Source organism: Candidatus Pelagibacter sp. (assembly GCF_052049675.1).
GTDB lineage: Bacteria > Pseudomonadota > Alphaproteobacteria > Pelagibacterales > Pelagibacteraceae > Pelagibacter.
The window spans coordinates 994,704-1,052,374 of record NZ_JBNGZM010000001.1; the positions used below are offsets into that span (position 1 = coordinate 994,704).

Sequence of the window (57,671 nt, forward strand, 5' to 3'; positions counted from 1 at the left end):
TACCTACAAATAATTCAGTTGATACAGTTTCAGATAGAGATTTTGTTTTGGATTTTTTATACGCTTCATCTGTGTGTGCTATGCATATTTCTAGAATTGCTGAGGAGTTGATTATTTGGAATTCGGATGCTTTTAACTTAATCAATTTATCTGATAAAGTTGTTACCGGATCTTCTATAATGCCACAAAAGAAGAATCCTGATCTTTTAGAGTACTTGCGTGGTAAATCAGGAAGTGCTTATGGAAATTTATTTTCGATGCTTACAATTTTAAAAGGCTTACCACTTTCTTATTTTAAAGATCTGCAAGACGATAAGGAGATTGTTTTCAAATCTTACGACAATCTAAATAATTGTTTAAAAATTTGTGATGAAATACTAAAAAATTGTAATCCAAATAAGAGTAAAATGTTAGAACTTGCTAATTCTGGATATATTACAGCCACCGATTTAGCTGACTATCTAGTAAAAAATCACTCAATGTCTTTTAGAAAAGCATACCAAAAAACTGCTGCTGTAGTTAATTTGGCTGAAAAAAGAAAAAAGAAGTTAAATGAATTAACTTTAGATGAATTAAAGAAAATTGAACCCAAACTTAAAGAAGATGTATTAAAAGTATTTAATTTAAAAAATTCAATTAATTCGAAAAAATCTTATGGTGGAACTTCTTTTGATAATATTAAAAAAATGATAATGAAATATAAAAGAGAAAAATGATTAAAAAATTTACATTAATTATATTGTTATTTTGTGCCATTATTTCTTGTGGAAAAAAAGGTGATCCTAAATACGTAGACCCAGATAAAAAAGCAGAAATAAAAAAAGTTTCAGCTAACTTAGTTTAATGAAATATATAAATAAAACCCTAACAATAGAAAAAATTAATCTCCAAAAAATTGCAAATAAATTTGGAACTCCATTTTATTCTTACTCCTATTCTAAATTAAAAGAAAATATTAATAATTTTAAAAAAAACTTCAGATCGTTTTCACCACTCATCTGCTTTGCGGTAAAATCCAACACAAATATTAATATAATTAGAGAAATTAAAAAATTTGGATTAGGTGCTGATGTTGTTTCAGTAGGAGAACTGATGATGGCACTAAAAGCAGGAATTAATCCAAGCAAAATAGTATTTTCCGGTGTTGGTAAAACAACAAGTGAAATCAGCTTTGCTATTGATAAAAAAATTTTGCTTATTAACGCTGAGTCTTTAAGTGAAATAAAAGAAATAAATCGAATAGCAAAATCAAAAAATAAAAGAATAAAAATTGGTGTGAGACTAAACCCTAACACAGATGCAAAAACATTAAGTCAAATATCCACTGGGAAAAAAGAAAATAAATTTGGTGTAAATAAAAATACTTTCTATGAAATTATAAATTATTGCAAAAATTCAAAAAATATTGATTTAAAATGTCTGAGTGTTCATATAGGCAGCCAAATTTTAGACCATAGACCTTATGAAAAAATGCTTAAAGCGGTCAGTCAAATTCTAAGTAAAACAAATCATAAATTTGAATTTATAGATTTAGGTGGAGGTATGGGCATTACTTACACTGATAAAAATAAAAAACTTAATTATAAAAAATACAATACAGCTATTCTTAAATTTTTAAAAAAACATAAAGTTAAAATTATATTTGAGCCAGGTAGATCAATTATTGGCGATACTGGGACATTAGTGTCAAAAATAATCTATATTAAAGATAGTGGAGGTAAAAAATTTATAATTTTAGATGCAGCAATGAATGATTTAATGAGACCTGCTTTGTATGGTGCATTTCATAAAACTTTACCTGTTACAAAATCTAACAAAACATCTAAAAAGCCATATGAATTTGTAGGTCCTATTTGTGAAAGTACAGATAAATTTGTTACATTAAAAAAATTTCAAGTATTGAATGAAAAAGATTTGATAGCAATATGTGATGTGGGAGCTTATGGAATGTCACTTAGCTCAAATTATAATTTAAGACCTAAACCAATAGAATTATTAATAAAGGGATCAAAAATTAAAGTAATAAGAAAAAGACAAAAGCATAAAGATATAATTTAGCTTTTGACAAAAATGATAAGAAACTTTTTATTTTCAATATTATTTTTCATAGGAATCATTATTATTTCGATAATTTTTTTACCATCATTTTTTTTACCAAAAAAAGTTGTTTTGGTAGGAGGTAAATTAATGGGCCATTGGGCTAGTTTTTGTTTAAGACTTATTCTTTCAGTAAAAATTTCAATCAAAGGAAGAGAAAATATTATTAATAATGAAAAATTTTTTATAGCAGCATCTCATCAATCAATGTTTGAAACTTTTTATTTACAAACAATCTTTAACTCACCTGTATTTATTCTAAAAAAAGAATTATTGTTAATTCCAATATTTGGTTGGTACTTAAAAAAAATAGGATCAATTTCAATAAAAAGAAACAAAGTTACGAAAGATAACTTGGGTTTTTTTAATGATATTTCAAATATGATGGCTACTTCAAATAGACCTTTGATTATTTTTCCTCAAGGAACTAGGGTTCTTCCAGATGAAAGACCAACTTTTAAAAAAGGTGCTTCGAGAATTTATGAAGAGCTAAGTATTGCTTGTCAGCCAGTTGCAATTAATTCTGGATATGTGTGGCCTAAAAAAGGTAAAAAAAAATCTAATAAAACGATTACAATCTCTATTCTAAAACCAATTCCTTCTGGCTTAACAAAGGAAAATTTTATTCAAATCCTTGAAAAAAATATTTATTCAGAGTTAGATTTAATTAATTAACCCTTCATAGGCATAACAACAAAAATACTATCAAAATCACCTGGATCTTTTATCAATGCTGGTGAACCAGTATCATTGAATAAAATTTCAACTCTATCTCCATCTAGTTGTGAAGCAACATCTATTAAATATCTAGAGTTAAAACTTATCTCTAAATCATGATCAAACTTAACACTTAAAGTTTCTTTACCATCACCACTGTTGGTATTATTTACTGAAAGATCAAGAGTGTCTTTAGATAAATTAAATTTCACACCATCTTTTTTATCTAATGAAACTGAGGCCACTCTATCAACAGAATTTAAAAATAATTTTAAGTCTATCTCTAATTTTTTTTGATTATTTTTGGGTATAACTTGAATATAATTAGGAAATTTTCCATCAATTAGTTTTGAAATTAAAATACTATTGTTTAATTCAAATTTTACTTTTGATTTTACATTTGAAACTTTTACATCTCCATCATAACTGTCTAATAAAGAACAAAGTTGAAAAATTGTTTTTTTAGGTAATATTATTGGATCAAAATCAATTTTTTCTTCTAATCTAACTTTTGAAATAGACATTCTATGACTGTCGGTTGCAACTGCAGTTAAATAATTTTTATCGTCAACCTCTGTTTGATGAAAATAAATACCACTTAGATAATGCCTTGTTTCATCATTTGAAACTGAAAATTTACACTTATTTAACAATTTCAAAAGTTGTTTCGATTTAATTATAAATTCATTTTGATTAAAATTTTCATCTGTCAGTGGAAACTCCGTTGCACTTATGCAATTCAAATTAAAAATAGATTTTTCAGACTCTACTTGTAATTTACTTATATCTGTTAAAGAAAGATTTATTTTTTTTCCTGAGTTAAACTTTCTTATAATATCATACATTATTGAGGAAGTTGTGGTTGTTTTACCCTCCTCTAAAATTTCTACATTGTTTAACTGATGTATAAATATTAAATCTAGATCAGTTGCTGTAATAGTAAGTTTTGAATTACTTACATCTAACAAAATATTAGAAAGTATTGGTAATGTGGTTCTTTTTTCAATAACACCTTGGCAATAGTTTAATGCTTGCTGAAGGTCTTGTTGGTTAACGTTAAATTTCATTTTCCTTATTATATAAAATCTGGTTTTTTAATTTATTTATATTATCAACCATGTCGGGATCTTTTTCTTTTATCCTTTCGATAGTTTTTACTGAGTGAATTATTGTTGTGTGGTCTCTATTAGAAAATTCCCTACCAATTTCAGGTAATGATTTAGAAGTCAAAATTTTAGTTAAATAAATTGCTGTTTGCCTAGGTCTTACTAAATATCTTGATCTTCTCGATGACAACATTTCATTTTTACTGATTTTGAAAAACTTACATACAATTGTCTGAATTAGATCTATTGTAACCTTATTTTCTCCTAAATTTAATAAATCCTTTAAAACCACTTTGGTTTCAGCAAGATTTGGGGCCTTCTTGTAAATTCTTGAAAATGAAACAACTCTGTTAATTGCACCAACTAGTTCCCTTACACTTCCAGTTATTTCATTACTTATAAAATCTTGAATTTCTCTAGAAACTTGTAATTGTTCGGAATATAAATTGTTCAATTCCTCTGTTTTTTTTTCAACTATTTTTTTTCTTAATTCAAGATCTGGCTTTTGAATATCAACAACTAATCCACCAGAAAATCTTGATTTAATTCTTTCTTGAATTCTTAATAATTTATTTGGTGCTCGATCAGCTGATACAATTATTTGAGATTCCTTATCAAGTAATGCGTTAAATGTATGAAAGAACTCTTCCTGCATGGCTTCTTTCCCACTTATAAACTGGATATCATCGATTAATAAAATATCTGTATTTCTAAAATATTCTTTAAACTTAACCATGTTGTTTGATTTAATTGATTTTACAAACTGATACATAAAACGTTCAGCAGAAATAAACATTACTTTATTATTTTTTTTAAGCTCTAAACCTATTGAATTTAATAGGTGAGTTTTTCCCATTCCAACACCACCATAAATATAAAGTGGATTATAATGAGATATATTTTCTGAAACTTTTAAAGAAGCTTCATAAGCTAATTTGTTACTTGAACCTGTTATAAAATTATCAAATCTTTTATTTGGATCAATTCGATTATACTGAAGATAGGAATCTTTTATAAATGAAACATTTTCATTAGTATTGCTATCTTTAATATTATTTCCTTTTAATTTGATATCCTGAGCTTTTTCAACTATTTTGAACTCAATTCTAATAATGTCTTTTTTATATACTTTAATTATTTGTAATATTTGGTCTAAATACCTTGATGTAATCCAGTCTCTAATAAATCTTGTTGGAACTGATAATAATAAGTAATTTTTGAATTCCTCTACAAAAGAAATTTTTTTTAACCAGCTCTCGTAAACTTCTAAGCCTAGTTTATTTTTCATTTCATTCTGCACTTGCTTCCACTCAAAGCCTTCAGAAGAAAAATTGTTAATATTTTTTGTATTTGTTAATTTGTTCATAACTTAAGGGGAAATCTCAGTTAGAACTATTTAAAAAAATTTGCAACAAGTTAATAAAGAAATTAAAAAAAAAATAAAATCTATGATTGTGATTTATATTTAAAAAAATGATTCTAAATTAAACTTAAATTTAAAATTATAAATTGAATCAAATATAGATTGTATCAATTAATTGATTGAACTTAAATTAAATCGAATATAGATTGAATGACCATAATCCAAATATTTACTAAATCTAAATATAGTAACTTAACACAAAACTTAGATATATAATGTGGATATCAGGAGTTGTTTAAAAAAATTTAAATTAACGTTTAGATTGCAGTAATTTTTTTTGTTATTCTAGAAACATTTCTAGAAGCATTTTGTTTTTTTATTATTCCTGTTTTTGCAATTTTCATCAACTCAGAGTTTAACTTTGGTAAAAATTTAAGAGCTTCATCTTTCTTTTTACCATCAATTAGAAGGTTCATTTTCTTAATAGCGTTTCTAAACCTGCTTTTTCTAGCTTTATTAACTGCTGTTTGTTTAGAAATTCTTCTAATTCTTTTAATTGCTGATTTTGTGTTTGCCATCTGCGCAGGGGTATAACTTGAGAATTTATAGTGGTCAACTAAATATTTAACTATTTTTGACAAGAAACACAAAAAAAAGTCGACCTATTTGAAGTTATTTTTTTTTTTATAATACCTTTGCAATTGGTGCGCTTACAATCAGCGCCCTCTTGCTGATAAACTTTAAACTCCTTTTGAAAATTACCTTTATTACCTGAAATATCTTTAAAATCTCTAATACTTGAACCACCCTTGTTAATTGCCTGTTCAAGTATTTTCTTGGAATTAAAAATAACATTTAAACATTCATTTTTATTAAGTCTTTTTGCCTTTTTAAATGGATTTATTTTACTAGCGAAAAGAATTTCACTTGCATAAATATTACCTATCCCAGAAACAAATTTCTGGTCAAGTAAAAAACTTTTTATATCCTTATTTTTATTCCTAAAATAATTAACTACATAATTTAGGTTAAATTTATCACTAAAGGGCTCGGGTCCCATTGATTTAAATCTTTGCTGTAAATCTTGATGATTTTTAATTATTTCAAAAAATCCAAAACGTCTTGGATCATTATAAATTACTTTCAAGTGATCGAATACAAACTCTGCATGATTATGTTTTTCAGGTAAAAAAGGTGAATGATAAAAACTAGTGTTTGTAAATTTTAGTGGATTTTTCTTATCAAGAATATGGATTGTTCCTGACATTCCTAAATGAATTAAAAAATAGTCCTCATTTTGAAAATGAATAATTAAATATTTAGAAAATCTACTAACTTTAATTATCTTTTTATTTTTTATAAAATTTTCGAAATCACCTGGTATTTTAAACCTTAAATTCCTGTTTCTAATTACTACTTTTTTTATAGTTTTTTTTTTGATCTTTTTATGAAGGGATTGTCTAACAATTTCTACTTCTGGTAATTCTGGCATTTAATACTATATTCAATATATATTTTTTTATGCAACAAAATCTTCAAAATAAAAAAGGCCTTGTAGAAAATGTGTTTAATCAGGTCTACAACAAATATGACTTGATGAATGACTTTATGTCTATGGGTGTACATAGATATTGGAAAAAAAGTTTAATCAATATGATGAATCCGAGAGTTAATAGAAAATTAATAGATGTTGCGTGTGGGACAGGGGATATTGGAAAATTATTTTTAAATACTACGAGTAAAGAGGCTGAAATTACTTGTGTAGATCCTAATAAAGGAATGGTTAGTCAAGGAAAGCAAAAATTATCTAATTACAAAAATGTAAAATGGGTTATTTCTCCAGGAGAAAAATTACCAATAACAGATAATTCATTTGATTATTACACTATTAGCTTTGGGCTAAGAAATACAAAAAATTTGAATAAAGCACTTTCAGAGGCTTATAGAGTTTTAAAACCTGGTGGACGCTATCTATGTCTGGAATTTTCTAAGATTCAAAATTCAAATCTTGATTTTATATATAAAAATTATTCAAAACTCATTCCTATTATTGGTCAGTTTGTAGTTGGAGAAAAAGAACCCTACGAATATTTAATAAAAAGTATTGAACAATTTATTAATCAAGATGAATTAATAGAGTTGATGGAAAAAAATAATTTTCTTAAATGTTCTTATAGAAATCTTTCTGGTGGTATTGTTTCAATTCATAGTGGTTGGAAAATTTAATGATTAAAAAACTTATTACTTTATTTAAATTAGGAAGAAAAATTGCAAAATCAGATATTTTAAAAATTGCATCAAAATTTAAAAAACCTCCTTTAGCTGTAACAATATTATTCCAAATTTTGTCTATTTCATTTGAAAAAGAGGAACAAAATAATTTGATTGAGGATGATAGCGAAAGACTATCTAGATCATTAGAATCTATGGGCACAACTTTCATCAAACTTGGTCAATTTCTTGCTACTAGACCAGATATAATCGGAGAAGAATTATCTTTAAAGCTAGAAAAACTTCAAGATCGATTACCCCCTTTTTCAACTCATAAAGCAAAAGAAATTATTAAAGAAGATCTTGGAGTTGATGCATTTAATTCAATAATTGATTTAAGTGAACCAGTTGCTGCTGCATCGATTGCACAAGTTCATAAAGCAAAAATAAATGACAATGGTACAATTAAAGATGTAGCAATAAAAATATTAAGACCAAATATAAAAAAAATATTCAATGAAGAAATAGATGCAATGATGTTATTTGCATTTATTGTTGAGTCATTTGTAAAAAAAACAAAAAGATTAAAACTTGTTGAAGTTGTTTTTTTACTTAAAGAAATAACTAATCTTGAAATGGATTTAAGATTCGAGGCTGCTGCAGCAAATGAATATGCAGAAAATACTAAAAATGATGCTGGGTTTAAAGTTCCTGAGATTTATTGGAATTTTACTAGTGAAAATATAATGACTTTAGATTGGATAGATGGAATTTCAATAAGGGAAGCTGAGGAGTTAAAGAAAAGAAATTTAGATACTAATAAAATAGCAGAAGATATTATCCAACATTTTTTAAGACATGCTGTAAGAGATGGTTTTTTTCATGCAGACATGCATCAAGGAAATATTTTTGTTGATAATAGTGGCCAAATTGTACCTATAGATTTTGGGATTATGGGTAGATTAGATAAACTTAGCAAAAGGTTTTTAGCAGAAATTTTATTTGGATTTATTCAAAGAGATTATCGAAAAGTAGCTGAAGTTCATTTAGTGGCTGGATTAGTTCCTAAAGAAGTACCAATTGATGATCTGGCTCAAGCTTTGAGATCAATTGGCGAGCCTATATTTGGTCAAGAAGTGAAAGATATTTCAGGAGGTAAATTACTCAAACAATTATTTGATGTTACAGAAAAGTTTAATATGCAAACTCAACCTCAATTATTAATGTTGCAAAAAACTATGGTTGTTGTTGAAGGTGTAGCAAGAAAGTTAAATCCAAACACAAATATTTGGACAACTTCAAAGCCTGTACTAGAAAATTGGCTTAAAGAAACCAAAGATCCAATTAATAATTTAAATGAAACTTTAAAAAATACATCTGAAGTGATTAAACGTTTACCAGAATTTCCTGAGATTATGGATAAAGCAAATCAAGCATTAACGTTTTTAGCTAGTGGTCAAATTCCACAAAATTCAAATTCTTACACCGCTCTGAATGATAAGAAATCAGAAATGATAGCATTTAGAAATCAATCTATTATTGGTTTATTACTTCTTGTAATTTTTGGCCTTATAGTATTTTAATTCTGCAGATGAAAAATTTGTTAAATAAAAAAATACTATTTATTATCTGTGGAGGAATATCTGCTTATAAAAGTCTTGAAACAATTAGGCTTTTTAAAAAAAGTGGTGCAGAAATAAAGACAATTCTTACAACAAGTGCAAAAGAGTTTGTAACTCCACTTTCAATAACATCACTTTCTCAAGGTAAAGTTTATAGTGATTTATTTAGTGTAGAAAATGAAGCTGAAATGGATCATATTTCACTTTCAAGATGGGCAGATATAATTGTAATTGCACCTGCAACGGCAAATACAATTTCGAAACTGGCTCATGGAACAACTGATGATTTAGCATCCACTGTTGTTTTAGCATCAGATAAAGATATTATTTTAGCACCAGCAATGAATGTAAGAATGTGGGAGCATTCAACTACTAAAACAAATATAAAAAATTTAAAAGGGTTTGGATATAAACTAATAGGTCCAGAGGTAGGTGATATGGCATGTGGTGAATATGGAGAGGGTAAAATGTCAGACCCATCAGTAATTGCTGAAGAAGTTGATAAATATTTCTTAACTCAAAAAAATAACAAAAAATTAAAAGCATTAGTTACAGCAGGTCCAACTAATGAGTACATAGATCCGGTTCGTTTTATTACAAATAAATCAAGTGGCAAACAAGGATATGAATTAGCAAAATCATTATCCAAAAAAGGTTTTGATACAACATTAATATCAGGTCCAACTAATCTTGAAATAACTAAAGATATTAATCTTATAAAAGTTGAAACAGCAGATGAAATGTTAGTTGCTACTCAAGAAAATTTACCTGTTGATGTAGCAATTTTTTCTGCTGCGGTAGCTGATTTTAAAATTAACAAAAAGTATGAAAATAAAATTAAAAAACAAGAGAACTTAAACTTAAATTTAGAAAAGAATGTAGACATACTTCATTATGTGTCTAACCATAACTCTATGAGACCTGAACTTGTCATTGGATTTGCAGCAGAAACTAATGAGATTGATAAAAACGCAGAAGAAAAATTAAATAATAAAAGTTGTGACTGGATAATTTCTAATGATGTATCGAATAAAGATATAGGATTTAATTCTGATTATAATGAAGTAACAATTCATTATAAAAACAAAGACGTTAAAAAAGAAAAACTTTCGTACAAAAAAAAATCTGGAATTTCTGATGAAATAGTTGATAGAATAATTGATCAATTAAATTAATGGCAAAAGTTCTTATCAAAAAGTTAGACCCTGCGGTTGAATTACCCGCTTACAAAACAGAAGGTGCATCAGGTATGGATTTGATGGCATTAGTAAAAGAACCTATTAATCTTAAACCAAACTCATCATGCTTAGTTCCAACGGGGCTTGCTGTTGCATTTTCAAGTGAATTCGAAATCCAAATAAGACCAAGATCTGGTTTAGCTGCAAAAAACAACATTAGTGTTTTAAATACACCTGGAACTATTGATAGTGATTACAGAGGAGAAATAAAAGTAATCCTTTTTAATCACGGAAAAAGTGATTTTTTAATAAATAATAAAGATAGAATAGCACAAATGATTTTAACTCCTGTAATTAAAATGGAACTTGAGGAAACTGATGATCTACCAGAAACAATTAGAGGAGAGGGTGGTTTTGGCTCTACTGGAAAATGAGCAAAAATTTAAGCAAAAAAGAAATAGATAAATTTTCTAGACAAATAATTTTAAAAAACATAGGTCCATTAGGACAAAAAAAAATCCTAGACTCGAAGGTTTTAATAATTGGAATGGGTGGTCTAGGATGTCCAGCGGCTGATTTTTTAACCCGATCTGGCATTGGGAAACTAGGAATCGTTGATCATGACATCGTTAGCCTATCAAATATTCACAGACAAAGTTTATATGATGAAAAAGATTTAAATCACTCAAAAGTTATAATTGCCAAAAAAAAACTAAATAGAATAAATCCAAAAACAAAAATAAATCTTTACGACTTTAAAATGGATAGAGTAAAGTTTGAAAAAATAATAAAAAATTATGACTTCATTATTGATGGTACTGACAATTTTGAAAGTAAATTTTTAATTAATGATTTAAGTTTAAAATATAAAAAATATCTTGTGACTGGAGCAATTAGTAAATTTGATGGTCATATTTTTACTTTTGATTTTGTAGATAAAAATACTCCTTCTTTACGAGACTTCTATCAAGAAGAAATTATTACTGATGAAATATTAAACTGTGAATATGAAGGAATATTGGGACCAGTAGCAGGAACAATTGGGACGATGCTAGCTAATGAAGTTTTAAAAAAAATATTAAAAGTTGGCCAAAATTTAAATGGATTTATTCTTATTATAGATTTATTAAATTTAAGTTTTAGAAAAGTTAAATTAAATAAAACAAAAAAAAGTGAAAATAAAAAATTTAATAAATAATATTTTTATATTCTCTCTTTTAATATTCCTTATTACCTCAAGTAATGCAGGAGAAATATTCGTTTCTCTTAAAAAAGATAAGGTGAACGTCCGCTATGGACCAAGTTTTGAATCTGATATTAAATACGTTTATAAAAAAATAAATCTTCCATTAAAACAAATCGATAAAAAAGAGAATTTCAGGCGAATAATAGATTTAAAAAATAACAGTGGGTGGATTCATATCTCTCAATTAAAAAAAAGTAATTCTGTAATAGCTACGAAGGATAAAATTTTATTTAAAAAACCTACATCTTTTGCTAAACCAATTGCTAAAATTAAAGAGGGAAGATTATTAATTGTAGAAAAATGTGAACAAAATTGGTGTAAAATTATATCAGAAAAATTTGAAGGTTGGATTAAAACAGATAATATTTGGGGACTAAATTAACTAAAATCAGCAGATAAAGAGGCTATATTTTCTTTAGATAATTTTGTGCTATGAGAATACTCTTTATGATCAATTCCAATCTCAATTTCTAAGCTACTAGATTGAAATTTTTCTATTTGATCATCAGTAAAATTAAAATGAATAAACTGTACTGATGAAGCTTTTCCTTCAGAAGAAGTTCTATCAACATCTTCTTCGGGAACCGCTTTAATTTTCTCACCATTTATTTTCATAAATACTTTTTCTTCTATTCCACCAACTTTTCCAAGAAACGCAGCCCTTGATATAGGATTATCTATTTCAAACATTAAAGTTGCTGTTAGTTCTTTGCCGTTAGGTATTAAAGGATTGTACGCAGATAACTCATCCTGAAGTTGCTCATCACCACCTTTTTCAATATATAGCATTTCTTGTACTTGAGCTAACATTGTTTCATAACTTTCAAAATAAAAAGTAGCATAAGGCCCTAAAGCAACTCTTCTATTTTTTTTATAATCAACAATACTTTTTCTTAATTCACGTCTCTTTTCTATATAAACATCTAAAGGCATGATGTCTTCTTTTTGAATTTCTCTTTTACCTCTAGGCATGATTATAAGTTATAACTTTTTGCCATCAATTCGATAGGGTGTAGTGCCTCATCATTAGATATATTTGTATCAACTTCTAACTGTTTTAAATGTTTTCCAGCTAAAGGACAATCAGAAGCCATGTACTTATTATTTTTAGTTTTTATTTGTCTAGCCGTAGGTCTTCCAACTTTATTTGCTAAATCATGAGTTTCTTTCATTACTCCAAAAGTTCCTCCATGACCTGCACATCTTTCAACTACATCAATTTTAACGTTTGGTATCAATTTTAACATATCTCTTGCTTTGATACCCATATTTTGTGCTCTAGCATGACAAGCATGATGCACAGTTACTCCTCCATCAATCTCTCTTAATCCTTCTGCTAATCCCTCATTGTTTGCTATATCCACAACATACTCATCAATATCAATAACATTTGATGATAATTTATTTATTTTTTTATCGTTTGGTAATAACAAAGGCCATTCGAATTTTAACATCAATCCACAACTAGCTGTTAAGGTTACTACTTTATATCCTTTATCTATCCATTCAATTAAATCCTTAGAAACTTTTTTCGCTTGTTCAACAACTTTTGGCAGATCTGCTTGCTCTAAAAATGGCATCCCACAACAACCAGGATAAGCTTCTTGAACCTCTACACCATTTTTTTTCAAAACTTTTAAAGCAGCAACACCAGTATTTTTTTTATTAAAATTTACAAAACAAGTTGAATAAATAACTACTTTTCTATCTTTAGAAGGTATTTGGTAATTTATCTTATCTTTATTTTTTTTAAAAAAATTTGAAAATGTCTCTGAGTTATATTTTGGTAACTGAACTCTTTTATCTATTCCAGTAATAAATTCTAAGATTTTTCTAATTAATTTATTTTTAATATTTGAAGCCCAGTTAACTATTCTAGAGAACATTACACCAATTTTAGCGTTTCGGTCTATTTGGGCTAATTGTGTTGGTACACTTGGTAATTTACCTAATTTTTTTTGAGCCGTTCTATATCGCAGCATTAAATGTGGAAAATCTAAATCAAAATCATGAGGTGGAACATATGGGCATTTAGTCATAAAACACATATCACATAAAGTACATGCATCAACAACAGGGGCAAATTGATCGCTAGATAAGCTTTCAACATCCTCATTTTTAGATTCATCTATCATATCAAATAGCTTTGGAAATGAATCGCAAAGATTAAAACATCTTCTACATCCATGACAAATATCAAACACTCTTCTCATTTCAGCATCTAATTTTTCAGGATTTAAAAAATCAGGATGCTCAAAATCTATAGGATGTCTTATAGGTGCACCTAAACTTCCCTCTTTGCTCATATAATTAAGTTTTTTGAAATTCGAATTGTTATTAGTGGGCGACTAACGCCCACTAAGAAATTTGATTAGCTAATAGACTCTAAAGTTTTTTGAAATTTACCAGCGTGTGATTTTTCAGCTTTAGCTAAAGTTTCAAACCAGTCGGCAATTTCTTCAAAGCCTTCTTCTCTAGCTGTTTTAGCCATACCAGGGTACATATCAGTATACTCATGAGTTTCGCCTTGTACTGCCGAAGCTAAATTTGCTTTTGTTTCACCAATTGGCATTCCAGTTCCTGGATCTCCAACTTCTTCTAGATACTCCAAATGACCATGTGCATGACCAGTTTCACCTTCAGCTGTTGATCTAAAAACCGCAGCTACATCATTGTAACCTTCTATGTCAGCTTTTTGTGCAAAATAAAGATATCTTCTGTTTGCTTGACTTTCGCCAGCAAACGCTTCTTTTAAATTTTCTTCTGTTTTACTTCCTTTTAAAGACATTTTTTCTCCTTTTTAATGATTAACAAATCATATAATGCATATTGACAGTATGTCAATAGTTTAGAATTATTATAATGTAGATTTTAAGTGTATGATTTAATTAAATTATTTTTGAGTTTGATTATCACTCGCAACTCTAACCAACACTTCAACAGAATTTATTTTTTTTCCTGTAATATTTTTTCTAATATTTATTTTGTCTATATCGTTCTCATCACAATCAATTAGCTCATGCGTATCTTCATCAAAAAAATGATGGTGTGCTGATGTGTTTGTATCAAAATAACTTTTGTGACTATCGATTGAAATTTCTTTTAAATATCCTTTTTTTTCAAATGCATGAACTGTGTTATAAACTGTCGCAAGAGATATCTTTTCATTCATTTTTTCAGATATCATTTTAACAAGATCGTTAATTGTGAAATGGAAAGTTTTTTCTCTATTATACAAAACTTCACACATTTTTATTCTTTGCTTGGTTGGTCTAAGCCCAACTTCTCTTAATTTTTCAATAAAATTGCAGTTTTTTGGCATTGTTTTTTATAATTATTCTAAAGTATGAATAAAAATATATTGTTTTATTATATTATATTAGGATTAAATCAAGTATTAAGGGTGCTCGAATATGAAAAAAAACTCATACTCCTATGATGATCTAATAACTTGTGGGAATGGTGATCTTTTCGGTCCTGGTAATGCAAAATTACCACTCCCACCAATGCTTATGTTTGACAGAATAACGGAAATCAATGAAAATAATGGAGAGTTTAATAAAGGCTCTTTAAAAGCTGAATTAGATATTAAAGATGATCTTTGGTTTTTTGATTGTCATTTTAAAAAAGATCCAGTTATGCCAGGGTGCCTAGGTTTAGATGCTATGTGGCAACTAGTAGGTTTTTTTCTAGGTTGGCTAGGAAATCCTGGAAAAGGAAGAGCTCTAGGAGTGGGGACTGTGAAATTTACAGGCGAAGTATTACAGAATGTAAAAAATGTAAGATATGAAATAGATATGAAAAAAATTATGTCTCCTGGAGGAACAACTGTTGGGCTTGCAAATGGAATTGTTCTTGCAGATAATAAAAAAATATATTCAGCAGAAAGTTTAAAAGTAGGGTTGTTTAAATAATGAGAAGAGTAGTTATTACAGGTTTAGGAATTGTTTCCTGTTTAGGAAATAATCAAGAAGAAGTTCATCAATCTTTATTAAATTCAAAATCAGGAATTTCTTATGCTGAAGATTATAAAGAGCATAACCTGAAAAGCCATGTTCATGGTAAACCAAATATTAAACTTGAGGATCATATAGATAGAAAAACAATTAGATTTATGGGATCGGGCTCAGCTTACAATTATATTGCAATGAAAGAAGCTATTGAAGACTCTGGATTAGAAGAAAGTGAAGTAAGTAATTTTAAAACTGGAATTGTGATGGGATCAGGGGGACCTTCTATAGAAAATGTAATTTTAGCTGCAGATAAAACTAGAGCGAAGACACCAAAATTAATGGGACCTTTTATTGTTCCGAGAACTATGGCCAGTACTGCTTCTGCAACACTTGCTGTACCATTTAAAATTAAAGGAACTAACTACACAATGAGTTCTGCATGTGCAACTAGTGGACATTGCATAGGAAATTCTATGGAATTAATTCAAATGGGTAAACAGGATGTTGTTTTTGCAGGTGGTAGTGAAGAAATTCATTGGGCAATGACTGCAATGTTTGATGCTATGACAGCTTTATCATCAAAATATAATGACACTCCACAATCTGCGTCTAGAGCTTATGATAAAACTAGAGATGGGTTTGTAATTGCAGGTGGTGCAGGCGTATTAGTACTTGAAGAATACGAACATGCTAAAGCAAGAGGGGCTAAAATATACGCAGAATTAACTGGTTATGGAGCAACCTCAGATGGATACGATATGGTGGCGCCATCAGGTGAAGGTGCTGTTAGATGTATGAAAATGGCAATGGCAACTGCTAAAAATAAAATTGATTACATTAATACTCACGGAACATCCACTCCTGTTGGAGATATAACTGAACTTAATGCTATAAAAGAAACTTTTGGAGAGGACATTCCAAAAATAAGTTCAACAAAATCTTTATCAGGTCATCCTTTAGGGGCAGCTTCAGTGCATGAAGCAATTTATTGTTTAATAATGATGAAGAATAATTTCATTACTAGTTCTGCAAATATTACTGACATGGATGATGATGCTAAAAAATTTCCTATAGTTTCAAAAACTGAAACGGGAGCAACTTTAAATACAGTAATGTCAAATAGCTTTGGTTTTGGTGGAACTAATGCAGCATTAATTTTTGAAAAATTTTAATTTATGAGTTTAATGAAAGGTAAAAAAGGATTAATCATGGGTGTCGCTAATGAGAGATCTATTGCCTGGGGTATATCTCAAAAACTTTCTGAAGCAGGAGCTGAACTAGCATTTACTTATTTGGGTGACGCTCTAAAAAAAAGAGTAGTTCCTTTAGCAGAAAAATTAAATTCAAACGTTACATTTAGTTGTGATGTTGAAAAAAAAGAAGAAGTTGTAAAATTATTTAAAGATATAAAATCTAAATGGGGTGAAATTGATTTTGTAGTTCATGCAGTTGCTTTCTCTGATAAATCAGAGTTATCAGGTGAATATTTAAATACGACTAGAGAAAACTTTTTAAGAAGTATGTTAATCTCATGCTTTTCATTTACTGAAGTAGCAAAAGAAGCTTCAAATGTAATGAAACAAGGTGGAAGTTTGTTAACTTTAACTTACGAGTCTACCAAAGCAATTCCAAATTATAACGTAATGGGTGTTTGTAAATCAGCTCTTGAGGCAAGTGTAAAGTATTTAGCAAGAGACTTAGGAGCCAAAGGTATGAGAGTAAATGCTATAAGTGCTGGACCTATCAAGACATTGGCTGCCTCTGCAATTGGAGACGCAAAATTCTTATATAAATGGAATGAAGACCATTCTTTCCTTAAGAGAAATGTAGATATCCATGATGTTGGAAATTCAGCGTTATATCTATTAAGTGACCTTGCAAATGGTGTTACTGGTGAAATTCACTATGTAGATGCTGGGTATAACAAAGTTGGAATGCCAGATCCTAAAAATATCTCTTAAAAATACAGTTAAATTTAGTTAAAATTTTTTTGAATTAGCTTAAAAATACAATATCTAAATGTTATGTTAAAAGTCGGTTTTTATCTACGAGAATTAAACTTCAGAGGAATAGCGAATTCTATTTTCATTTATGCAAAAAATAATCAAACTATATTAAAAAATAAATCAATTATATTTTATAACTCAACTACCCTGGATAATAAACCAGAGGCGATAAAGGAATTTAAAAAAAAATTTAAAACAATTAAAGTATCTGGTCTTGCTGAGTTAGAAAAAATAAATAAAAATTTAAAATTAGATTATATCTATTTTCAAAGAGGTGGTGCTAAAGATGAAATGATAAATAATTCTAAAAACATTATTCACGCTGTATTTCCTCAAAATCCATTTCAATATCATGGATCAAACTATGCCTTCATATCAAAATGGTTATCTAAAACTTGCACAAATAATAAGTTTCCATTTGCTCCCTTACCGGTTCAACTATTAAATAATAATCAAAATTTAAGAAATAAATTTAAGATACCTGAGAATGCAAAGGTATTTGGTTATCACGGAGGAGAAACAAGTTTTGATCTAATTTTTGTAAGAGACACTATAAAAAAAGTAGTTAAACAAAACAGAAATATTTATTTTTTATTTATGAATGTTAGAAAATTTTTTAATCACAAAAAAGTTATATTTATTAAGGGTACATTTAATCAAACCCAAAAAGTTAGATTTATAAATACTTGTGATGCGATGTTACATGCAAGATCTTTGGGAGAAAGTTTTGGCTTATCTTGTGCTGAATTTGCTATAAAAAATAAACCCATTCTAACTTATGGTTATTGTAGACAAAGAGCACATTTTGAAATTTGTAAAAATAATATTATTCCATACTACTCATATAAAGATTTAAGTACAAAAATAATAAATTTTAACAAAAATAAAAAATATAATTCTGGTAATCTTAAAAATGAATTATCAGAGAAAAAAACAATTAAAATTTTTAAAAAAATTCTTCTAAGTAAAAAACAACAAAAAGGATCCTTAAATATAATTGATTTTATAATTGTCACCTTTTTCTTTTTACAAAGAAACTACTTTTATATTAGAAATAAAGTTTATATAAATTTTTACAAAATTTTTTACTAAATCCCCCATAACTTTTGTTAAAGGGGTTAGATTTCATATTTACATTGTCACTCAGAAGCTTGTTTTATAGAAAGTTTAACTTTACCTCTATCGAAACCAATCACTTTAACTTTTACTTCGTCTCCTTCTTTAACAACGTCAGTAACTTTAGCTACTCTTTTATCTGCTAGCTCTGAAATATGAACAAGCCCATCTTGTTTTCCTAAGAAATTAACAAATGCACCAAACTCCATAATCTTCATTACTTTACCCGAATAAATTTTATTTAATTCAGCTTTTGCAGTGATGTCTTTAATCATTTGCATTGCAATGTTTCTAGATTCTTCATCTGGGGCAGCAACTGTCACTACACCTTCATCATTAACATCAACCTTAGCACCTGACTTTTCAACTATCTCTCTGATTGTTGCACCCCCTTTTCCAATGACAGCAGCAATGTCTTTTTTGTCAACATTAACTTGTTCCATTTTTGGAGTGTGTTTTCCAACATCAGATCTTGAAGCAGACAATGCTTTGTTCATTTCTCCTAAGATGTGAATTCTACCATCTTTAGCTTGACTCAATGCCTGCTCCATAATTTCAAAAGTAATACCTGTAATTTTAATATCCATTTGAAGAGATGTAATTCCATCTTTAGTTCCAGCAACTTTAAAGTCCATGTCACCAAGATGATCTTCATCACCTAAAATATCTGATAGTACACTAAAATCATCACCTTCTTTAATTAATCCCATTGCAATACCAGCAACTGGCTCTTTTATTGGTACTCCAGCATCCATTAATGCTAATGATGTTCCACAGACAGTAGCCATTGAAGAAGAGCCATTAGACTCTGTAATCTCTGAAACTACTCTAAAAGTGTATGGAAATGCTTCTTTTGTAGGTAATGAAGAATTAATTGCTCTCCATGCTAATTTACCATGACCAATTTCTCTTCTACCTGTTCCAATTCTTCCAGTTTCTCCAACTGAAAAAGGAGGAAAATTATAGTGAAGCATGAATCGCTCTCTTTGTAATCCATCTAGACTTTCAATTCTTTGTTCGTCATCAGATGTTCCTAAAGTTGCTACAACAATTGCTTGGGTTTCTCCTCTAGTAAATAATGCAGAACCGTGTGTTCTTGGTAAAACACCCACTTCACATTCGATTGGTCTTACATCTGATAAACCCCTACCATCGATTCTATTTTTATTTTTTAGAATGTCTGTTCTAACAATTGATTTTTCAAGATTTTTTAACTGACTGTTAACATCAAGATCTGTATAGTTTTCATCTTCCTCATAAAGCTTTTTAGCTTTATCAGTAATCTCTGAAATCTGATTTGATCTATCTTGTTTATCTCTTGTTGCAAAAGCTTTCTTAAGATCTTCCGTAAAAGTTTCCTCAAGTTTTTTCTTAACTTCAGATACATCTTTTTTCTCAACCGTCCATTCAGGTTTTCTACATTCTTTTGCAAGTTCCTCTATCATCTCAATTACTGGAACAAAACCCTCATGACCAAATTTAACTGCGTTTAACATTTCTTCTTCCGTTAAACCACGTGCTTCAGACTCAACCATAAGCACAGCATCTTTTGTACCTGCTACTACTAAATCTAATTTTGATTTTTCCAATTCTGCTTTGGATGGGTTTAAAACATATTTTCCATCTACAAATCCAACTCTTGAAGCACCTATAGGGCCCATAAATGGCATTCCTGATATAGCTAAAGCTGCTGAAGATGCGGTGATTGATAAAATATCTGGCTCATTTTCTTTATCATATGAAATTACTGTTGGTAATAACTGTACTTCATTTTTAAATTCGTCTGGAAACAAAGGCCTGATTGGTCTATCAATTAATCTAGAGATTAATGTTTCGCTCTCAGTTGGTCTTGCTTCTCTTTTAAAATATCCACCTGGAATTTTTCCAGCTGCATAATATTTTTCTTGGTAATTCACAGATAAAGGAAAGTAATCCATATCTGGATTTACCTTTTTTGCTCCTACTACTGTTGCTAGTACGACTGTCTCTCCACATGTTGCGATTATTGCACCGTCTGCCTGTCTTGCTACTTTACCTGTTTCTAAACTTATCTTCTTTCCCGCTACTTCAATTTCCTTCTTGTATATTTTAAACATTTCATTTCCATTTCGTTTCGTTCTTTTCTTTCCATTCCGTTCTATCTATCTTGATTTCTATTTTCTTAAATTCAATTTCGACAGTACATTTTTGTAAGAATCCATTTTATTTTTCTTTAGGTATTCTAACAATTTCTTTCTTCTATTTACCGCTCTCAACAATCCAACAGATGAATGTTTATCCTTTTTGAATTGCTTTATATGTTTAGAGAGGGTTTCAATTTTATCTGTTAGCAAAGCAATCTGTATTTCTGAAGATCCGGTATCTTTATCGTGCATTGCTAATTCTTGTGCCTTTTTGTTCATGCCTCTTTCTTCCTATTTATTTGTTTGTTTTATTAAGTTTTCTATTTTTTCCGCATACTCAAAAGATTCATCTTTTCTAAAAAGTAATTTTGGTAAAAATTTCATAACCACTTTTTGTGATAAAATTTTTCTAATTAAAAATGAGTACTCTTTTAGAACAGTAATTGTTTCCTCAGCATTTTTTCCACCTAATGGAAGAACATACGCTTTAGCAATTTTTAAATCGGGACTCATTCTAACCTCAGTAACCGTTATGGTGTTTGTTTCTAAATTTGGCACCTTAGCCTCATTTCTTATAAAAATCATGCTTAAAGACTGCTTAATCATTTCACCTACTCTAAGCTGTCTTTGTGACACTGGTTTTCCTATTCTATCTGCCATTAAATTGACCTCTCAGTAGATGTAACACTAAATGCCTCTATTGTGTCGTTTTTTTGGAAATCCATATAATCTTTAACTGTTATTCCACATTCTTGACCACCACTTACCTGTTTTACCTGGTTTTTTTCTCTAAATATTGTTGAAACTTTTCCCGTATAAATAATTGCACCATCTCTAATAATTCTTATATCTGAAGTACTGTTAATTTCTCCCTCGGTTACTTTTGAACCAGCAACTTTTCCAGCACCTGAAACTTTAAATATTTCCAAAATTTGTGCTGTACCAGTAATTTTTTCTTGAACATCTGGTGCCAATAATCCTGACATTCTTTGTTTGATATAATCTAAAACTTCATAAATAATATTGTATGAGGATATTTTTATTTTCTCATTTTCAGCAAGTTTTTTTGCTTCTTTACTTGGTTTAACATTGAAAGCAAGTAATACTGCATTTGAAGCTTTAGCTAGTGTAACATCTGTCTCTGTCACCATCCCAATGTCTGCTAAAATGATTTTAGGTTTTACTTCATCGTGTTTAATTTGACTAATTGCATTTTTAATTGCTTCCGATGATCCATGTACATCAGATTTAATAATTAAATTTAATTCCTCTGTAGATTGATCTGAAAAGGCTGAGTCTTGAGTTGCAAAAGTTAATGGATTTTTTCCATCTTTACTTTCTTGAGCTCTATTTTCACTTAATGTTTTAGACTCTTTTTCAGTATCCAGAACGATAAAATCATCTCCAGCTTTTGCTGCACCATTTATACCTAAAATTTCAACAGGAGTTGAGGGTAAGGCTTCATTAATATTTTGACCTTTGTCATTAATAATAGCTCTTACTTTTCCCCATTTTAAACCACTTACAAAAAAATCACCTCTCTTAAGTGTTCCAGTTGTAACAATTATATTTGCAACTGGACCCCTACCAACATCAATTTTTGACTCTAAAACTATACCTGTAGCTTTAGATTCATAATCTGTTTTAAGGTCTAAAATCTCTGATTGAAGTATTATTGATTCTACTAATTTATCTAAGTTTTTTTTCGTTTTAGTTGAAATCTCAACCATTAAGGTATCACCAGATAAATCTTCAGCAATTAATTCGTGCTCTAATAACTGATTTTTTATCTTCTTAGGATCTGCCTCTGGTAAATCACATTTATTTATTGCTACAACTATTGGAACATTTGCAGCTTTGGCATGTTTAATAGACTCAACTGTTTGAGGTTTAACTCCATCATCAGCAGCGACTACTAAAACAACCACGTCTGTTAATTTTGATCCTCTTGCTCTCATTTCTGTGAATGCAGCATGACCTGGTGTATCAATAAATGTTAGTTTATTACCCTGACTTTCAATTTGATAAGCTCCGATATGTTGGGTTATTCCACCAAATTCTCCTGAAACCACATTCGCACTTCTTAGCACATCTAGTACTGAGGTCTTACCATGATCAACGTGACCCATGACTGTAACTATCGGTGGTCGATTTTTTAAATTTTCCGTTCTTGAGGCTTTTATTTTTTGAATTATTTCTTCTGCTTTCTCTTCCCTAATTGGGTTGTGACCAAATTCTTTTACTAAGTATTCTGCAGTGTCTGCAGCTAATGTTTGATTTATAGTCACAGTAACACCCATTCCAAATAAATGCTTAATTACATTACTTGATTGTTCAGCCATTCTATTTGCAAGTTCTCTTACTGTGATTGCTTCAGGAATATTAACATCTCTTTTAATCGGTTTAGAATTTTCTTGAGAAATATCTTTTGTAGCATTTTTAATTTCTTTTTGTCTTGCTCTCTTTACTGATGCTAAACTTCTTTGTTTTGCATCAATCTCATCACTTAGTGCTCTTGATACAGTCAACTTTAACTCTCTCTTCTTTGTTCCTGGTTTTAAAGTTTTTCTATCTTTGTTTTCACTATCTCCTTTAAGTCTTTTAGTAGCTCTTTGCTCTGCTAACTTTCTCTTTTCAAAATCGTTTGCAATGGGGGGTGATTTAGGATTAAATGAAGGTTTTAATGGTGCTCCTCTATTAAAAGTTGAGGTTGTTCTTGGCTTATTCGCAGTAGATCTGAATGATCCACCTCTACTCGAGAATTTTCCAGTTTGTTTTTCAATTACTACAGAATTTTTCCCTTGAGATTTAGCAATCTCAATGTTCTTGATTGACCTTTTGGCTGAGCCTGAAATCGTTAATTTTGTTTTTTTCTCCATACCTCATCACTCAATCTTTATAAACAATATTTCTAGCAGACATAATTAGTTCATCAGCTTCATCTTTAGATAAAGCAAAATCTTCCAGATAACCTTGGATTTTCACTCTCTCACCTTTAACTACATCATAACCACCAGTTAATTCATCAGATGCTAAATCTGCAAAATCTTCTAAACTTAAAATTTTTTGTTCACCAAGTGTGACTAACATTCCTGGTGTTAATCCCTTTAAATTAATCAAGGCATCTTCAAGACCTAGTTCTTTAATTCTTTGAGAAATATCCTCTTTGTCTCTTTCATGGAACTCTTTAGCTCTTTCTATTAATGCTTTAGCGGTATCTTCCTCTATACCTTCAATTTTTATCAAATTTTCAGTCGAACTATCTTTTATATCATCGATAGTTGAAAAACCTTCGGCAACAAGTAACTGGCCTAATGTTTCATCTAACTCTAAATTTTTTACAAAATTTTCTGTCTTTTCTTTAAATTCTAATTGTCTTCGCTCAGAATCCTCTGCATCAGTCATTATATTAATCTCATAATTTAAAAGTTTAGTTGCAAGTCTAACGTTTTGACCTCTTCTTCCAATTGCTTTACTTAAATTTTCTTCAGTCAGAATTACATCAAGTTTTTTTCTTTCACTATCAACATTAACTCTTTGTACTTCAGCAGGGGATAATGCATTTGAAACTAAAATAGCAGGGTCCTCTGACCAATTAACTATGTCAATTTTTTCTCCTTGAAGTTCATTTACAACAGCTTGAACTCTTGAGCCTCTCATGCCCACACAAGCACCCACAGGATCTAAAGATGTATCTACCGCTTTCACACATATTTTGGCTCTACTTCCAGGATCTCTTGAAGAAGATTTAATTTCTATTAATCCATCATAAATTTCTGGAACCTCTTGAACAAAAAGTTTTTCCATAAATTTAGGATGAGCTCTAGATAAAAATATTTGTTGACCTCTAGGTTCTCTCCTAACATCATAACAATAAGCTTTTATACGATCACCTGCTTTAATGTTTTCACGTGGTATCAATTCATTTTTTTGAATTATTGCTTCGGTTCTTCCTAGATCCACAATTACATTTCCAAATTCTAATCTCTTTACAATTCCACTTAAAATTGAATCATTCTTATCAATAAAATCATTAAATTGTCTTTCTCTTTCTGCTTCTCTTACATTAAAACTAATTACTTGCTTTGCTGTTTGTGCAGCTATTCTTCCAAAATCAAATGAAGGGAGTGGTTGTAATACTTCATCGCCAATAGACTTATCTTTATTCAATTCATTTAAATTAATTGCATCTTCCAAATTTATCTCTGTATTTGTATTTTCAGGATTTTCAGCAATTATCAATTTTCTAAAAAGCTCAATATCTCCATTGTCTCTGTTAATAGAAACTTTAATTTCATTTTCCTGTCCAAATTTAGATTTTGCAGCTTTAGCAATGCCTGTTTCCATAGAACTTATAATAAGTTCTTTATCAATTGATTTTTCTAAAGCTACAGCCTCAGCAATTCTTAATAATTCAAGTTTGTCAGCTCTTTTATTCAACATAATTTTATGTGTTCCAAAAAAAAATGGGCTAAAGCCCATTTTGTAAAGTTCAATAATGTAAGTGCAATATAGTAAAGTTTTTTTTTAATTCAACTGAAACTATTTAGAAAAAACATTAATTTTATCAGTTATTTCCCATGAAAATGAACCATTTTTTTCAGGTGTCCTACCAAAATGACCATAAGCAGCTGTTTTTTCATAAATTGGTTTATTTAAATTCAACATTTCTCTGATACCTCTGGGGCTCAAATCAAAATTTTCTTTAATCTTTTCTACAACAAATTTATTTTTTTCTATATCGTTATCAAATAAATCAACATAAATAGATAATGGTTTTGATACCCCAATAGCATAAGCTAGCTGAATTAAACATTTTTCAGCAATTTTAGAACCAACAACATTTTTAGCAATATACCTTGCTGCATAAGCTGCTGATCTATCAACTTTAGTAGGATCTTTTCCTGAAAAAGCACCACCGCCATGAGGTGCAGCTCCACCATAAGTATCAACAATAATTTTTCTACCTGTCAAACCACAGTCTCCATCTGGACCACCAATTACAAAATTTCCTGTCGGATTTACATAAAACTCATCCTCATTAAAACCATCAAGAAAATTATTAGGAATAGATTTTAACATGTAAGGTCTTAGTAAATCTCTAACTTGAGATTGATTAACATCTGGTGAATGCTGTGAAGATATAACTACAGATTTTACTTTTGAAGGTTTTCCATCAGCATACTCAAATGTTACCTGACTTTTTGAGTCTGGTTCAATATTTTTTAATTTTCCAGATTTTCTATCTTCAGCCATTAATCTTAAAATTTTGTGAGAATAATGTATCGGTGCTGGCATTAAAACATCAGTTTCATTACATGCGTATCCAAACATAATACCTTGATCTCCAGCTCCTTCATCTTTATTACCAGACGAGTCTACACCCATAGCAATATCAGCTGATTGGGAATGTAAATGACTTTCAACTTTTGTAGCTTCTTTCCAGGTAAATCCTTCTTGGTCATAACCTATATCTTTAATACAGTTTCTTACTTTTTCTATTAATTCATCCTTTATTATTTCTGGTCCTCTTACTTCGCCAGCTAAAACAACTTTATTTGTCGTAGTTAGTGTTTCGCAGGCAACTCTAGAATATGGATCTCCAGAAATAAAACTATCAACAACCATATCTGAAATCCTATCTGACACTTTATCTGGATGACCTTCGGAGACAGACTCACTTGTAAAAAGATAATTTTTTAAATTACTCATTTTTAAGTTTCTTAAATGAAAATATTAAAAAAATATACAACAAAATTATAAATACAAAAATTTTATTTCCAAATTTTGCAAATAAGGTCATCTCTATTTTTCTTAATTCAATTAGATCTATATAGCCAGAATTATTTATATCAACTTTTTGCTCAATAACTCCCATTGGATTAATAATTGCTGATACTCCATTATTTGCAGACCTTAAAACATATTTCCCACTCTCTATCGCTCTAAAAATACTATGAGTTAAATGTTGCTCTGGTCCAATTGATTTACCAAACCAGCCATCTTCTGAAATATTTACAATATAATCAAAATTACTATTTGTGAAAATTTTACCTGAATAAATTATCTCATAACAAATAAGGGGTAATATTTTAACTGACAAATTATTATATTTCAGATTAATTATTTTTCTTTGTTCACCTTTTGAATATGAATGATAGTCGTTAGTAATTGTTTTTAAACCAATACTTTTTAATAAGTTTTCAAAAGGTAAAAATTCACCAAAAGGAACAAGATTAATTTTGTTATATGAATTTATTACATTAAGGTCATAGTCAAAAATAGATAATGAATTAAAAAATTTAATAGTTTTATTTTTATCTTCTTTGCTATTAATCCCAATTGCTAATAAATGATTTTCGTTGAATTTATTTTCAAATAACCATTTGTATTCTTTTAGTTGGCCTTGGGAAATGCCTGGAATAATACCTTCTGGCCAAATAAAAATTGTTTTTTGATTTTTTTGAGGAGAGCTGATTTCAATTAGCTCCTCTATTGCAGTTATTGGATCAATATTATTATAAAATCTATATATGCCTATATTTGAACTTAAAATTCTTACTTTATAATCAAGTTTTTTTACCTGTTGATTATTAAAATTTTCTAAATTTTGTGAACCAAATATATAAAATGACATTGTTGTAATAAGAAATGCAACACAAATACTAATATCTTTTTTATTTTCTCTTAAAATGAATATTGATGGGCTTGTAAATAATGAAATACAGAAGAGATTAAAGCTGTATGTTCCTATAACTGATGTAATGTTTAAAATTTCGATTTGATTAGAGTAACTATAAGCAATTAAATTCCAGGGGAAACCAGTGAGTATTGATCCTCTCACAAATTCTACTATTCCAAATATTAAAGAAAAAAGAAAAAATGAGCTTAAATTATTATTTGGTTTTAAAACGACAAATAGATAAGCAACTAAAGCATAAAACAAGGCTAAAAAACCAGGTATTAATATTATTGTAAAAGGTATTAAAAACTTAAAATTTTGATCAAACGTTAATGATATTGAGATCCAATATAAATTACTTACAAAATAACCAAACCCAAATAACCAACCATAAAGAAAAAATATTCTTTTATTTTTATAAAACTTAATTTTTTTTATTAAAAATATATAGAATAAACTAAAAGTTAAAAAATTTATTAAAACATAATTAAATGGAGGTAAACTTAATGAAGTAAGCACTCCTAATAAAATTAAATAAATTAATTCAATATAAAATTTATTTTTCAATTTAATTTATTTTTGATTGTACGGATTTAAATAATAGATTTTCCTCTTTTAACATTTTGGTATAATCTTTATTTTTTTTATGATCAAAACCTAAAAGATGAAGAAATCCATGTATGAATAATTTAGTAACTTTTTCTTTAAAAAATTTTAAATTTTGTGATCTTGGTTTGTCCAAATAATCATAGCTAATGATAATGTCTCCAAGATAAGTATTTTTTGAAATTTTTATTTTTTTATCTAATGGAAAAGATAATATATCGGTAGATTTATTTTTTTTTCTAAAAACTTTATTTAATTTTTTAATATTCTGATTATTTGAAAGTAATAGTGTTAAGGTTACTTTTTTATTCAAAAATTTATATTTTTTTGGAAAAGCTTTACATATTTTTTTAAAAAAAATGTCCTTATTTTTAAGTCTTTTTGACCAAGCCTTCTCCTCAGAGAAGACATTAATACTAATCATTATTTGAGTATGCTTTGACTATTTTAGAAACAAGTGGATGTCTGACTACATCTGAATGATCAAAATCGACTATGGATATTTCCTTTAAATGCCCTAGTAACTCTTTTGATCGAACTAATCCTGACATGCTTTTATTTGGTAAATCAATTTGAGATGGGTCGCCATTTACAACAATTTTAGAATTTTCTCCAATACGTGTTAAAAACATTTTTATCTGAGTATCCGTAGCATTTTGTGCTTCATCTAAAATTGCAAAGGAATTTTTTAGAGTTCTACCTCTCATAAAAGCTAAAGGTGCAATCTCTATATCTCCAATCTCAATCATTCTTTGTATTTTTTCAAAGTCGAAGAGATCATATAAAGAATCATATAAAGGTCTAAGATAAGGGTCAACTTTTTCCTTCATATCACCAGGTAAAAATCCCAAACGCTCGCCTGCTTCTACAGCTGGTCTTGAAAGAATAATTCTCTCAATCTTTTTTTCTAAAAGCATAGTTAGGCCTACAGCTACTGCCAAGAATGTTTTCCCTGTTCCTGCTGGCCCAGCTGAAATTACAATATCACTCTCCCTCAAGGCTCTCACATAGCTTTTTTGTTTTTCAGATCTAGGAATTATAGATTTTTTAGGAGTTTTAATTATATCTGTAACATTATTATTTTTTACTTTTTCATTAATCATAAAATTATCAACTGATGAAAGTATATCTTTATTCTCTATATTTCCATTATTAATAAACTGATTAGCCAAAAATTGAATAGCATTTTTAATTTTTTCATTTTTTTCAGGAGTTGATTTAATTAAAATTGAATTTCCCCTTGAATATAAGTTGCAATTTGTAATTTTTTCTAATTCTTGTAAATTTTTATTAAATTCCCCAACAACACCCATCAACAAGTTATTGTCATGAAATATAACACTTAAAGAATTATTATCTGAATAAACAAATTTTAAAGACTGATCGATATTTTTTTTAGTTATTCCACTCAAATTCTATGCAACCTTCTGATCCGAATTAGTTATAACTTCACCGAATAAAGTATTTCTATTACTATCTTTAATTCTCACTTGCACTATTTTTCCAATATCATTCTTTTTACCATTAAAAATTACAGATGTCATATACTCAGTTCTTCCAAAAGCTTTGCTCTTATCTTCAGTTAAATTTTCAACCAAAACATCAATAACTTTACTCTCCAATGATTTGTTCATTTGTATTTGATTTTCGAATAAAATAGTCTGGATTTTTTCTAATCTTTCAATAGAAATTTTTTTTTCAATTAAGTCTAAATTTTCAGCTACTGTTCCAGGTCTTGGGCTAAAGATGAAAGAGTAAGAATTAATAAATTTCACCCTTTCAATTAAATTAAGAGTATCTTTAAAATCCAGATATTCTTCACCAGGATAACCGATTATAAAATCACTTGAAAATTCTATTTTTGGATTTATTTCTTTTAATTTATCAAAAGTACTTAAATATTCCTCAATGGTATGTTTTCTATTCATTGAACTTAATATTTTATTAGATCCACTTTGAACAGGTAAATGAACAAGTGGCATTAATTTTTTAGAAGTTTTATATACTTCAATTAAATCCTCAGTCATATCTTTTGGGTGAGATGTTGTATATCTAACTCTTTTTATCTCAGGTAATTTTTCAATATTTAAAATCAAATTTGATAATCTATATCCTTCATTATCATAAGCATTTACATTTTGACCAAGTAAAATTATTTCTTTAGCACCACTATCAGCTAAATATTTTGCTTCATCTAAAATTTGTTTAAATGGTCGAGAATATTCTGGTCCTCGTGTGTATGGTACTACACAAAAATGGCAAAACTTATCGCATCCCTCCTGAATAGTTAAGAAAGATGAAACTTTTCCAGCTTCATTTTTTATTTTACTCAAATATTTAAATTTAGAAACTGCATCAAATTCAGTTTCTTCAATCTTTTTTCTTTTTTTAGTATAATTTAAAATCTTTTCATTAATTTTATGATAGGCTTGGGGACCAATAACTAAATCTATATAAGGTTCTCTTTTTAGCATCTCTTGATTTTCTGCTTGAGCAACGCAACCTGCAATGATTACTAATGGTTTTTTTTTTGATCTAAAAATTTTTTTTACTCTACCTATTTCTGAGTAAACTTTTTCTTTTGCTTTATCTCTAATGTGACATGTATTTAAAAGATAACAATTTGCTTCTTCATATTTTTCTGTTTTTTCATAACCAATTTTTTTAACTGCATCATATATTCTATTAGAGTCATATTCATTCATCTGACATCCAAAAGTTTTAATAAATATTTTTTGATTCATATTTATTGGGATTTTTTCTTAACCCCATATAATTCTAATTTATGGTCCACTAATGTATAACCATATTTCTCAGCAACTTTTTTCTGTAGCTTTTCAATTTCTTCATCTACAAATTCGATAATTTCACCAGTTTTCACATCTATTAAATGATCATGATGACCTTCATTTATTTCTTCATATCTAGCTTTTCCACCTTTAAACTCGTGCTTTGTTAATATTCCTGTCTCTTCAAATAATTTTACTGTTCTATAAACTGTTGCAATACTTATTTTAGGATCAATTTTAGATACTCTATTATAAAGTTCATCTACATCTGGATGGTCAGAAGACTCAGACATTACCTGTGCGATTACTCTTCTTTGATCGGTTAATTTAACCCCTTTCGCTATACATTTTTGCTCTATTGTTTCTGACATAAAATAATTTTAACTTAAATAAATAGGGTTAATCAAATTTTTTTTAATATTAAATTTTTCGCACAAATCAGGGATATTTTCATATTTTATGTCCTTTTCACCTTTAAAATCTTGAATGCTATAACAATAGTAATCAATATTATTAGTTAAATTAAATGCTTTAACTATAGAAAGCGAATTCCGTATTCCTGCAAAGCTTCCAGGCCCTCTATTTAAATAAATTGTATTAATGTCTTTCAAGTTTAATTGATGAGAATTTAAAAAATCATTAGTAATCAAAGTTAATTTTTCATAATTAATTTTAGTATTCTCTTTAGTAATATTATAAATATCATTATTAGTAATGATCATTAAAAAAATTTTTTCACTGGCTACATCAATTATCAGTTTGTTCATAATTATTTTATTTTCTAATATGAGTTCTAAATCAGATGAAAATAATATCAAATACTATTCCAATGATGAAGGAATTCTATCAATAATGTATCATCGTTTTAATGAAAATAAGTACCCTTCGACCAATATTAAAATGGATATATTTGAGAAACATATAAATATTATTAAGAACTCAGATTTTAATTTTCATAATCCAAATAATTTTGATGAACAGTTTAATCAACCAAAACAAAAAAAAGAAATTCTTATAACTATCGATGATGCTTTTGAATCTTTTTATACTGAAGCATGGCCTTATCTAAAAGAAAATAAAATTCCATTTATTTTATTTGTCTCAACTGAGCCAGTAGGAAAAAGAGGTTACATGACTTGGGAGCAAATTAAAGAAGTTGAGAGCAATGATTTTGCATATATAGGACATCATTCTCATACTCATGAATATCTTATAGATGTAAACAATGATGAGTTTATTTTAGATATTGAAACAGCAAATAAAATTTTCCTAAAAAAACTTGGTTATGTGCCTAATTTATTTTCATACCCATTTGGTGAATACTCTAAATTTATGAAAGATTATATATCTAAGAATTTTAAATATGCTTTTGGCCAGCACTCTGGAGTTATTGATTTAAATAAAGATAAATTTGAATTACCTAGATTTCCAATTAATGAAAAATACGGGGAATTAAAAAGATTTAAATCAATAATAAATTATTATCCTCTTGAATATAAAAAAATTCTTCCTGAAGAAAAACAACTATTTGAAAATACAAACCCTCCAAATTTCAAAGTTGAATTTTTTAAAAAGCAAAAAAATTTATCAAATATTAATTGTTACTCTAATGAGGGAGGCGTTTGGGAAAAATCAAAAACAAGCTTTACCAACAACTCTTTAACGATTGAATTTAGAGAACCATTCAAACCAAGAAGAGGTAGAATTAATTGTTCTCTAAATGATAATGGGAAATGGAGATGGTTTGGTGTTCAATTCCCTATAAAAGTAAATGAAAATTAAATTAAACTTTCTAAGTCTTTACTTGAAGGCAACAATCTTGCCTCATCAAAATCTTTTAAATTATTCTGTTCAATAATTTTTTGTAGAACCTCTATATATTGGTTTCCTGTTTCTGCGTATTTATCTAAATGTTTAGACAAAATTAAACTATCTAAAGGTTTATTTTGATTTCTAAGTTCTGTTCTTGCTTTTCTTAAATTTTTATAGGTTGAGTGTGTATTCAAATTTCTCAAATATGCTCTCACAGATAATTGTAAGCTATGAAATTTCATAACCTTATGATCTTTACCCTCATCAGCATTTTTAGGTTTCAATCCTTCTCCAGACCATGTCCACTGACCAAATAATGCATTTCCTTTTAAAGCAAATCTTGAGGTGCCCCACCCAGTTTCCTTAGCAGCTTGAGCTATTGCTAATGAAACTGGTATTTCATCCATTCTTACTTTCAAGGTAGATAAATCATTTTTCCTTACACCATATTGTTTATACTTTTTTTCTAACCATTTTTTTTCAATATCAGTGTTGCTATTTTTATTTAAAATTGTGAATAATCTTTTTCTATCAACTCTAATTTTATTGTTTTCCTTAACTATTAAAGGGAGAACAATTTTTATAAACATATTTTTTCTTTTTTTAGTGTTTCCAATATTTTTAATTTCATTCGGTAGAAGACCAATATCTATTGGTTTTACTAATTTTGTATCCCTTACATCTTTTAAATTATAATTTACCTCTTTAAATAATGAATCGATCTCAGTTGTTGTATATCTGACTAGATTAATTTCAGAATTATTTTCTTCTAAAATATCATATAATAAATCTCTTTCATCAGCATCTGCTGTTGAATCTTCCTCAAATAATTTATCTTTTTTATTTAATGTATTATTTAAAATGTTTTTTGAATTATTGGTAAATTCTTTGTTATTAAAATTTTTATCTGTAAAATTAATAATTATCGGCGCTGCATAAAAGAGTGAAATTACAATAAAAGAACTTAAAAAAAACCGCGAAACTATACTAAAGCTTTTATTTTTTAAAAAACCTGATTTTTTAAATTTTCTCATAATTAATTATTGTATAGCAACAACCTCTTTTACCTCTGGTAAGTAATGACATAAAAGATTTTGAACACCTTGTTTTAAAGTCATAGTTGAACTAGGACAGCCTGAACAACTCCCTTGTAATTGTACCTTAACAATTCCATCCTTAAACTCTTTAAATTTAATATCTCCACCGTCTCTAGCAACAGCAGGTCTTATTTTTTCTTCTAAAATTTTTACAATTTTTGTTTCAATTTCACTCAAATCTAAATCTTCTTCTTTTATGTTTTCATCAATTACGAACTCTTTACCGTCTGCGTAAAAATCATTTATTAAAGAAATTACGATATGTTTTATTTCATCCCACTGAATTTTTTCATTCTTACTTACTGAAATAAAATCTTGACCTAAAAAAATACCCTCAACACCATTTATTGACAAAATATTTCTCACCAATTCATTTTTCATATCCTCTTTATTTGTAATTTCATAAGGACCACTGTTTGAAACTTTCTTCCCAGGAAGAAATTTCAAAGAATTTGGATTTGGTGTTACTTCTGTTTGCACGAACATAAATTATATATAGTGAATATTTTAAAAATTAAAACTTGATAATAGATTTTTATTAAAAACCTACTATTTCCTTAATTCTTTCAATCTTTTTGGATGCAATTAAATTAGCTTTTTCAACTCCATCTAGAAGAATTTTATCTAAATAACTTTTATCTCCTAAAAGTTTTTTTATCTCATTAGAAATAGGTTCAATTTTATTCACAAGTTCCTCAGCTAATTGTTCCTTAAATTCTGAAAAATTTTTACCTGCAAAATTTTTTACTGAGTTTTCTAATGTAGAATTAGTTAAACTTGAATATATTCCTAAAAGATTTTTCGCCTCTAACCTTTCATCAAACTCCTTTATATCTAGTGGCATAGGCAAAGGATCCGTTTTCGCTTTTTTGATTTTGTTTATTATTTGATCCTTATCATCTGTTAAATTTATTCTACTTAAATCTGACAATTCTGATTTACTCATTTTTTTTGAACCATCTTTTAAACTCATTATTCTTGAAAATTCTTTTTGAATTAAAGGTTCAGGAACTTGAAGAAAATTTTCTACTTCAAAATCGTTATTAAATTTTTGAGCTATATCTCTACATAACTCCAAATGTTGCTTTTGATCATCACCTACTGGAACATGTGTAGCATCATATAAAAGAATATCAGCTGCCATTAAAACTGGATAAGAGTAAAGTCCTATGCTGGCTTTCTCTTTATCTTTACCAGCTTTCTCCTTAAATTGAGTCATTCTATTCAACCAACCCATTCTAGCAACACAGCTTAATATCCATGCTCCTTCTGCATGAGCAGCCACACTAGATTGATTAAAAATTATACTTTTTTTTGAGTCTATTCCGCTTGCTATAAAAGTTGCAACAGTTTCTCGGATATTATTTTTTAATTCTTTAGGATCTTGCCTTACTGTAATGGCATGTAGATCAACTACACAAAAAATACATTTATTATCTTTATCATTATTTAAGTCTACAAAGTTTTTTATGGCACCTAAATAATTTCCAAGATGAAGATTGCCTGTAGGCTGAACACCAGAGAATATTTTTTTACCCATAAAATTAATACTTTAATTTAATATCATTCATTTGAAAAGCTTTGATGAAATAACACACAATTAAATAAAACAATAATCCTAATATAACAGATAAAACTAAATAAAAAGATTTAATTGATTGATTAAATGCTAACTCATTTTGGAAAAAATTTAACATAAAATTAAAAAATAAACCCATCATAATTGATGCAAAAATTATTTTAATAAATTTAATAAAAAAAATTTGATTAAAATAAAATAATTTTCGATTTTTTAAAAATAAAAATAACAAAATAGAATTAAACCAAGATGAAATAGATGTGGCTATTGGAATTATTATAAAACCAATTTCACTAAAATAATACAAACTGATAAAGATATTAACCAATACTGAGATCAAGGAAATATAAAATGGAGTTTTGGTATCATGATTTGCAAAGAAAAAACTTGAAAAAACTTTTATCAATGCAAAAGCAGGCAGACCTAAAGCAAAGTAATATAAAGCTAAGCTTGAGTTGCTCACCGAATTTTCATTGAAAGACCCATAGCCAAATAAAGCTGAAATAATTTGTTCTGATCCTATGATTAAAGCGATAGTTGCTGGAAGACTTAAGAACAAACTTAATTCAAGAGCTTTATTTTGTATAAGCAAAATCTTATTTTTTTTTCTAGATTGAATATATTTTGAAAGCTGTGGAAGTATTACAACACCTATAGCAATACCAGCTATAGCTAGGTTAATTTGATAAATTCTATCTGCATAATATAAATAAGAAACTGCACTTGCTTGAAATGATGCAATTATTGTACCTACTAAAATATTAATTTGGGTAACTCCAGAGGAAAAAATACTCGGTAAAAGTTTTTTAAAAAAAAACTTAACTTTATTACTTACTTTTAATTTGTAATTAAATTCAAGCGAGTAATATTTTGATACATATTTATATAAAAATATTAATTGTAAAAAACCAGCAAAAGAAACACCATAGGATAAATAATAAACTAATTGATCACCTAAAGATTTAGAAAAAATCAATACTAAAATTAAAACAATATTTAAAATTATTGGCGCTGCAGCTGCAGCTGCGAATTTATTATGTGAATTTAAGATTGCAGAAAAAAAAGAGGCTAGACAAATAAAAAATAAAAAAGGAAAAGTAATTCTTGTTAAATTAATTGCTACCTCCATTTTTTCTAAATCACCCACAAATCCTGGGGCAATAATTGAAACAAATGCAGGCATGAAAATTTCAATAATTATTGTTAAAAATAACAACCCTAAAAAAAGTAGATTAAAAATATCGTTAGCAAATTTATTTGATTGTTTTTTTCCCTTAGTAATTTCTGATGAATAACTTGGAACAAATGCTGCATTAAAGGTGCCTTCAGCAAACAATCTTCTAAAAGTATTTGGAATTCGAAATGCTACAAAAAAAGCATCAGCCAACATCCCTGTTCCTAGAAAAATTGCTATTAAAATATCTCTTAAATAACCAAGCAATCTACTAATGATAGTATAAAAACCAAATGTACCTGTTGACTTAAGTAAGTTCATAAATCATATTAGTCTTAATTTTACCCCAATTGTACACTTATTGTTATCAGAAATGAAAAAAACAAAAATTGATCATTACACAGATAAAGAGGCTTTAGATTTTCATAAAGACAAAAAACCAGGCAAGATTGAGATTATTTCTTCAAAAAATATGACGACTAAGCGTGATCTCGCTTTAGCTTATTCTCCAGGTGTTGCGGCCCCAGTAAAAAAGATAAGTGAAAATCCAGATGCAGCTTATGATTACACAAGTAAAGGAAACCTTGTTGCTGTAATAAGTAATGGTTCAGCAATATTAGGGATGGGAAATTTAGGTGCTCTTGCATCAAAGCCTGTGATGGAAGGAAAGGCTGTATTATTTAAAAGATTCGCAGATATCGATTCGATTGATTTAGAGATTGATTGTAAAGATTCAGATGAAATCATAAATTCAATTAAAAATTTTGCACCTAGCTTTGGTGGAATAAATTTAGAAGACATAGCGGCCCCAGATTGTTTTATAATAGAACAGAAATTAAAAGAAATTTTAGATATCCCAGTTTTTCATGATGACCAACATGGAACAGCGATTATAACTACTGCAGCATTAATTAATGCCCTAGATATTTGCGGTAAATCAATAAAAAAAATTAAAGTTGTAGTTAATGGTGCTGGAGCCTCAGCACAAGCTTGCACTGAGTTATTTAAAAACTCAGGAGTAAAGTCTGAAAATATAATAATGCTAGACAGAAAGGGCGTTATTTACCAAGGAAGAACTGGAGGAATCGATCAATGGAAATCCAGATATGCAGTTAAAACCAAACATAGAACTTTAAAGGATGCTGTTAAAGGCGCAGATGTTTTTTTAGGATTATCAGCAAAAGGTGTTCTAAAAAAAGAGATGGTTAAATCTATGGCAAAAAATCCAATTATATTTGCTTGTGCTAATCCTGATCCAGAAATTACCCCAGAGGAAATTAGTGAGGTTAGAAATGATGCAATTGTTGCAACAGGGAGATCAGACTACCCTAATCAAGTAAATAATTTAATTGGATTTCCTTATATCTTTAGAGGCGCTTTAGATGTGAGATCTAAAACGATAAATGAAGAAATGAAGGTTGCTGCAGCTAATGCAATAGCTAGGCTTGCAAGAGAAGATGTTCCTGATGAAGTTGTTGCAGCTATGGGTGGAGAAAGACCTCATTATGGAAAAGATTATATTATTCCATCTACATTTGATCCAAGATTAATTAGTGTAATACCAGCGGCTGTAGCAAAAGCAGCTATAGATAGTGGAGCAGCTAGAAAAAATATAGATGATTTTGAAGTTTATAAAGATCAACTAAAACAAAGACTAGACCCAACAGTAACCATCATGCAAGGTATAAATTCATTTATTAAAAAAAATCAGAAAAGAATTGTTTTTGCAGATGGTGAAGATGAAAATACTTTAAAAGCCGCTATAGCATTTAAAAATTCAAAATTAGGTATTCCAATCCTGGTCGGTAAAGAAACTAAAATTAAAGAACAAATTAAAAATATTGGTTATAGTGAGAGTTTTGACATTGAAATTGTGAATTCAAAAGATGAAGAAAAAAGAAAAAGATACGTTAAACATTTATTTGAAAAATTACAAAGAGAGCAAGGATTATTAGAACGAGATTGTGACCGAATGATCAGAAATGATAGAGTTGTTTGGGCTACTAGTATGGTTGCCTGTGGTGATGCTGATGGTGCTGTAACAGGTAATACAAGACGATTTGGTGCTTCACTTGAAAAAATTAAGCAAGTTGTTGATGTAAGAAAAGGTGAAATTATGTTTGGTTTAAACATGATAGTTCATAAAGGTAAAACTATTTTTGTAGGTGATACAAGTGTACATGAATATCCAACCTCTGAACAATTGGCTGAAATTGCTATATCTACAGCAAGAGTAGTAAGACTTTTTGGATTTGACCCTAAAGTTGCTTTTGTATCCCACTCTACATTTGGCCAACCTCTTACTAGTAGAACAAAACATATTCGGAGTGCAGTCGAGATATTAAAAGAGAGAAAAGTAGACTTTGAATTTGATGGAGATATGCAGCCTGATGTTGCTCTTAATCCAGAGTATGAGGAACTTTATCCTTTTGCAAAGATAGTTGGTAAAGCAAATATTTTAATAATGCCCGGACAGCATAGTGCAGCAATTTCATATAAACTTATGAAAACAATTGGAGACACAAAAGTTATTGGACCATTACTAATTGGCCTTGGGCTTCCAATAGAAATTGCACCTTTAAGATCATCAACTTCTGAGATACTTAACCTAGCATCGATTGCTGCTTATTCTTCCCAAGTTATTGATTACAAAAAATAATTACTCTCTTTGAATTCTTAAATCTTCAACAAGTATTATACTTGCAATAACGTCTTCGACATCAAGTATTTCTTTTGCTTCACTTATAACTAAATCTTTTTCCTCTGAAGTTAAAGCAATTCCATAAATATAAATTTTCTTCTTATAGGTATCTATTTGATAATTAGTTGCCTTAATATTTTTATTAACAATTATTGCTGTTCTAAGCTGAGAAGTAATTAAAACATCTTTTGCAGATTGTTTAAAATTAAATTCTTCTTTTATTTTAATATCGTTCCTTACTGATCTAGCACCTTTAGTTTCCCATGCTAATTTAGTAATCATTAATTTTTCTTCTGGGCTATCTACTTTTCCAGTAACAAAAATTCTCCCATCTAAAACTTTGGTTTTTACAGTTAATAGATATTTTTTATCTTTTGCCAAAATCTTTGCGCTTATACTTTTCTGCATGATAGAGTCATCTATTTGAGTACCAACTGTTCTAGGATCTAAAGCAACTGAGACACCGGTTCCAAAAAGACCTTTGGTACCAACTCCAACACATCCTGTTAAAACAAAAATCACTAAAATAAAAATAAGAAATTTATTCTTCATTTTTTAATTCTAAACAATAATTATAAATATCTTTCTTAGGCACGTTAATACTCTGACTTAAAATATTAGTAATTTCTTTGGTAGATAATTTATTAATCATTTTTTTTATTATATTCATATCTGATTCAGTCAATTTTTTAGATATATTTTTATTAATTTTTTTTTCTGAAATAACAACCGTAAGTTCACCTTTTGGTTCTTTATCAAACAATTGTAATTCATCCACATTTTTTCTAATAAATTCTTCATATATTTTTGTTATTTCCCTACAAAAAACTACTTTTCTTCCAGTAAAATTCTTTTTTATTTCAGGTATAATTTTGTTAATTTTTTTAGGAGAAATAAAAAAAACTAAAGAATTTTCATATTCAGAGTATTTTTTTAATTCATTAAATAATTGATTTTTTTTATCAGAAAAAAAACCACAGAACAAAAATTTATCTGAAAAACCACTAACTGAAATAGCTGCAGCAATAGCAGAAGGTCCAGGAATTGGAAAAATTTTTATCTCATTATTAATACACTCATTAACTAAAATTGAACCAGGATCAGAAATACCAGGTGTACCAGCATCAGATATCAAAGAGATTATTTTTCCAGATTTTAAATATTCAATAATTTTTACTAAATTTTTTTTTTCATTAAATTTATGATTTGAAATTAATTTTGATTTTACTTGATACTTTTCTAAAAGATTTTTTGAAACGCGAGTATCTTCACATAAAATATAATGAGATTGCTGTAAAACCTCAATTGCTCTTAACGTTATATCTTTTAGATTTCCTAAGGGAGTTGATACTAAATAAAGACCATTTTCGTATTCTTTTAATTTTAATTGTGGTTTTATGATCATAATTTAGCTCAAAAAATATTATACTAACATCAAAATGGTTAAATTAATTAAAATTATTTATCTTATTCTTTTAAGTTTTCACTTTCTTTTTTTTACAGCTGTTAATGCTCAAGAAAAAATCAAAATAGGATTATTGGTACCTATGACAGGAGAAAATAAGAAGATTGGAGAATCAATCATTAAAGCAGTTGGATTAGCTGTGAAAGACATTGATAACAATTTAATTGAAATATTTCCTAAAGATACAGCAACTAAAGCTAACCAAACTTTAAAATCAGCATTTGAATTAAGTGAAATGGGAATAAAAATTGTTATTGGCCCTGTATTCTATGAAAGTTTAACTTATTTAGATGAAATGAAGGATTTAAAATTTTTATCATTAACAAATAAAACTTTAGATCTTCCTAAAAATGTAATTTCTGCTGGAATTAATTCAACATCACAATTTAACACAATAAAAAAATTTTTAGAAACTAATCAAATACAAAGAACTATTTTTTTAACACCAATTCAAGATTATGAATTTGAAATCAAAAGAGGAATGAAAAATTCAAAAATAAAAATTTATAAAGATTATGAATATAATACAGAGCCTACAAAACTAACGAAACAGATAGAGGAAATTACAAATTATAGAATTAGAAAACAAAATTTGGAAGATGAAATAAAAAGGATAAAAAATTCAAATGATCCTAATAAAGAAAAAAAGATAAAAAGACTTGAAAAAAGATACACGTTGGGTGGTTTAAATTTTGATGCTGTTGTAATTGCAGATTTTGATGAAAGTCTAAAAAGTGTATCTACATCGCTTTTGTATACTGATGTACTTCCTAAAAATAAATATTTTATAACTTTAAATCAATGGTTTGATGAAAGTCTATTAAACGAAACTGATATCCAGCCATTATATTACCCATCAATAAATAAAGGAAATTTTGATAACTACAAAATAAAATACTTCAACGCATTTAATGAAGACCCTACACACTTATCTCTATTGAGTTATGATCTTGTTGGCTTAGTTTATTATTTGTCAATAAACTCAAAAGCAGAAAACCTAAATAAAATTTTTAAAAGAAAAAACTCATTCAAAGGAAAAATAGGAATTTTTGATATTAAAAATAACAAAATAAATCATAGACTTAATTTTTATAAAATTGAGGATCAAAAACTTATAGAAATTTTTTAATTTTTTTAAAAGCTTGATATCTATGGTCCATCTTATATTTTTGAGACGGCTTCATTTCTCCAAAAGTTTTTCTTTTTTTTAAAGGAATAAAAATTGGATCATAGCCAAATCCATTTTTTCCTCTTGGTTTATCTGAAATATGACCCTCAACTTTTCCTAAAACACAAACAATTTTTTTACTTAAATAAGAAATAGAAAGTGCACAAATAAATCTTGCTTTAATTTTTTTATTTTTCCAATTTTTATCCTTTTTATTTAGCTCTCTGTAAACTCTTTTAATAGCTTTATTAAAATCTCCATGCCTTCCTCCCCACCTTGCAGAATAAATTCCAGGACTTTTACCCAAAAAATCTATTTCTAAACCGGAGTCATCCGCCAAGCATGTTAATCCTGTTTTTTTTGAAAAATAATTAGATTTAATTAATGAATTTTCTTTAAACGTCTTACCATTTTCTAATGGACTTTTGAGCTTAAATTCAGATGTAGAGTGTATTTTTACCTTTTTTGGCAATAAACTCTTAATTTCTCTTAATTTGCCCTTGTTATTAGTCCCAATGAGTAGTTTATTTATTTTTTGTTTAGACATCTGGAAATTATTAAAATCCTTACCATATAAATGACTATGGAAAAAGAGGAAAACCAAAATAGCACTTCTGTAAATCAAAACCATGATACAGTAAAAGAAAATGATAAAACTGAAAAAAACTTAGCCGAAGAAAATAAACAAGAAACAGACCAAGAACCGAAGGAAGAAATTAAAGAACCAACTCCAGAGGAAAAGATTGTTGAACTAGAAGATAAATTAGCAAGAACTTTTGCTGAAATGGAGAACCAAAGAAGAAGGTTTGAAAAAGAAAAAGAGGATGCTTTTGAATATGGTGGTTATAGTTTTGCTAAAGAAGCATTAAATTTGATTGATAACTTGGATCGATCAAAACATGTTCTTGAAAGTGACGACAAGTTAAAAGAAACAGAAGCATTGAAAAAAACTCTAGAACATTTAGACATAATTAAAAAAGATCTAATCTCAATATTTGAAAAAAATAATATTAAACCGATAGATAGCATTAACAAAAAACTAGATCCAAACTTTCATCAAGCAATGATGGAAATAGAAGATGATACGAAAGAACCTGGAACAATAATCCAGGAAATTCAAAAAGGATTTACTATAAAAGACAGATTACTAAGACCCTCATTAGTAGGAGTGTCAAAAAAAGTTACAATAAAAGAGGAAAAAACTGAAGAAAATAAGGAAAATTTGGAAAATAAATAATTATGAGATCAACTTGTAGTTTCACATTTAAACCCTATATGTCGAAAGAGAGACATTAATATTATGAGTAAAATTATTGGAATAGACTTAGGAACAACAAATTCATGTGTTGCCATTATGGAAGGAACACAAGCTAAGGTTTTGGAAAATGCTGAAGGAGCAAGAACTACTCCATCTGTAGTAGCATTTACAGATAAAAATGAAAAATTAATTGGACAACCAGCTAAAAGACAAGCTGTTACAAATCCAGAAAATACTATCTTTGCGGTTAAGAGATTAATAGGAAGAAATTTTGATGATCCAACTGTAAAAAAAGATGTGGAAGCTGCACCTTTCAAAATAATTAATTCTGAAAAAGGTGATGCTTGGATAGAAGCTAAAGGAGAAAAATATTCACCTTCTCAAATATCTGCGTTTATTTTACAAAAAATGAAAGAAACAGCAGAAAAATATTTAGGTCAAGCCGTAACAAAAGCTGTGATTACAGTGCCCGCATATTTTAATGATGCACAAAGACAGGCAACAAAAGATGCAGGAAAAATTGCTGGATTAGAGGTTTTAAGAATTATCAATGAACCAACAGCTGCGTCTCTAGCTTATGGTTTAGATAAAAAACAAAATAAAAAAATTGCTGTATATGATTTAGGTGGAGGAACATTTGATGTTTCTATTTTAGAATTAGGTGATGGTGTATTTGAAGTTAAATCAACTAATGGTGATACTTTTTTAGGTGGTGAAGATTTTGATAATGCTGTTGTTGATTATTTGATTTCTGAATTTAAAAAAGATAATGGAATTGACCTTAAATCTGATAAACTTGCTTTACAAAGATTAAAAGAAGCAGCTGAAAAAGCAAAAATAGAATTATCATCTGCTGAACAAACGGATATAAATTTACCTTTTATTACAGCAGATAAAACAGGTCCAAAACATATTAATTTAAAAATGACTAGAGCAAAGCTTGAAGCTTTAGTTGAGGATTTAATTTCTAGAACGATGCCTCCATGCAAGACGGCTCTAAAAGATGCTGGAATAACTGCTAGTGAAATTGATGAAGTGGTTATGGTTGGTGGTATGACTAGAATGCCGAAAGTAATCGAGGAAGTAAAAAATTTTTTTGGTAAAGATCCTAACAAAAGTGTAAACCCAGATGAAGTAGTTGCAATGGGTGCTGCTATACAGGCAGGTGTTTTACAAGGTGATGTTAAAGATGTACTTTTATTAGATGTAACTCCACTATCACTTGGTATCGAAACACTTGGTGGAGTTTCTACAAAACTGATTGATAAGAATACAACAATACCAACTAAAAAAAGTCAGGTGTTTTCAACTGCAGAAGATAATCAGCCAGCTGTATCTATTAGAGTTCTACAGGGTGAAAGAGAAATGGCTGCTGACAATAAAGCTTTAGGAAATTTTGAATTAGTGGGTATTGCACCAGCTCCAAGAGGAGTGCCTCAAATTGAAGTTACATTTGATATTGATGCTAATGGTATCGTAAATGTTTCAGCAAAAGATAAGGGAACCGGTAAAGAGCAGAAAATTCAAATCCAAGCTTCAGGCGGACTAAGTGATGAAGAAATTGAAAAAATGGTTAAAGATGCAGAAGCTAACAAAGAAGCTGATAAAAAGAAAAGAGAGTCGGTTGATGTTAGAAACCAAGCAGATACTTTAATTCACTCTACTGAAAAAAATTTAAAAGAGCATGGATCAAAAATTTCTGATGCAGAGAAAAAAGCAATTGAGGATGCATCGACTGCAGTAAAAGAAGCTTTAAAAGGTGAAGATATTGAGGATATTAAGAAAAAAACTGAAACTTTAGTTCAAGCTTCAATGAAACTTGGTGAAGCAATCTATAAATCACAACAAAGTGCAAAACCTGATTCTGGAAAAGATGATGGTGGAGATGATACAGGCAAAAAAGACGAGAATGTTGTCGATGCTGATTTCGAAGAAGTAAAAGACGAGAATAAAGAAAAAAGCGCTTAAACTGACATCTAATTGTCTGGGGTAATTTGATGGCTAAAAGAGACTATTACGATGTCCTAGGCGTAAATAAAAGCGCAAGTCCTGATGAATTAAAATCTGCATATAGAAAATTAGCTGTTAAGTATCATCCTGATAAAAATCCTGGAGATACTAAAGCTGAGGAGAAATTTAAAGAAGCCAGCGAGGCTTATGGAATTCTTTCAGATAAAGAAAAAAAGCAAAACTATGATAACTTTGGTCATGCTGCATTTGAAAACGGTGGTGGTAGACCAGGTGGTGGTTTTGGTGGATTCAGTGGAGCAGATTTCTCAGATATTTTTGAGGATTTCTTTGGTGATTTTGGAGGAGGTGGACGATCAAGAAGTAGAAAATCAAATAACAGAGGTTCAGATTTAAGGTATGATTTATCTATTTCTCTAGAAGAAGCCTACCATGGAAAAAAACAAGATATTAAATTTTCTACATCGGAACAGTGTGGAACTTGCAAAGGTAATGGATCAAAACCAGGTTATTCTCCAGACAGATGCTCATATTGTGGTGGGAATGGTAGAATAAGATCTAATCAAGGTTTCTTTACCGTACAACAAACCTGTCCTCAATGTAATGGAAATGGTGAGGAAATTACAAATCCTTGTAATGATTGTAATGGTCAGGGCAAAAAACAAGCATCTAAGAGGATATCTGTTACAATTCCAAAAGGTGTCGATGATGGAACAAGAATAAGATTAGCAGGAAAAGGTGAAGCAGGAACAAGAGGTGGAGCAACGGGTGATCTTTATCTGTTTATTAATGTAAATTCACATAACTTATTTAAAAGGTCTGACGAAAATTTATTTTTTGAATTCCCTCTTTCTTTAGCTGATGCTGCTTTAGGAACTACCGTTGAAATTCCAACAATTGATGGTGGAAAAGCAAAAATAAAAATTCCTGATGGAACTCAGAATGGTAAACAGTTTAGACTTAAAGGTAAAGGTATGCCATTTATGAGAAGAGGAGATTTTGGGGACTTATATGTTCAAGTTAAAACAGAGGTCCCTGTATATTTAAATAAAAAACAAAAAGAATTATTAGAGCAATTTAGAGAAATTGAAAACGATAAGTCGAATCCGAGCATTAAAAAATTTTTTCAAAAAGCAAAAGATTTCTGGAAAAACTAAAAGACTAATCTTCTAAAACAGGTTAATATTAGCTAAATGAAAAAAATTAATTTAGCTATTTCTGGTTGCGTGGGTAGAATGGGCCAGCAATTAATCAAGTCCTCAAAGAAAAATAGAAACTTTAAACTAGTTACACTTACAGAAAATAGATTAATAAATAAAAAGTTTAATGGAGTTAAACCTGAGTTAAATTCTGAAAAAGCTTTTAGAAAAGCTGACGTAATAATTGATTTTACTATTCCTAAATGCACTCTTGAAATATTAAAAATAGCCTCGAAATTAAGAAAAAAAGTAATAATTGGTACTACTGGATTTACCAGAAGTCAGGATAATCAGATTAAGAAATTTTCAAAAAAAATACCTATTTTAAAAGCTGGGAACATGAGCTTAGGTGTAAATTTATTAATGTATTTAACTGAGATTGCCTCCAAATCATTGAATGATGAATACTTAACTAAAATATTTGAAGTACACCACAAACATAAAAAAGACTATCCATCTGGTACTGCGTTAATGCTTGGTAAAGGAATTGCCGATGGAAAAAATAAAAATTTATATAATTTAATGGGAAAAAAATTTTTAAATAAAAAATCTTTTCCTTACGGAAAAAAAATTAATTTCAACTCAATCAGAAAAGGTGAAATTATTGGTGAACACGAGGTGAAATTTTCAAGTGGAAAAGAAATAATTACATTAAACCATGAAGCTTTTGATAGAGCACTTTACTCGGATGGAGCTTTAACTGCTTCTAAATGGTTAATGAAAAAAAAACCTGGCTTATATTCTATGAGAGATTTGCTTAACTTTTCATAATGAATGAAAAACAAAAAGCAAAAATCATAATTAAAACTCTTAATAAAATTTACCCTAAAGCACCTGTTCCTTTAAAAAGTAAAAATACTTTCACTCTATTAATTTCTGTACTACTTTCTGCACAGTGTACAGATGTTAACGTTAACAATGTAACAAAGGATATATATCCAAAATACTATAAACCAGAACACTTTGTAAAATTAGGAAGAAAGAAAATTGAGAAATTAATAAAAAAAATTGGTATTTTTAGAATTAAAGCAAAAAGTATTTACTTAATGTCAAAGCAAGTGTTAGAAAAACACAAGGGTAAAGTGCCTAAAACTTTTGAAGAACTCGAAAAATTACCTGGTGTAGGCCATAAAACAGCTAGTGTTGTGATGTCTCAAGGTTTTGGATATCCAGCTTTTGCTGTTGATACTCATATTCACAGACTTGCACAAAGATGGGGTTTAACAAATGGAAAAAATGTAGTTCAAACTGAAAAGGATTTAAAAAGAATATTTCCAAAAAAAACCTGGTCCAAGCTTCATTTACAAATAATTTTTTATGGCAGAGAGTATTGTAAGGCAAGGGATTGTTATGGCTTAACTTGTAAAATTTGTACTACTTGCTACCCAAATAGAAAAAAACCTGTTATTACGAAAAAGGCTTAGTATGAAAATCTTAGGAATAGGAAATGCTATTGTAGATGTTATCTGTAAAGTTGATGACAATTTTATTGTGCACAATAATCTTACAAAAAGTACGATGAAATTATTTTTTGATGAAAGTGAGTTCAAAAATTTATTAACAAATCTTAAAATTGCGAAAACAGTTTCTGGTGGCTCTGTAGCAAACTCTATAGTTGGGCTATCGCAACTTGGTAACAAAGTTGGTTTTATAGGTAAAGTTTCAGATGACGAATTTGGTAGTAAGTATGAAGAGGGATTGAAAAAAGAAAATGTAGAGTATTTTTATTCTAAAAAAAAAGAGCAATTGCCAACAGGAACATGTTTAATATTAGTAACGCCAGATTCAGAAAGAACAATGTGTACTTTTTTAGGAACAGCAGGAAAAATTAATGAAAACGATGTTAGTTCAGATGCAATTAAAAAAAGTGAGATAATATTTTTGGAAGGCTACCTATGGGATGAAGGGGAACCAAAAAAAGCTTTCGATAAAGCTATAAATAACGCAAACAAAGTTGCTATGTCACTTTCAGATCTATTTTGCGTAGACAGACATAAACCTCATTTTTTAAACTTAATTAAAAACAAACTTGATATAACTTTTGCTAACGAACAAGAAATTACCTCATTAATTGAAGCAAAAAGTTTTGATGAAGTTGTAAATTTTTCAAAACAACTTAATAAATTAGTGATTGTAACTAGAGGAGAAAAAGGTGCAGTTGCTATTAATGGTCATGAAGTTTTTGAAAGTAATGTCCAAAAAAATATCAAAATTGTTGACCTAACAGGAGCGGGTGATCTCTTTGCTGCTGGATTTTTACATGGGTACGTCAACAAACTATCTACAAACCAGTGTCTCGAGAAAGGTACTGAAATGTCATCAAAGGTAATCCAACAAATTGGAGCAAGACTTTAAATTTAACTTTTCTTTCTTTTAAAACTGCCTTTACCTTTTTTGGGCTTTACTATTTTGGGTTTATACTTTTTAGTAAATAAATCTTTAGCCATCGGGTTTTTCTTATTTGATTTGATAACCATTTTTTTCACTAATTATAAATTCACTATCCTTAAAAGTAGATAAAATTTTCTTTCTCAATCGGTAGATATGTGTTTCAACAGTATGAGTTTCTATATCGGATTGATAACTCCACACTTTTTCTTGTAATTCATCAATACTTACTGGTTTGTTTGATTTTGATAAATAAATTATTGTATTAATCTCTTTTTCAGTCAATCTAAGCTTAGTATTATTTATTATAATTTCTCTTGAATTTAGATCAATAATATAATTCTTTACTTTAACTTCAGACTGACTGCTAAATTGTATTTTTAAAAATTCAATATTTATCTTTTCAATTAATTTAAAAATATTAATCGGTAGATTATCTAAAACTAATTGATTGTTAATATCTAAATATTCTTTATTTGAAATAATTAAGTAATTATTTAAATTTTTTACACATTCATTTAAAGAACTTTCAGTATTTGCAAAGGTAACCTTAAGATTTAAATCTAAACTAAGTTCTTCAAGAATATGATATAAAACGTTAAACTTATAAATAATTAAATTTTGTGTAGTCACTTAAGAGAGAATATGACAATTTTTGTAAAAAATAAACACACTCTTCATATAGATGAATTTAAATTTAGGTGCTGTATTGGTAAAAAAGGTTCAACTAAAAATAAAAAAGAAAGAGATAAAAAAACACCCAAAGGTACATTTAAAATTGAAAACCTTTATTATAGAAGAGATAGAATTAATAAACCAGAAACGTTTCTTAAATGTATTGAAATTAAAAATGATATGGGGTGGTGTGACGATGTTAATTTTCCAACAAAATATAACAGGCGTATAAAAATTAGTAAAAAAATTAAACATGAAATATTAATGAGAAAAGATAACAAATATGATCTTTTTATCCCAATCAAGTACAATTATAAAAAACCAGTTCCAGGATTGGGTAGTTGTATATTTATACATCTAACAAATAACTACAAGCCTACTGTTGGATGTATTGCACTTAAAAAAAAGGATTTTTTAATTTTAGCTAAAATTATAAAAAAAAATTCTAAGATTAAAATTTTTTAAGATCTTTCACCAAAAATACTAGATCCTATTCTCAAATACGTAGCTGAATTTTTTGCAGCTATTAGATAATCTGATGACATGCCCATACTTAAGTCAGCCAATCCATAGTTTTTATTTAATTTTGACATCTGTTTAAAATAAATCAGAGGATCTAAATTCAAAGGAGGAATGCACATTAGCCCAACTAATTCTAGATTAGTGTTTTTACAAAAAGAAACTAAATTATCTAAATCGTCTTGATCAATTCCTGACTTTTGAGCTTCTTGTCCAATATTAACTTGAACAAAAATTTTAATTTTTTTATTTATCTTTAAACATTCATCGGAAATTTTTTGTGCAAGTTTTACTGAATCAACTGAATGTATATAATCAAATATTTTCACAGCAAATTTGACTTTATTAGTTTGTAATTTACCAATTAAATGTAGTTTAATATTTGAATTATTTGCTTTTACCTCTGTCCACTTTTCTAGAGCTTCTTGAACTTTATTTTCACCATAATCAACATGACCATGCTTAATCAAAGGTAAAATTTTATCCATTTTAAAAGTTTTTGATACTGCTATAATTTTCGTTTGGTTAATAATATTTAAGTTATCAAGATCAGCTTGAATTTTATTTTCTATATTTAATAAATTTTGAATTGTTTTATGCATTATTATAAAAGCAATAAATATTACTTTATAAATAAATTTGACACAAATAATATCGATAAACAAGATAAGAATACAATTATTATTTATAGAAATTACTCTGAAAAAAAAATAGATAAATTACTTATTTTAAAAATTAAGAACTATTGTAAAAAAAGAAAAATAAAATTTTATCTATCTAATAATATTAAGTTAGCAATTAATTTAAGCTTAGATGGAGCTTATATACCTTCATTTAATAAGGATTTTAATCATTTATCTTTTTCATATAAGAAAAAATTTAAAATTATTGGATCAGCACATAATCTTAAAGAAATTAGAACTAAAGAAATCCAAAAAGTAGAAAAAATTTTCATATCCTCCTTATTCAAAAAAAATAAGAACTATTTAGGAATTAATAAATTTAAATTAATTTCCAAATTAACAATGAAAAAGATAGTTGTTCTAGGCGGAATTTCTGAAAAAAATATTCACAAGCTCAACCTTTTAGACAATTTAGAATTTGCTGGAATATCTTATTTTGAATAAAAAAAAGGCCCCTAAAAAGGGGCCCTTTTAGAAATTTAAATTTAATTAAATTAGAATGCGAAAGAAGCTGATAATGACCATCTTTCTGCATCACCAGTTCCATTAGCTTCAGTATTGCTGTTACCTCTACCACTAAACTCATACTGAGTAGCTGATAAAGTAACACCACCTGTTGTGTAACTTACAGAAATTGACTCTGCTTCTTCATCAACAGATTGACCTTCAGTATCAATTGTTTCTTGACCGTAAGAAACTGATAAGTCATCACTTACTGTGTAAGAAACTTTCCATGAAGAAATTTCTTCATCAGTTGAAGATGCAAGATCGTAAGCGTTTTCAGTATTTGAAATAGCAAACGTGAACGAACCATAAGCGTATGAAGCTTTCATAGTTGTATGCTCTTCCTCAGAACCAATTGTTTCTGTTTGACCTACAGCGTAGTCAACAGATAAACCTTCAACTCCTGAGTATCCAACGTGATATGATGTTGCAGATCCACCACCAGCTCCTCCTGGAGAGTAACCAGCTTTAACTGTCAAATCATCCACGAATGTTGGTAATGTATATAGCATACTGTTGTTTCCAGCTTCTGACGCTCTTGGCGTTGTAAAACCAGAACCATTATCCCAAAGGTCACCAGCAGCAGTAGTATCAATAGCTGATTGAGCAGAAGATCCACCCTCACCAGAGAATACTAATGTTCCTAATGAATCTGAACTAATTGTTACAGAATGACTATCAAAAGGTGAATTTGCAAGACCAGTTGTACTGTCATCAGCTTGGTCTAATACAAATGATAATGATACATTCATACCATTGTCTAGCTCACCTGAACCTGAGAAAGTTAACTGATTTCCCATTGTCCATGATCTACCAGTAGCAGACTTTGAAGTATTTTTAAGTCCAATGCTAGCAGAACCAGCTACTGACATTTCACCAGCAACTGCAGATGTAACTACAAGAGAACCAGCTAATGCAGTTAATCCTACTTTTTTAAATGTGTTCATATTAATTACTCCTTAATATTTTTTGTTAATTATTAATAATAAACAGGGAACATTTATCATTTCTTCATTAAATTTATCAAAAAATTGTATGTTTTATTGATAAATTTGATAAGTGTTGCATTTTTGCATCACTTTTTTCCAGCAATTTCTATATATTTTATCACATCAAAAAATTATGTTGTATAAGCATTGAAAAATGATGATTAAAACAATTTCTTATAAATTATTTAGAGCTATATCCATTGTAAGTATTTTAACATTACTATTAAATGGGTGTGACGGTAAAATTCCTGGTATTCCTGGCGGTGATGCGAGAAAATTTCCAGATGATCCAAAAAAAAGAGTGCAACAAAACCTTGAAGAGGGAAGAGGATTTACAATAAATAAAGCCATAGGAGATATGACGAGTGGCGGAGGTTTTGAATTTGCAAGTTCTAATGAGTTGTGGAGAGCTTCTCTTGACGTCATTGATTTTATGCCTTTAAGCTCAGTAAATTATAGTGGGGGAATTATAATTACTGACTGGTATTATGACAATGCTGATCCTAGTGAGAGTATTAAAATTTCAATAAGATTCCTAACAAATGAAATTAGATCAGATGCACTAGAAATAAAAGTATTCAACAGAAAATGTAGAGATAACCTTATGAACTGTAAAATTACAGAAAGTAATAAAGTACTCGTTAGTGAAATAACAAAAGAAATTTTAAAGAAAGCAGCTATTTATAAAAAAGAAAAAGCCTCAAAAAATAGAAAGGCGAAAAAAACAAACTAACATAAATATTAAATAACTGTTTTTAAATTAATTAAATTTATTTCCGTGGACAGATATAACTTCAAATCGGTTGAAAAAAAATGGCAAGAAGTCTGGGAGATCCAGAAAACTTTTGCTACTAAAACAGATAAAAATAAAAAAAAATTTTATTGTTTAGAAATGTTTCCGTATCCATCTGGAAAGATACATATGGGACATGTTAGGAATTATACTATTGGCGATGTATTAGCTAGATACAAAGCATTACAAGGTTATAATGTACTTCATCCAATGGGCTGGGATTCATTTGGTATGCCAGCAGAAAACGCGGCCAAACAAAATAATTTAGATCCAAAAACATGGACTGAAACCAATATATCAAACATGAAATCTCAATTAAAAAAACTTGGTCTTTCAATTGATTGGGATAGAGAAATTTCAACTTGTTCAGAGGAATATTACAAACATCAACAAACTTTTTTTCTTGAATTATTAAAAAAAAAATTAGTTTATAGAAAAGAAAATTATGTCAATTGGGATCCCGTTGATGAAACAGTGCTTGCTAATGAACAAGTAATTGATGGTAAAGGTTGGAGATCAGGAGCGTTAGTAGAAAGAAAAAAATTAAGTCAGTGGTTCTTTAATATATCTAAATTCTCTCAAGAACTTTTAGACGGGTTAGAAACACTTGATAACTGGCCAAATAAAGTAAAAATAATGCAAAAAAACTGGATCGGTAAATCCTTTGGCTGCGAAATAGAGTTTAAAATAAAAGGTGATTTGCCAGTAAAAAGTATAAAATGTTTTACTACCAGACCTGACACACTTTTTGGTTTTTCATTTTTAGCAGTTTCTGTGGACCATGAAATTTCAAAATTTTTTCTTAATGACAAAAAATTTTTAGATTTTAAACAAGAGTGTTCTAAAACTGGAACTACAGAAGAAGCTATTGCTGTTGGGGAAAAAATTGGTTTTAAAACAGATTTATATGCAATCAACCCATTAAACCCTAAACAAAAAGTACCAGTTTATTTTGCAAATTTTGTATTAATGGATTATGGATTTGGAGCTGTATTTGGTTGCCCAGCTCATGATCAGCGAGATTTTGATTTTGCTAAAAAATATAATCTTAAAATTACTACAGTTGTAAGACCTGAAGATAAAGATGACAGATATAGTGTCACTGATGAGGCTTACCCTGGTCCAGGAATATTAATTAATTCAAATTTTTTAAATGGCCTTAAGGCTCCAGAAAATTCTGTGATAGAAACGATAAAAATTTTAGAAGAGAAAAAACTTGGAAAAAAACAAATTAATTTTAGATTAAAAGATTGGGGTGTATCTCGTCAAAGATATTGGGGATGCCCAATACCAGTTGCATATGATGAAAAGGGTAATGTACATCCAATACCAAAATCTATGCTACCAGTTAAACTTCCTGAAAATATTAATCTTAAAACAAAAGGCAATCCTTTGGATAGTGAAAAAAAATGGAAAAATATTGAAATAGATGGAAAAAAATTAACAAGAGAAACGGATACACTTGATACTTTTGTTTGCTCATCATGGTATTATTTAAGGTTTTGCTCTCCTAAGGAAACTGAATATGGTTTTAAAAAAGAAGATATTAATTATTGGATGCCAGTCGATCAATATATAGGTGGTGTTGAACATGCAATTTTACATTTGTTGTATTCTAGGTTCTTCATGAAAGCACTATCTTATGAAAATGAAGATTTTAATTTATCAGAGCCATTTGAAGGCCTTTTCACACAAGGAATGGTTTGCCACGAAACTTATAAAGACGAAGAGGGAAATTGGATTAGTCCTGACGAAATTATTGTCTCTAATGGAAAAAAGTACCTAAAGACAGATAAATCTGTATTAGTAAAAGTTGGAGCTTCTGAGTCCATGTCTAAATCTAAAAAAAATACTATAGATCCAGAGAATATTATTTCGAATTATGGAGCAGATTCGGCTAGATTATTTATTTTGTCCGATAGCCCACCAGAAAAAGATGTGCAATGGTCTGAGGAAGGAATAATTTCTGCATTTAAATTTATTCAAAAATTATGGAACCTGAATTCAAAAATTTTATATGAAATTAAAAAAGATCATAAAAATGACTCTGATGAAAATTTAACAAAATATACAAATAAATTCTTAAAAAGAGTAACTGAAAATCTTGAAAATTTTAGTTACAATAAAATAATTGCTAATTTATACGAAATGTACTCTTTTTTTACAAAGGAGTTAGATAAAAATTACACAACCAATACATTAATTGAAAATTATAAAAAAATATTAATCGCAATGACCCCTATAATTCCTCACTTTTCAAATGAGTGTTTAAAAACATTAAATGTAGAAAAAATAAATTGGCCCAAATATGATGAAAAATTTCTTAAGGAAGATTTTGTAAATATAGTTGTACAAATTAATGGAAAAAAAAGAAGCTTGATAAATACAAAAATGAATACAACAGAAAATGATTTAATGAAAATAGTTTATGCTGAAGAAAATTTAAAAAAATATATAAATAAAGAAAGTATAAAAAAAACAATTTTCATAAAAAATAAAATTTTAAATATAATTACACAATGAATAAAAAAATAATTTTATTATTATTAATTTTTTTTATCCAGCATTGTGGCTTTTCTCCAATTTATACTAAAGATAACCAAACTAATTATTTTATAAACTTAGTTGAAATTAATGGTGATCGAATTATGAACGATATATTAAATTCAGAAATAAAAAGAATATCTAATTCTCAAGCAGAAAATAAAATCATACTAAAAATAAATACTTCATTTGAAAAAAATATCCTTTCAAAAGATATGAAGGGATCAACATCAGATTTTAGAGTCATTTTAAATGCAAACTTTTCAGTTGAACAAAATGGAATTAAGGATGAAATAACTTTTCAAGAAAAACATAATGTCAAAAACTTATCTGATATATTTGAACAGAAAAATTACGAGGAAACACTGAAAAGAAGCTTTGCCTTATCAACAATAAGAAAATTTAATTTAGAAATGAATAGTAGACAATGATTTTAAAAAATTATGAAGTTAATAAAATAAACATAAATCACAACAATATTTTACTGTTTTATGGGCAAAACCAAGGGGCTAAACAAGAAGAAATAAAAAAACTAATTTCCACAAATAAAAATTTATCCTTATTTACCTACGACGAAAAAGACGTAATTGATAAAATTAACGAATTTTATGAGAGTATTTTATCTGAATCCTTATTCGAAAACGAAAAAATTATAATCATTAATAGAGCAACAGATAAAATGTTGAAGATAATTGAAGAATTAATCAATAGAAATATTACAAATCTTAAAATTATTATTAATTCAGATAACTTAGATAAAAAATCGAAACTCAGATCTTTTTTTGAGAAAAATAAGAAATTAATATGCGTAGCTTTTTATCCAGACAACATAATAACGCTATCAAGGATTATACAGAACTTTCTTAGACAAAAAAATATTTCAATATCACAATCTAATATCAATTTAATAGCAAACAAATGCAACGGTGATAGAGGTGTTTTAATAAATGAGTTAAATAAAATTGATTGTTTTTTAATGACTAATAAAAAACTAAATACTGAAGATCTAATGAAACTTATTAATTTAATTGAGAACTACAGCATTTCAGAACTTATTGATAATTGTTTGGCTAAAAATAAAATAAAAACAATGGCTATACTGAATGAAAATAATTTTACTAATGAAGATTGTATAATTATTACAAGAACTTTTTTACAAAAGATAAAAAGATTAAAAAAATTACGTTCCGAATATAAAAAAAATAATGATCTAGATAGAACTATTGCACTAGCAAAACCTCCAATATTTTGGAAAGATAAGGAAATTATAAAACAACAAATAAATAAATGGAAAACTAAACAAATTGATGAATTAATTTATGATATAAGTGACATGGAGCTTCAAATTAAAAAAAACATAAACAACTCTATTAATATAATTTCTGACTTTATATTAAATAAATGCTCAGTGGGTACTAATAATGTTTTTTAATAATATCAATTATTTTATTTAATTGATCTAAATCTTTATATTCAAAACTAATTTTACCTTTATTTCTTTTATTATTGTTTATATCAACATTTAATCCAATTTTATTTGAAATTGATAATTCAAGTGCAATAATATTAGTATCTTTATTATTACTTGATATTTGCTTTTTGTTTTTAAAAATTTTCACAAAATTTTCAGCTTGTCTTACAGAAAGCTTTTTCTCGATAATTTTAGTCGCTACAAAACTTGCATTTTCTAATCCAACTAAAACCTTAGCGTGACCAGCCGTCAATTTTTGGGTCTCAATTAATTTTATTACATCATCAGGCAAAGTAAGTAGTCTCAATGAGTTGGTTATATGGCTTCTACTTTTACCAATAAATTTTGATACTTTCTCTTGATCGTATGAAAAATCATTTATCAAACGTTTATAACCCTGTGCTTCTTCAAGAGGGTTAAGGTCATGTCTTTGGACATTTTCAACAATTGCAAATTCCAGAGATTTTAAATCATCTGCCTCTGTTATTACAACGGGAACATTATTAAGACCGGCTCTTTGTGCTGCAAGCCATCTTCTCTCACCTGCAATTATTTCAAATTTGGAAATATTCTCGACAGATTTACGGACTATAATGGGTTGGATCATTCCTCTTTCTCTAATAGAGTTAGTTAAATCATTTAAATTATTCTCATCAAAAATTTTTCTTGGCTGATATTTATTTGGAACTATGTCACTAATTGATAACATATTTTTTTGTGATTCTATTTTTGTTTCACCTATTAACGATGATAAACCTCTACCTAGTCCTTTTTTTATTTTATCCATTAAGCAGCACTCCCAATAGTCGTCTCTTGATTAACAAACTCATCTGTAAAACTAAAATAAGATTTACTACCAGGACATGATT

At 28.4% G+C, this 57,671-nt stretch carries 61 protein-coding genes (2 of these 61 cut by a window edge); 29 read left to right on the forward strand and 32 right to left on the reverse strand.

The genetic code is table 11. From position 1 onward, the window contains the following. The 4 genes in view from argH to ACTT9L_RS05415 are tightly spaced (at most 12 nt apart) and all read left to right on the forward strand, a layout consistent with a single transcriptional unit that may run on beyond the window. A protein-coding gene (argH, locus tag ACTT9L_RS05400; RefSeq protein ID WP_440928292.1) for an argininosuccinate lyase crosses the window boundary here: on the forward strand, positions 1–716 show its 3' portion. It extends 676 nt beyond the left edge of the window; only the last 716 of its 1,392 coding nucleotides appear in the window; its start codon lies off the left edge, out of view; it ends in the stop codon at positions 714–716. Further along, on the forward strand, positions 713–844 hold the full coding sequence (locus ACTT9L_RS05405; protein WP_440928293.1) for a hypothetical protein: 132 nt from the start codon (positions 713–715) through the stop codon (positions 842–844). Before argH ends, ACTT9L_RS05405 begins: the two co-directional genes overlap by 4 nt. Continuing rightward, positions 844–2,058 carry a diaminopimelate decarboxylase gene (lysA, locus tag ACTT9L_RS05410; RefSeq protein ID WP_440928294.1) on the forward strand — a complete coding sequence of 405 codons (1,215 nt, stop codon included), beginning with the start codon at positions 844–846 and terminating at the stop codon, positions 2,056–2,058. The genes ACTT9L_RS05405 and lysA overlap by 1 nt, the downstream gene beginning before the upstream one ends. A gap of 12 nt (positions 2,059–2,070) precedes the next feature. After that, positions 2,071–2,772 carry a lysophospholipid acyltransferase family protein gene (locus ACTT9L_RS05415; RefSeq protein ID WP_440928295.1) on the forward strand — a complete coding sequence of 234 codons (702 nt, stop codon included), beginning with the start codon at positions 2,071–2,073 and terminating at the stop codon, positions 2,770–2,772. On the opposite strand, the gene dnaN is transcribed toward ACTT9L_RS05415, so the two are convergent. The 4 genes from dnaN to mutM form a co-directional block, all read right to left on the reverse strand. After that, complete coding sequence (dnaN, locus tag ACTT9L_RS05420; protein WP_440928296.1) at positions 2,769–3,881, reverse strand: DNA polymerase III subunit beta; 1,113 nt, start codon at positions 3,879–3,881, stop codon at positions 2,769–2,771. The genes ACTT9L_RS05415 and dnaN overlap by 4 nt on opposite strands. Further along, a complete protein-coding gene (gene dnaA, locus ACTT9L_RS05425; protein ID WP_440928297.1) occupies positions 3,871–5,286 on the reverse strand; it encodes a chromosomal replication initiator protein DnaA in 1,416 nt (471 codons plus the stop codon). Before dnaA ends, dnaN begins: the two co-directional genes overlap by 11 nt. A 314-nt stretch (positions 5,287–5,600) precedes the next feature. After that, positions 5,601–5,861 (reverse strand): 30S ribosomal protein S20, encoded by a 261-nt coding sequence (gene rpsT / locus ACTT9L_RS05430; protein WP_440928298.1) that lies wholly within the window; start codon positions 5,859–5,861, stop codon positions 5,601–5,603. A 50-nt stretch (positions 5,862–5,911) separates the two neighbouring features. Then, entirely contained in the window at positions 5,912–6,775 is an 864-nt protein-coding gene (gene mutM / locus ACTT9L_RS05435; RefSeq protein WP_440928299.1) for a bifunctional DNA-formamidopyrimidine glycosylase/DNA-(apurinic or apyrimidinic site) lyase, read from the reverse strand. A 29-nt stretch (positions 6,776–6,804) separates the two neighbouring features. Between mutM and ACTT9L_RS05440 the strand changes: the two genes are divergently transcribed. The 6 genes from ACTT9L_RS05440 to ACTT9L_RS05465 are packed head-to-tail and all read left to right on the forward strand — an operon-like array spanning position 6,805 to position 11,922. Then, complete coding sequence (locus tag ACTT9L_RS05440; RefSeq protein ID WP_440928300.1) at positions 6,805–7,509, forward strand: class I SAM-dependent methyltransferase; 705 nt, start codon at positions 6,805–6,807, stop codon at positions 7,507–7,509. Further along, positions 7,509–9,077 (forward strand): 2-polyprenylphenol 6-hydroxylase, encoded by a 1,569-nt coding sequence (gene ubiB, locus ACTT9L_RS05445; RefSeq protein WP_440928301.1) that lies wholly within the window; start codon positions 7,509–7,511, stop codon positions 9,075–9,077. The genes ACTT9L_RS05440 and ubiB overlap by 1 nt, the downstream gene beginning before the upstream one ends. 8 nt (positions 9,078–9,085) lie before the next feature. Then, positions 9,086–10,291, forward strand: coding sequence for a bifunctional phosphopantothenoylcysteine decarboxylase/phosphopantothenate--cysteine ligase CoaBC (gene coaBC, locus ACTT9L_RS05450; RefSeq protein ID WP_440928302.1), 1,206 nt, complete (start codon positions 9,086–9,088; stop codon positions 10,289–10,291). After that, complete coding sequence (dut, locus tag ACTT9L_RS05455) at positions 10,291–10,728, forward strand: dUTP diphosphatase (RefSeq protein WP_440928303.1); 438 nt, start codon at positions 10,291–10,293, stop codon at positions 10,726–10,728. The genes coaBC and dut overlap by 1 nt, the downstream gene beginning before the upstream one ends. Further along, positions 10,725–11,492 (forward strand): HesA/MoeB/ThiF family protein, encoded by a 768-nt coding sequence (locus ACTT9L_RS05460; RefSeq protein ID WP_440928304.1) that lies wholly within the window; start codon positions 10,725–10,727, stop codon positions 11,490–11,492. Before dut ends, ACTT9L_RS05460 begins: the two co-directional genes overlap by 4 nt. Beyond that, a complete protein-coding gene (locus tag ACTT9L_RS05465) occupies positions 11,467–11,922 on the forward strand; it encodes an SH3 domain-containing protein (RefSeq protein ID WP_440928305.1) in 456 nt (151 codons plus the stop codon). The genes ACTT9L_RS05460 and ACTT9L_RS05465 overlap by 26 nt, the downstream gene beginning before the upstream one ends. On the opposite strand, the gene ACTT9L_RS05470 is transcribed toward ACTT9L_RS05465, so the two are convergent. From ACTT9L_RS05470 to ACTT9L_RS05485, 4 genes are all read right to left on the reverse strand, one after another. Continuing rightward, entirely contained in the window at positions 11,919–12,512 is a 594-nt protein-coding gene (locus tag ACTT9L_RS05470; RefSeq protein WP_440928306.1) for a DUF3501 family protein, read from the reverse strand. The two genes, ACTT9L_RS05465 and ACTT9L_RS05470, sit on opposite strands and share 4 nt — an antisense overlap. A gap of 2 nt (positions 12,513–12,514) precedes the next feature. Then, positions 12,515–13,846: a (Fe-S)-binding protein gene (locus tag ACTT9L_RS05475; RefSeq protein ID WP_440928307.1), complete on the reverse strand. Its 1,332-nt coding sequence runs from the start codon at positions 13,844–13,846 to the stop codon at positions 12,515–12,517. 65 nt (positions 13,847–13,911) lie between these two features. Continuing rightward, a complete protein-coding gene (locus ACTT9L_RS05480; protein ID WP_075485664.1) occupies positions 13,912–14,328 on the reverse strand; it encodes a rubrerythrin family protein in 417 nt (138 codons plus the stop codon). A gap of 105 nt (positions 14,329–14,433) precedes the next feature. Then, on the reverse strand, positions 14,434–14,862 hold the full coding sequence (locus ACTT9L_RS05485) for a Fur family transcriptional regulator (protein ID WP_440928308.1): 429 nt from the start codon (positions 14,860–14,862) through the stop codon (positions 14,434–14,436). Between the two features lie 91 nt (positions 14,863–14,953). On the opposite strand from ACTT9L_RS05485, the gene fabA reads away from it, so the two are divergent. The 4 genes from fabA to ACTT9L_RS05505 all read left to right on the forward strand — a co-directional run bounded on the left by fabA (position 14,954) and on the right by ACTT9L_RS05505 (position 18,591). Continuing rightward, positions 14,954–15,454 (forward strand): bifunctional 3-hydroxydecanoyl-ACP dehydratase/trans-2-decenoyl-ACP isomerase, encoded by a 501-nt coding sequence (fabA, locus tag ACTT9L_RS05490; RefSeq protein WP_440928309.1) that lies wholly within the window; start codon positions 14,954–14,956, stop codon positions 15,452–15,454. Next, the gene (gene fabB / locus ACTT9L_RS05495; protein WP_440928310.1) at positions 15,454–16,665 is read left to right on the forward strand and encodes a beta-ketoacyl-ACP synthase I; all 1,212 of its coding nucleotides are present in this window, start codon (positions 15,454–15,456) and stop codon (positions 16,663–16,665) included. The genes fabA and fabB overlap by 1 nt, the downstream gene beginning before the upstream one ends. Positions 16,666–16,668: 3 nt before the next feature. Continuing rightward, complete coding sequence (locus ACTT9L_RS05500) at positions 16,669–17,454, forward strand: enoyl-ACP reductase FabI (protein ID WP_440928311.1); 786 nt, start codon at positions 16,669–16,671, stop codon at positions 17,452–17,454. A 63-nt stretch (positions 17,455–17,517) separates the two neighbouring features. Next, the gene (locus ACTT9L_RS05505; protein ID WP_440928312.1) at positions 17,518–18,591 is read left to right on the forward strand and encodes a hypothetical protein; all 1,074 of its coding nucleotides are present in this window, start codon (positions 17,518–17,520) and stop codon (positions 18,589–18,591) included. A 47-nt stretch (positions 18,592–18,638) separates the two neighbouring features. Here ACTT9L_RS05505 and pnp read toward each other — a convergent pair whose 3' ends face one another. The 12 genes from pnp to ACTT9L_RS05565 form a co-directional block, all read right to left on the reverse strand. Then, positions 18,639–20,711 carry a polyribonucleotide nucleotidyltransferase gene (gene pnp, locus ACTT9L_RS05510; protein ID WP_440928313.1) on the reverse strand — a complete coding sequence of 691 codons (2,073 nt, stop codon included), beginning with the start codon at positions 20,709–20,711 and terminating at the stop codon, positions 18,639–18,641. Between the two features lie 57 nt (positions 20,712–20,768). After that, complete coding sequence (rpsO, locus tag ACTT9L_RS05515) at positions 20,769–21,017, reverse strand: 30S ribosomal protein S15 (RefSeq protein WP_440928314.1); 249 nt, start codon at positions 21,015–21,017, stop codon at positions 20,769–20,771. A 12-nt stretch (positions 21,018–21,029) separates the two neighbouring features. Next, positions 21,030–21,398 (reverse strand): 30S ribosome-binding factor RbfA, encoded by a 369-nt coding sequence (gene rbfA, locus ACTT9L_RS05520; RefSeq protein ID WP_440928315.1) that lies wholly within the window; start codon positions 21,396–21,398, stop codon positions 21,030–21,032. Then, positions 21,398–23,617: a translation initiation factor IF-2 gene (gene infB / locus ACTT9L_RS05525; protein WP_440928316.1), complete on the reverse strand. Its 2,220-nt coding sequence runs from the start codon at positions 23,615–23,617 to the stop codon at positions 21,398–21,400. The genes rbfA and infB overlap by 1 nt, the downstream gene beginning before the upstream one ends. Positions 23,618–23,627: 10 nt before the next feature. Continuing rightward, complete coding sequence (gene nusA, locus ACTT9L_RS05530) at positions 23,628–25,181, reverse strand: transcription termination factor NusA (protein ID WP_440928317.1); 1,554 nt, start codon at positions 25,179–25,181, stop codon at positions 23,628–23,630. A gap of 99 nt (positions 25,182–25,280) precedes the next feature. Then, positions 25,281–26,450: a methionine adenosyltransferase gene (gene metK / locus ACTT9L_RS05535; RefSeq protein ID WP_440928318.1), complete on the reverse strand. Its 1,170-nt coding sequence runs from the start codon at positions 26,448–26,450 to the stop codon at positions 25,281–25,283. Next, on the reverse strand, positions 26,443–27,987 hold the full coding sequence (lnt, locus tag ACTT9L_RS05540; RefSeq protein ID WP_440928319.1) for an apolipoprotein N-acyltransferase: 1,545 nt from the start codon (positions 27,985–27,987) through the stop codon (positions 26,443–26,445). Before lnt ends, metK begins: the two co-directional genes overlap by 8 nt. 1 nt (position 27,988) lies before the next feature. Beyond that, positions 27,989–28,450, reverse strand: a complete 462-nt coding sequence (ybeY, locus tag ACTT9L_RS05545) for an rRNA maturation RNase YbeY (protein ID WP_440928320.1) — start codon at positions 28,448–28,450, stop codon at positions 27,989–27,991. Further along, on the reverse strand, positions 28,443–29,438 hold the full coding sequence (locus ACTT9L_RS05550; protein ID WP_440928321.1) for a PhoH family protein: 996 nt from the start codon (positions 29,436–29,438) through the stop codon (positions 28,443–28,445). The genes ybeY and ACTT9L_RS05550 overlap by 8 nt, the downstream gene beginning before the upstream one ends. Before the next feature lie 3 nt (positions 29,439–29,441). Then, a complete protein-coding gene (miaB, locus tag ACTT9L_RS05555; protein WP_440928322.1) occupies positions 29,442–30,770 on the reverse strand; it encodes a tRNA (N6-isopentenyl adenosine(37)-C2)-methylthiotransferase MiaB in 1,329 nt (442 codons plus the stop codon). A 2-nt stretch (positions 30,771–30,772) separates the two neighbouring features. Continuing rightward, the gene (locus ACTT9L_RS05560) at positions 30,773–31,186 is read right to left on the reverse strand and encodes a Fur family transcriptional regulator (RefSeq protein WP_440928323.1); all 414 of its coding nucleotides are present in this window, start codon (positions 31,184–31,186) and stop codon (positions 30,773–30,775) included. 9 nt (positions 31,187–31,195) lie between these two features. Beyond that, the gene (locus tag ACTT9L_RS05565) at positions 31,196–31,582 is read right to left on the reverse strand and encodes a peptidase M22 (RefSeq protein WP_440928324.1); all 387 of its coding nucleotides are present in this window, start codon (positions 31,580–31,582) and stop codon (positions 31,196–31,198) included. A gap of 19 nt (positions 31,583–31,601) precedes the next feature. Here ACTT9L_RS05565 and ACTT9L_RS05570 point away from each other — a divergent pair, with 19 nt between their 5' ends. Further along, positions 31,602–32,597 carry a polysaccharide deacetylase family protein gene (locus ACTT9L_RS05570; protein ID WP_440928325.1) on the forward strand — a complete coding sequence of 332 codons (996 nt, stop codon included), beginning with the start codon at positions 31,602–31,604 and terminating at the stop codon, positions 32,595–32,597. On the opposite strand, the gene ACTT9L_RS05575 is transcribed toward ACTT9L_RS05570, so the two are convergent. Genes ACTT9L_RS05575 through murJ form a run of 4 tightly spaced genes read right to left on the reverse strand, consistent with a single transcriptional unit; the run spans position 32,594 to position 36,798 of the window. Next, positions 32,594–33,661 carry a glucosaminidase domain-containing protein gene (locus ACTT9L_RS05575; RefSeq protein ID WP_440928326.1) on the reverse strand — a complete coding sequence of 356 codons (1,068 nt, stop codon included), beginning with the start codon at positions 33,659–33,661 and terminating at the stop codon, positions 32,594–32,596. The two genes, ACTT9L_RS05570 and ACTT9L_RS05575, sit on opposite strands and share 4 nt — an antisense overlap. 6 nt (positions 33,662–33,667) lie before the next feature. Continuing rightward, entirely contained in the window at positions 33,668–34,210 is a 543-nt protein-coding gene (locus ACTT9L_RS05580) for a NifU family protein (protein ID WP_440928327.1), read from the reverse strand. Positions 34,211–34,262: 52 nt separating this feature from the next. Beyond that, positions 34,263–35,264, reverse strand: coding sequence for a tryptophan--tRNA ligase (trpS, locus tag ACTT9L_RS05585; RefSeq protein WP_440928328.1), 1,002 nt, complete (start codon positions 35,262–35,264; stop codon positions 34,263–34,265). A 4-nt stretch (positions 35,265–35,268) separates the two neighbouring features. Further along, positions 35,269–36,798 (reverse strand): murein biosynthesis integral membrane protein MurJ, encoded by a 1,530-nt coding sequence (gene murJ / locus ACTT9L_RS05590; protein WP_440928329.1) that lies wholly within the window; start codon positions 36,796–36,798, stop codon positions 35,269–35,271. A 52-nt stretch (positions 36,799–36,850) separates the two neighbouring features. On the opposite strand from murJ, the gene ACTT9L_RS05595 reads away from it, so the two are divergent. Then, complete coding sequence (locus ACTT9L_RS05595) at positions 36,851–39,136, forward strand: NADP-dependent malic enzyme (RefSeq protein ID WP_440928330.1); 2,286 nt, start codon at positions 36,851–36,853, stop codon at positions 39,134–39,136. Here the strand turns inward: ACTT9L_RS05595 and ACTT9L_RS05600 are convergent, their stop codons facing one another. Both ACTT9L_RS05600 and rsmI read right to left on the reverse strand, forming a co-directional pair. Beyond that, positions 39,137–39,730, reverse strand: a complete 594-nt coding sequence (locus tag ACTT9L_RS05600; protein WP_440928331.1) for a BON domain-containing protein — start codon at positions 39,728–39,730, stop codon at positions 39,137–39,139. Next, positions 39,720–40,583, reverse strand: coding sequence for a 16S rRNA (cytidine(1402)-2'-O)-methyltransferase (gene rsmI, locus ACTT9L_RS05605; protein ID WP_440928332.1), 864 nt, complete (start codon positions 40,581–40,583; stop codon positions 39,720–39,722). The genes ACTT9L_RS05600 and rsmI overlap by 11 nt, the downstream gene beginning before the upstream one ends. A 34-nt stretch (positions 40,584–40,617) precedes the next feature. Between rsmI and ACTT9L_RS05610 the strand changes: the two genes are divergently transcribed. Beyond that, positions 40,618–41,772: an ABC transporter substrate-binding protein gene (locus tag ACTT9L_RS05610; RefSeq protein WP_440928333.1), complete on the forward strand. Its 1,155-nt coding sequence runs from the start codon at positions 40,618–40,620 to the stop codon at positions 41,770–41,772. Here ACTT9L_RS05610 and rdgB read toward each other — a convergent pair. Continuing rightward, positions 41,756–42,358, reverse strand: a complete 603-nt coding sequence (gene rdgB, locus ACTT9L_RS05615) for an RdgB/HAM1 family non-canonical purine NTP pyrophosphatase (RefSeq protein ID WP_440928334.1) — start codon at positions 42,356–42,358, stop codon at positions 41,756–41,758. The genes ACTT9L_RS05610 and rdgB overlap by 17 nt on opposite strands. Positions 42,359–42,394: 36 nt before the next feature. Between rdgB and ACTT9L_RS05620 the strand changes: the two genes are divergently transcribed. The 6 genes from ACTT9L_RS05620 to ACTT9L_RS05645 all read left to right on the forward strand — a co-directional run bounded on the left by ACTT9L_RS05620 (position 42,395) and on the right by ACTT9L_RS05645 (position 48,591). Then, a complete protein-coding gene (locus tag ACTT9L_RS05620) occupies positions 42,395–43,048 on the forward strand; it encodes a nucleotide exchange factor GrpE (protein ID WP_440928335.1) in 654 nt (217 codons plus the stop codon). 63 nt (positions 43,049–43,111) lie between these two features. After that, positions 43,112–45,037 carry a molecular chaperone DnaK gene (gene dnaK, locus ACTT9L_RS05625; RefSeq protein WP_440928336.1) on the forward strand — a complete coding sequence of 642 codons (1,926 nt, stop codon included), beginning with the start codon at positions 43,112–43,114 and terminating at the stop codon, positions 45,035–45,037. A 29-nt stretch (positions 45,038–45,066) separates the two neighbouring features. Beyond that, positions 45,067–46,194 (forward strand): molecular chaperone DnaJ, encoded by a 1,128-nt coding sequence (dnaJ, locus tag ACTT9L_RS05630; protein WP_440928337.1) that lies wholly within the window; start codon positions 45,067–45,069, stop codon positions 46,192–46,194. Positions 46,195–46,230: 36 nt separating this feature from the next. Beyond that, entirely contained in the window at positions 46,231–47,007 is a 777-nt protein-coding gene (gene dapB / locus ACTT9L_RS05635) for a 4-hydroxy-tetrahydrodipicolinate reductase (protein ID WP_440928338.1), read from the forward strand. Continuing rightward, the gene (gene nth / locus ACTT9L_RS05640) at positions 47,007–47,660 is read left to right on the forward strand and encodes an endonuclease III (RefSeq protein ID WP_440928339.1); all 654 of its coding nucleotides are present in this window, start codon (positions 47,007–47,009) and stop codon (positions 47,658–47,660) included. The genes dapB and nth overlap by 1 nt, the downstream gene beginning before the upstream one ends. A gap of 1 nt (position 47,661) precedes the next feature. Beyond that, complete coding sequence (locus ACTT9L_RS05645) at positions 47,662–48,591, forward strand: adenosine kinase (protein WP_440928340.1); 930 nt, start codon at positions 47,662–47,664, stop codon at positions 48,589–48,591. A gap of 102 nt (positions 48,592–48,693) precedes the next feature. On the opposite strand, the gene ACTT9L_RS05650 is transcribed toward ACTT9L_RS05645, so the two are convergent. Next, positions 48,694–49,257 (reverse strand): winged helix-turn-helix domain-containing protein, encoded by a 564-nt coding sequence (locus ACTT9L_RS05650; RefSeq protein WP_440928341.1) that lies wholly within the window; start codon positions 49,255–49,257, stop codon positions 48,694–48,696. A 12-nt stretch (positions 49,258–49,269) separates the two neighbouring features. Here ACTT9L_RS05650 and ACTT9L_RS05655 point away from each other — a divergent pair, with 12 nt between their 5' ends. Beyond that, on the forward strand, positions 49,270–49,764 hold the full coding sequence (locus ACTT9L_RS05655; RefSeq protein ID WP_440928342.1) for a L,D-transpeptidase family protein: 495 nt from the start codon (positions 49,270–49,272) through the stop codon (positions 49,762–49,764). Here the strand turns inward: ACTT9L_RS05655 and ACTT9L_RS05660 are convergent. After that, positions 49,761–50,420: a YggS family pyridoxal phosphate-dependent enzyme gene (locus ACTT9L_RS05660; RefSeq protein WP_440928343.1), complete on the reverse strand. Its 660-nt coding sequence runs from the start codon at positions 50,418–50,420 to the stop codon at positions 49,761–49,763. The two genes, ACTT9L_RS05655 and ACTT9L_RS05660, sit on opposite strands and share 4 nt — an antisense overlap. Here ACTT9L_RS05660 and ACTT9L_RS05665 point away from each other — a divergent pair. Continuing rightward, positions 50,415–50,945 carry a thiamine phosphate synthase gene (locus ACTT9L_RS05665; RefSeq protein WP_440928344.1) on the forward strand — a complete coding sequence of 177 codons (531 nt, stop codon included), beginning with the start codon at positions 50,415–50,417 and terminating at the stop codon, positions 50,943–50,945. The genes ACTT9L_RS05660 and ACTT9L_RS05665 overlap by 6 nt on opposite strands. A gap of 50 nt (positions 50,946–50,995) precedes the next feature. Here the strand turns inward: ACTT9L_RS05665 and ACTT9L_RS05670 are convergent, their stop codons facing one another. Continuing rightward, the gene (locus ACTT9L_RS05670; protein WP_440928345.1) at positions 50,996–51,952 is read right to left on the reverse strand and encodes a porin; all 957 of its coding nucleotides are present in this window, start codon (positions 51,950–51,952) and stop codon (positions 50,996–50,998) included. Positions 51,953–52,148: 196 nt separating this feature from the next. Here ACTT9L_RS05670 and ACTT9L_RS05675 point away from each other — a divergent pair, with 196 nt between their 5' ends. From ACTT9L_RS05675 to holA, 4 genes are read left to right on the forward strand one after another with little or no spacing between them, the layout of a single operon-like run. After that, positions 52,149–52,727: a DUF3576 domain-containing protein gene (locus ACTT9L_RS05675; protein ID WP_440928346.1), complete on the forward strand. Its 579-nt coding sequence runs from the start codon at positions 52,149–52,151 to the stop codon at positions 52,725–52,727. A 45-nt stretch (positions 52,728–52,772) separates the two neighbouring features. Beyond that, entirely contained in the window at positions 52,773–55,310 is a 2,538-nt protein-coding gene (leuS, locus tag ACTT9L_RS05680; RefSeq protein WP_440928347.1) for a leucine--tRNA ligase, read from the forward strand. Further along, positions 55,307–55,762, forward strand: coding sequence for a hypothetical protein (locus ACTT9L_RS05685; RefSeq protein ID WP_440928348.1), 456 nt, complete (start codon positions 55,307–55,309; stop codon positions 55,760–55,762). Before leuS ends, ACTT9L_RS05685 begins: the two co-directional genes overlap by 4 nt. Beyond that, positions 55,759–56,763, forward strand: coding sequence for a DNA polymerase III subunit delta (gene holA, locus ACTT9L_RS05690; RefSeq protein WP_440928349.1), 1,005 nt, complete (start codon positions 55,759–55,761; stop codon positions 56,761–56,763). Before ACTT9L_RS05685 ends, holA begins: the two co-directional genes overlap by 4 nt. Here the strand turns inward: holA and ACTT9L_RS05695 are convergent. Together ACTT9L_RS05695 and ACTT9L_RS05700 are read right to left on the reverse strand one after the other, a co-directional pair. Beyond that, complete coding sequence (locus ACTT9L_RS05695) at positions 56,747–57,589, reverse strand: ParB/RepB/Spo0J family partition protein (RefSeq protein WP_440928350.1); 843 nt, start codon at positions 57,587–57,589, stop codon at positions 56,747–56,749. The genes holA and ACTT9L_RS05695 overlap by 17 nt on opposite strands. Beyond that, positions 57,589–57,671: the 3' end of a ParA family protein gene (locus ACTT9L_RS05700; protein ID WP_440928351.1), read on the reverse strand. The gene runs 712 nt beyond the window's last position; the window shows 83 of its 795 coding nt (coding positions 713–795); its start codon lies beyond the right edge, outside the window; its stop codon occupies positions 57,589–57,591. Before ACTT9L_RS05700 ends, ACTT9L_RS05695 begins: the two co-directional genes overlap by 1 nt.

Bases quoted from the DNA above. Each gene is read 5' to 3' on its own strand.
- ACTT9L_RS05405 (WP_440928293.1), top strand. From the start codon at position 713: ATGATTAAAAAATTTACATTAATTATATTGTTATTTTGTGCCATTATT.
- lysA (WP_440928294.1), top strand. From the start codon at position 844: ATGAAATATATAAATAAAACCCTAACAATAGAAAAAATTAATCTCCAA.
- ACTT9L_RS05415 (WP_440928295.1), top strand. From the start codon at position 2,071: ATGATAAGAAACTTTTTATTTTCAATATTATTTTTCATAGGAATCATT.
- dnaN (WP_440928296.1), bottom strand. From the start codon at position 3,881: ATGAAATTTAACGTTAACCAACAAGACCTTCAGCAAGCATTAAACTAT.
- dnaA (WP_440928297.1), bottom strand. From the start codon at position 5,286: ATGAACAAATTAACAAATACAAAAAATATTAACAATTTTTCTTCTGAA.
- rpsT (WP_440928298.1), bottom strand. From the start codon at position 5,861: ATGGCAAACACAAAATCAGCAATTAAAAGAATTAGAAGAATTTCTAAA.
- mutM (WP_440928299.1), bottom strand. From the start codon at position 6,775: ATGCCAGAATTACCAGAAGTAGAAATTGTTAGACAATCCCTTCATAAA.
- ACTT9L_RS05440 (WP_440928300.1), top strand. From the start codon at position 6,805: ATGCAACAAAATCTTCAAAATAAAAAAGGCCTTGTAGAAAATGTGTTT.
- ubiB (WP_440928301.1), top strand. From the start codon at position 7,509: ATGATTAAAAAACTTATTACTTTATTTAAATTAGGAAGAAAAATTGCA.
- coaBC (WP_440928302.1), top strand. From the start codon at position 9,086: ATGAAAAATTTGTTAAATAAAAAAATACTATTTATTATCTGTGGAGGA.
- dut (WP_440928303.1), top strand. From the start codon at position 10,291: ATGGCAAAAGTTCTTATCAAAAAGTTAGACCCTGCGGTTGAATTACCC.
- ACTT9L_RS05460 (WP_440928304.1), top strand. From the start codon at position 10,725: ATGAGCAAAAATTTAAGCAAAAAAGAAATAGATAAATTTTCTAGACAA.
- ACTT9L_RS05470 (WP_440928306.1), bottom strand. From the start codon at position 12,512: ATGCCTAGAGGTAAAAGAGAAATTCAAAAAGAAGACATCATGCCTTTA.
- ACTT9L_RS05475 (WP_440928307.1), bottom strand. From the start codon at position 13,846: ATGAGCAAAGAGGGAAGTTTAGGTGCACCTATAAGACATCCTATAGAT.
- ACTT9L_RS05480 (WP_075485664.1), bottom strand. From the start codon at position 14,328: ATGTCTTTAAAAGGAAGTAAAACAGAAGAAAATTTAAAAGAAGCGTTT.
- ACTT9L_RS05485 (WP_440928308.1), bottom strand. From the start codon at position 14,862: ATGCCAAAAAACTGCAATTTTATTGAAAAATTAAGAGAAGTTGGGCTT.
- fabA (WP_440928309.1), top strand. From the start codon at position 14,954: ATGAAAAAAAACTCATACTCCTATGATGATCTAATAACTTGTGGGAAT.
- fabB (WP_440928310.1), top strand. From the start codon at position 15,454: ATGAGAAGAGTAGTTATTACAGGTTTAGGAATTGTTTCCTGTTTAGGA.
- ACTT9L_RS05500 (WP_440928311.1), top strand. From the start codon at position 16,669: ATGAGTTTAATGAAAGGTAAAAAAGGATTAATCATGGGTGTCGCTAAT.
- ACTT9L_RS05505 (WP_440928312.1), top strand. From the start codon at position 17,518: ATGTTAAAAGTCGGTTTTTATCTACGAGAATTAAACTTCAGAGGAATA.
- pnp (WP_440928313.1), bottom strand. From the start codon at position 20,711: ATGTTTAAAATATACAAGAAGGAAATTGAAGTAGCGGGAAAGAAGATA.
- rpsO (WP_440928314.1), bottom strand. From the start codon at position 21,017: ATGAACAAAAAGGCACAAGAATTAGCAATGCACGATAAAGATACCGGA.
- rbfA (WP_440928315.1), bottom strand. From the start codon at position 21,398: ATGGCAGATAGAATAGGAAAACCAGTGTCACAAAGACAGCTTAGAGTA.
- infB (WP_440928316.1), bottom strand. From the start codon at position 23,617: ATGGAGAAAAAAACAAAATTAACGATTTCAGGCTCAGCCAAAAGGTCA.
- nusA (WP_440928317.1), bottom strand. From the start codon at position 25,181: ATGTTGAATAAAAGAGCTGACAAACTTGAATTATTAAGAATTGCTGAG.
- metK (WP_440928318.1), bottom strand. From the start codon at position 26,450: ATGAGTAATTTAAAAAATTATCTTTTTACAAGTGAGTCTGTCTCCGAA.
- ybeY (WP_440928320.1), bottom strand. From the start codon at position 28,450: ATGATTAGTATTAATGTCTTCTCTGAGGAGAAGGCTTGGTCAAAAAGA.
- miaB (WP_440928322.1), bottom strand. From the start codon at position 30,770: ATGAATCAAAAAATATTTATTAAAACTTTTGGATGTCAGATGAATGAA.
- ACTT9L_RS05560 (WP_440928323.1), bottom strand. From the start codon at position 31,186: ATGTCAGAAACAATAGAGCAAAAATGTATAGCGAAAGGGGTTAAATTA.
- ACTT9L_RS05565 (WP_440928324.1), bottom strand. From the start codon at position 31,582: ATGAACAAACTGATAATTGATGTAGCCAGTGAAAAAATTTTTTTAATG.
- ACTT9L_RS05570 (WP_440928325.1), top strand. From the start codon at position 31,602: ATGAGTTCTAAATCAGATGAAAATAATATCAAATACTATTCCAATGAT.
- ACTT9L_RS05575 (WP_440928326.1), bottom strand. From the start codon at position 33,661: ATGAGAAAATTTAAAAAATCAGGTTTTTTAAAAAATAAAAGCTTTAGT.
- ACTT9L_RS05580 (WP_440928327.1), bottom strand. From the start codon at position 34,210: ATGTTCGTGCAAACAGAAGTAACACCAAATCCAAATTCTTTGAAATTT.
- trpS (WP_440928328.1), bottom strand. From the start codon at position 35,264: ATGGGTAAAAAAATATTCTCTGGTGTTCAGCCTACAGGCAATCTTCAT.
- murJ (WP_440928329.1), bottom strand. From the start codon at position 36,798: ATGAACTTACTTAAGTCAACAGGTACATTTGGTTTTTATACTATCATT.
- ACTT9L_RS05595 (WP_440928330.1), top strand. From the start codon at position 36,851: ATGAAAAAAACAAAAATTGATCATTACACAGATAAAGAGGCTTTAGAT.
- ACTT9L_RS05600 (WP_440928331.1), bottom strand. From the start codon at position 39,730: ATGAAGAATAAATTTCTTATTTTTATTTTAGTGATTTTTGTTTTAACA.
- rsmI (WP_440928332.1), bottom strand. From the start codon at position 40,583: ATGATCATAAAACCACAATTAAAATTAAAAGAATACGAAAATGGTCTT.
- ACTT9L_RS05610 (WP_440928333.1), top strand. From the start codon at position 40,618: ATGGTTAAATTAATTAAAATTATTTATCTTATTCTTTTAAGTTTTCAC.
- rdgB (WP_440928334.1), bottom strand. From the start codon at position 42,358: ATGTCTAAACAAAAAATAAATAAACTACTCATTGGGACTAATAACAAG.
- ACTT9L_RS05620 (WP_440928335.1), top strand. From the start codon at position 42,395: ATGGAAAAAGAGGAAAACCAAAATAGCACTTCTGTAAATCAAAACCAT.
- dnaK (WP_440928336.1), top strand. From the start codon at position 43,112: ATGAGTAAAATTATTGGAATAGACTTAGGAACAACAAATTCATGTGTT.
- dnaJ (WP_440928337.1), top strand. From the start codon at position 45,067: ATGGCTAAAAGAGACTATTACGATGTCCTAGGCGTAAATAAAAGCGCA.
- dapB (WP_440928338.1), top strand. From the start codon at position 46,231: ATGAAAAAAATTAATTTAGCTATTTCTGGTTGCGTGGGTAGAATGGGC.
- nth (WP_440928339.1), top strand. From the start codon at position 47,007: ATGAATGAAAAACAAAAAGCAAAAATCATAATTAAAACTCTTAATAAA.
- ACTT9L_RS05645 (WP_440928340.1), top strand. From the start codon at position 47,662: ATGAAAATCTTAGGAATAGGAAATGCTATTGTAGATGTTATCTGTAAA.
- ACTT9L_RS05655 (WP_440928342.1), top strand. From the start codon at position 49,270: ATGACAATTTTTGTAAAAAATAAACACACTCTTCATATAGATGAATTT.
- ACTT9L_RS05665 (WP_440928344.1), top strand. From the start codon at position 50,415: ATGCATTATTATAAAAGCAATAAATATTACTTTATAAATAAATTTGAC.
- ACTT9L_RS05660 (WP_440928343.1), bottom strand. From the start codon at position 50,420: ATGCATAAAACAATTCAAAATTTATTAAATATAGAAAATAAAATTCAA.
- ACTT9L_RS05670 (WP_440928345.1), bottom strand. From the start codon at position 51,952: ATGAACACATTTAAAAAAGTAGGATTAACTGCATTAGCTGGTTCTCTT.
- ACTT9L_RS05675 (WP_440928346.1), top strand. From the start codon at position 52,149: ATGATGATTAAAACAATTTCTTATAAATTATTTAGAGCTATATCCATT.
- ACTT9L_RS05685 (WP_440928348.1), top strand. From the start codon at position 55,307: ATGAATAAAAAAATAATTTTATTATTATTAATTTTTTTTATCCAGCAT.
- holA (WP_440928349.1), top strand. From the start codon at position 55,759: ATGATTTTAAAAAATTATGAAGTTAATAAAATAAACATAAATCACAAC.
- ACTT9L_RS05695 (WP_440928350.1), bottom strand. From the start codon at position 57,589: ATGGATAAAATAAAAAAAGGACTAGGTAGAGGTTTATCATCGTTAATA.